Below are 57,671 nucleotides of genomic sequence, written 5' to 3'. Positions count from 1 at the left end.
CTCCTCCCCGAGCGCCTCGATGTCGAACGCACCGCGCCCGGCCGCGTGGTTCACGCGCTCCTTCAGCTGGGACGGGCAGGTCTGCGCGTTGGGGCAGCGAATGTCCACGTCCCCCTCCTTGGCGGGGCGCAACGGGGTGCCGCAGGACGGGCACTCGGTGGGCATCACGAACTCGCGCTCGGAACCGTCCCGCAGGGCAACGACGGGTCCCACGATCTCCGGGATCACGTCCCCGGCCTTGCGCAGCACCACGGTGTCCCCGATCAGCACGCCCTTGGCCTTCACCACGTCCTGGTTGTGCAGCGTGGCCATCTCCACCGTGGAGCCGGCCACCCGCACGGGGTCCATCAACCCGAACGGCGTCACGCGCCCGGTGCGCCCCACGTTCACGAGGATGTCCAGGAGCTTGGTGTTGACCTCCTCCGGCGGGTACTTGTACGCCACGGCCCAGCGCGGCACGCGGGAGGTGTAGCCCAGCCGGAACTGCGTGCGACGGTCGTCCACCTTGACCACGATGCCGTCGATCTCGTGCAGCAGGCTGTGCCGCTTGTCCCCGAACTCGGCGATGAACTCGAGGACCTCGGACACGGAGGAGAGCACCCGGGAGTACGGGCTCACGGGCAGCCCCCAGCCCTTGAGGACGTCGTAGGCCTCGGACTGCGTGGTCAGCTCGAAGCCGCGGGCGTAGCCGATGCCGTGCACGAACATGGACAGCGGCCGCCGCGCGGTGACCTCCGGGTCCTTCTGGCGCAGTGAACCGGCCGCGGCGTTGCGAGGGTTCGCGAACGGGGCCCGTCCCTCCTCCACCATCGTCTCGTTGAGCGCGCGGAAGTCCTTGGAGGAGATGAACACCTCGCCACGCACCTCCACCTCTTCCGGGAAGTCCTCACCGGTGAGCCGCTGCGGGATCGTCTTGATGGTCGCGACATTGTGCGTGATGTCCTCGCCCGTGGTGCCGTCGCCGCGCGTGGCGGCGCGCACGAGCACGCCGTCGCGGTAGAGGAGGTTGACCGCGAGACCGTCGATCTTGACCTCGCTGAGCCAGGCGACCTCCGGTGCCCCGGGCAGCTGCTCGACCTGCTGCTGCGCCCGCTCCAGCCACGCCACGAGCTCATCCGTGGAGAAGACGTCCTCGAGCGAGTACATCTTCTCCAGGTGAGTGACCGGGCTGAACGCCGCACCGACCTCTCCGCCGACCTCCTGCGTGGGCGAGTCGTTGGCCTTCAGCTCCGGGTGCAGCGCCTCGAACTCCTCGAGCTCGCGGTACAGGGCGTCGTACTCCGCGTCCGAGATCACCGGCTGGTCGTGCACGTAGTAGGCGGCTCGCGCCGCCCGCACCCGGTCCGAGAGCTCGGCGTACTGCTCCCGCAGCGCCTCGCTGGGCTCCTCCGGGTTGAGGTCCTGCCCGTTCGCGTCCGTGGCCCGCTGCGCGGTCTTGGCTGTGTCTGTGCTCACCGGACCATTGTGACCCACGACGCCGACACGCTGAGTCCGCGCCCCCGGCACGGTCCCACAGTGGGCCCCGTGCCGCACCGGGGACGACGCCGCGCCGTCGAGCCCGCGCCCAGAGGCCCGCGCCTGCGGGCCCACGCCGCCCGAGCCGAACGACGACGAGCGCCGCCCCCGGACCTCGTGCAGCGGTCCGGGGGCGGCGCTCGTCGCAACCGTGCGCTGGGTTGCGCTACAGGGCGCTCACCCGCAGCTGCGCGTGGGGGCGGTTGCGCTTGGGGTCCCACACGTCCACGGTGGAGCCGCGCCAGGAGTGGCCGCGATCGTCGTCGTCCACCGCCACGGCCACCGTGGCCGGGAGCCGCACGGGGGTGGCGAAGTCCACCGACCACGCGAACGGGACTTCGGCGGGCACGCCCGTCATCGCGAGGGCGCGCGACGCCGTGTACATCCCGTGCGCGATCGCGGACTTCATGCCCAGCGCCCTCGCGGACGGGTCCGAGAGGTGGATGGGGTTGTAGTCGCCGCTGACCGCCGCGTACTCACGTCCCGTGCCGGCGCCGAGGCGCCACTCACCCGTGGGGTGCGGAGGCGTGAACTCCTCGCGCTTCTCGGTCTCCCCCGAGTCGCCGGTGCTCGGTGACTGCCCGGCGATCGCGGTGTGGACCCCCTTGGCGAGGTACGTGGAGCGGCCGGCCCACACGACGTCGCCGTCCTCACTGCCCAGCGTGACCACCGCGTCCACCATGGTTCCGGAACGGTGCGCTCGCAGGTTCTCCACCCACGCCGTGGCGGTGACGGGCTCGCCGACCGCCACGTCCGTGACGTGGTGCACCGTGTTGCTCAGGTGCACCATGCCGAGCACGGGCAGCGGGAAGTCCGGGCGGGTGAGCACGGACATGGCCACGGGGAACGCGAGGGCGTGCAGCGCCCCCGAGAACACGGCGCTGAGCTCCGAACCGGGCGCCACGGGGTGCGGAGTTGCGTGCACCACACGGCAGAACTTCTCGTGCCACTCGGGCTCCGCGCTGAGTCCGCGCACCTCGCGGGCCACGCGCGGCAGCTCCAGGGACGCGTCCACGCGCTCCGGAGCCTCCCCGCGCAGCGACGCGGGCAGCACCTTCTTCACGGGCGAGTTGCGCAGGGCGGGCAGCACCTTGCGGGTGGCCGACGACGCCGCACCGGTCAGCGCCGACGCCGCCGCGTGCGCGCCCGCCGTGGCGTAGAGCCCCGGTAGCTTGACGGGTCCGCGCAGCAGCTCGACCTCGTAGTCGCCGGGCAGTCCCGGCAGCTCCTCGCTCATGCGATCACGCCCCCACCAGGCTCTGGCCGCACACGCGCAGCGTCTGGCCGTTGATGCCGCCGGCGGCGTCCGAGAGCAGGAACGTGATGGCCTGTGCAACGTCCACGGGCAGTCCGCCCTGCTGCAGCGAGTTCAGGCGGCGCGAGATCTGGCGGCGGGCCGCCGGGATCTTGGCGGTCATGTCCGACTCGATGAACCCGGGGGCCACCGCGTTGATGGTGCCGCCCTTCGCCGCGATCAGCGGGGCCGTGGCCGCGACGAGACCGATCACGCCCGCCTTGGAAGCCGCGTAGTTGGTCTGGCCGCGGTTGCCCGCAACACCGCTCGTGGACGCGAGGCACACGATCCGCGGGGCAGGCCCAAGGTCCTTCGAAGCGAGCAGCGTCTCGTTGATCCGCAGCTGGGACTCGATGTTCACCGCGAGCACGGAGTCCCACTTGGCGGCGTCCATGTTCGCGAGCATCTTGTCCCGCGTGATGCCGGCGTTGTGGACCACGAGGTCCAGACGGCCGTAGCGCGCGGTCACGAGGTCCAGGATCTTCTGCCCGGCCTGCGGATCGGTCACGTCCAGCTGCAGGGCGGGAACACGCAGCTCGTTGGCGAGCTTGCTGAGCGCGTCGCCGGCCATGGGGACGTCCACCGGGATCACCGTGGCGCCAGAGGCGGCCAGGGTGCGGGTGACCTGCTCGCCGATACCGCGGGCGGCACCGGTGACCACCGCGATCTTGCCGGCGACCGGGTGGTCCCAGTCCACGCCGGCGTCCCCGCGGTCGTCGCTCACGGTCAGGAACTGGCCGTCCACGTACGCGCTGCGCCCGGAGAGGAAGAAGCGGATGGCCCCGGTCACGCTGGCCGCGTCCGGGGAGACCCCGTCAGCGATCAGCACGCCGTTGGCGGTCACGCCGCCGCGCATCTCCTGGGCCACGGAGCGCAGGATGCCGACGACGCCCTGGCGGGCCGCGGAGACGGCGGGGCTCAGGGCCTCCGCGTTCGCCGCAGTGCCCGACGCCGCGCCGGTCCCGATCCCGAGCGCCGGGCGGGACAGCGTGATCACGCGGCCGCCACGGCGCAGCTTGCGCAGCGCAGAGGCGAGCTCCAGCGCCGGTCCGCCCAGTTCGGAGGGGTTCTGCGCCTCGGTGTAGTCGATGACCACGGCTCCCACGCGGTCCACGTCCTGCGCGGTGCGCCGGACGTCGAGGTCCCACGCGAGCAGGTCCTTCGCGGCGGCGTCGGCGGCCCGGCCCTTGCCGAGCACCAGCACGGAGCCCTCGGGGAAGTCCGCACCGGCCTTGAATCGGCGCAGGGTCACCGGGCGCGGCAGCCCGAGCTTGCCCGCGACCTGCTTCCCCAGCCCCGAGTTGACCATGTCCAGGTATGTGTCAGTCACTGTTCGTCTCTCCCAGATCTCGTGTTGTCTCGCGGTTGCCGTGCGGTGCTCAGGCCGAGCGCAGCAGCATGGCCACGCCCTGGCCGCCGGCGGCGCACACCGAGATCAGCGCGGTCTGCGGCTTGCCCTCGGCCTTGGCGCGCGCGGCGAGCTCCTTGGCCGTGGAGGCCACAATGCGACCACCGGTGGCGGCGAACGGGTGGCCGGTGGCGAGCGAGGAGCCGTTGACGTTGAGCTTGCTGCGGTCGATCGAGCCCAGCGGCTTGTCCAGGCCCAGGCGCTCCTTGCAGAACTCGGGGGACTCCCACGCCTTCATGATGGACAGCACGGTGGAGGCGAACGCCTCGTGGATCTCCACGAGATCCAGGTCCTGCAGCGTGAGGCCCTGGCGGGCGAGCAGGCGCGGGACGGCGTAGGCCGGGGCCATCAGCAGGCCCTCGTTGCCGGTCACGAAGTCCACCGCGGCGGCCTCGCTGTCCACGACCTCGGCGAGCGGGGTCAGGCCGTGGTCCGAGGCCCACTCGTCCGTGGTGATGAGCACGGCGGAGGCGCCGTCCGTGAGGGGGGTGGAGTTGCCGGCCGTCATGGTGGCCTCCCCCGCGAGCTTCTTGCCGAACACGGGGTTGAGGGTGCCGAGCTTCTCCACGGTGGAGCCCGCACGCATGTTGTTGTCCTTGGACAGGCCCTTGAACGGGGTGATGAGGTCGTCGAAGAACCCTCGGTCGTACGCGGCGGAGAGGTTGTTGTGGGACGCGGCGGCCAGCTCGTCCTGCGCGAGGCGGGTGATCTCCCACTTCAGCGTGGTGATCGCCTGGTGCTCGCCCATGCTCAGACCCGTGCGGGGCTCGCCCGAGGTGGGGACCGAGGGAGCCAGGTCACCGGGGCGCAGGCCCTTGAACGCCTTGATCTTCTCGGCGGTGGTCTTGGCGCGCTGCAGGCGCAGCAGCGCGTGGCGCAGCCGCTCGCTCACGGCGATGGGCGCGTCCGAGGAGGAGTCCACGCCGCCGGCGATGCCGGCCTCGATCTGGCCCAGGCGGATCTTGTTGGAGATCGAGCTGACGGTCTCCATGCCCGTGGCGCACGCCATCTGAACGTCGTAGGCCGGGGTGGCCGGGTCCAGCGCGGAGCCCAGCACGGACTCGCGGGTCAGGTTGAAGTCGCGCGAGTGCTTGATGACAGCACCGGCGGCCACGGCGCCCAGGCGCTCACCGGCGATCCCGGTGCGGGCCACGAGACCGTCGAGCGCGGCGGTGAGCATGTCCTGGTTGGACGCGTTCGCGTACGCGCCGCCGGCCCGGGAGAAGGGGATGCGGTTGCCGGCGACCACCACGGGGCGGGGTCCGACGCCGTTCGAGGCGTGCTTGCCCGCGGCGGGCGTGGACGTGGCGTTCGGCTTCTGGGTGTTCTCGGACATGGGGGTCCCTCCTGAGGGTGTGTGCGATGTGGATCACTTGAAACCCAGAGTAGCTGATACTCTCGGTATCGTGAAACAGGTCACGAACCCCGTCGACGGCAGGAACAGCCGCTGGCAGCGACACCGCGCCAGGCGGCGCACCGAGCTGATCACGGCCGCGCGCGACGCCGTGGCCGCGCACGGCGCCGCCATCTCCATGGAGGAGATCGCCACCGCGTGCGGCACCTCGAAGTCCGTGTTCTACCGGTACTTCAAGGACAAGGCCGGCGTGCAGGCGGCCGTGGGCGAGTACTTCGTGACCCGCATGCGTCGCCGCATGGTGGCCGCCGCGAGCGAGGCGGACACGTTCGCCGCCATGATCCACGCACTGGTCTCGGAGTACCTGCGCTCCGTGGCGGGCTCCGCCGAGGTCTACCGCTTCGTCGTGACCGCCCCGGACGAGCAGGACTCCACCATCGAGCGCTTCGTCGACTCCGTGCGGGACCTGCTCGTGGAGCAGCATCTGCGCCTGCACGGCGACGAGGTGATGAGTGCTGCGGTGCTGCGGTGCTGGGCCTCCTCGACCGTGGGCATGGTCCGCGGTGCCGGGGAGGCGTGGCTCGCGCAGGGTGACAGCCCGGGGCTTCCGGACCGCCACGACATGAGCAGCATCATCACCGCGTGGGCCGTGGAAGGCCTGCGCCCCGTGGGCAGCGGTGCCCCGTCGGCAGTCCCCGACGACGCCGTCGCCTCCCATACTTCCCACCCCTAGGACCCGCACCCAGGACGGACCGTCCGTCCACGAGAGACTCAGGAGTCACCATGTCCACCACTTCGGTCAGCGGAACCATTCCGGACACCGATCGCATCGAGGACCTGCCCGAGGAGGGCGCCACCGCGCCGTCGGGCATCGACACCGCCGAGCTCGGCGCCATCCTGCTCGGGCGCTGGCCCGAGGCCCGCCTGGCGGCCCGCAAGCGCGCCGAGGACCCCCGTTTCCAGTCCAAGTACGACCAGACGGTCGCGGACCAGCGCGCCACCACCCTGGAGCAGCTCAAGCTGCTCACCGAGGCCGGCCCGCAGTACCTGGGCATGCCCGAGAGCGTGGGCGGCGCCATGAGCCCCGGCGCGAACCTCTCCGCGTTCGAGGAGCTCGTGCTCGCGGACCCCTCCCTGCAGATCAAGTCCGGCGTGCAGTGGGGCCTGTTCGGCTCCGCCGTGCTGAACCTGGGCACCGAGGAGCACCACCAGAAGTGGCTGCCGGCCATCCTGGACCTCAGCATGCCCGGCGCCTTCGCCATGACGGAGATCGGCCACGGCTCGGACGTCGCCTCGATCGGCACTACCGCCACGTACATCCCCGAGACGGACGAGTTCGAGATCCACACCCCGTTCAAGGCGGCCTGGAAGGACTACCTCGGCAACGCCGCGCTGCACGGGCGCGCCGCCACGGTGTTCGCGCAGCTGATCGTGAACGGCACCAACCACGGCGTGCACTGCCTCTACGTGCCGCTGCGCGACGAGAACGGCGAGTTCCTGCCCGGTGTGGGCGGCGAGGACGACGGCCGCAAGGGCGGGCTCAACGGCATCGACAACGGCCGCCTGCACTTCGACCACGTGCGCGTGCCCCGCACCAACCTGCTCAACAAGTACGGGGACGTGGACGAGAACGGCGTCTACTCCTCCCCCATCCCCTCCCCGGGCCGCCGCTTCTTCACGATGATCGGCACCCTGGTGCAGGGCCGTGTGTCCCTGGACGGCGCGGCGACGATCGCCAACCAGGCCGCGCTGAGCATCGCCGTGCGCTACGCGGAGCAGCGCCGCCAGTTCACCACGGACTCGGACATCCGCGAGCAGACCCTGCTGGACTACCAGCGCCACCAGCGCCGGCTGATCCCCCGCATCGCGGAGACGTACGCGATGACGTTCGCGCACCAGCAGCTGCTGGACAAGTTCCACGAGGTCTTCTCCGGGCAGGACGAGTCGGACGGCAACCGTCAGGAGCTCGAGACCCTCGCCGCGGCGTTCAAGCCCATGTCCACCTGGAGCGCCCTGGACACCCTGCAGGAGTGCCGCGAGGCGTGCGGCGGTGCCGGCTTCATGGCCAAGAACCGCTTCGTGGAGCTGCGCGCGGACCTGGACGTGTACGTGACCTTCGAGGGTGACAACACGATCCTGCTGCAGCTCGTGGCCAAGCGCCTGCTCAACGACTACTCGGCCGAGTTCAAGAACGCGGACGTGGGCGTCATGGCCCGCTACGTGGCGGACCGCGCGACCGAGGCCGGGTTCAACCGCTCGGGCCTGCGCAAGCTCACCCAGGCGTTCTCGGACACCGGGGACTCCCGCAAGTCCGTCAACGCCCTGCGCGACCCCGCCGCCCAGCGCGCGCTGCTCACGGACCGCGTGCAGACGATGGTCGGTGACGTTGCGGACGAGCTGCGCGCCGTGGGTCGCAAGTCCCGCACCGAGCAGGCCGAGGCGTTCAACCGCAACCAGAACCGACTGCTCGAGGCGGCCCGCTCCCACGCGCAGCTGCTGCAGTGGGAGGCGTTCACCGCCGGGCTGGAGAAGATCGAGGACCCGGACACCAAGCGCGTGCTCACGTGGCTGCGGGACCTCTTCGGTCTGCACCTGATCGAGCAGGACCTGGCCTGGTACCTCTCCTACGGCCGTCTGTCCATGCGCCGCGGCCGGGCACTGGAGTCCTACATCAACCGCCTGATCGCGCGGCTGCGGCCGTACTCGCTGGAGCTCGTGGACGCCTTCGGGCTCTCCCCCGAGCTGCTGCGCGCGGAGATCGGCGGCACGGTGGAGGCCGAGCGCCAGCAGGAGGCGGAGGACTACTACCGCCGGCTGCGCGCCAGCGGTGACGCCCCCGTCAAGGAGCCCAAGCCCGCCAAGGACCCGGGAGCCCAGACGCGCGGCCACCACGCCTGACCGGTCCGTCCGGGCCCGCGCCCTGACGGCGCGCGGGCACGGACGCCGTGGTGGAGGGCCCGTCCGGCGCGAGCAGCGCGGACGGGCCCCGCACGTGGAGCGGCCCCGCGGCGTCGTCGGAGGACGACGTCGCGGGGCCGCTCTCGCATGTCTCTGCCGGTCAGATGGCCCGGCCCCACCGTGACGAGACCGGGCAGCGCAACCGGTCTGTCCTCGTGGGAGCCTGCCGCCGCGCCTGGCTCAGCGGACGCGCGGGATGGTGCTCGTGTGGGCCGCCGGGTCCTCGGCGTCGAGGACGTCCGCGACCACCAGCGTCACGTTGTCCCGGCCGCCGGTGCGCAGGGCCGCCTGGACGAGCACGTCCGCGGCCTCCTTGGGGTGGCGCACCGAGTGCAGGACGCGCGCGATGTGCGCCGGGGAGAGCTCACCGGTGAGACCGTCCGAGCACATCAGCAGCCGCTGGCCCGGCACCGCGGGCACCACGATGACGTCCGGCTCCCAGATCTGTCCCGTGCCCAGTGCCCGCGTGATCACGTTGCGGCGCGGGTGCACGAGCGCCTGGGCGGGAGTCAGCTGCCCGATCGAGACCAGGTACTGCACCTCCGAGTGGTCCACGGTCAGCTGGGTGACCCCCACCGGGCCGGAGGTCGCCGTGACGTCTTCACCCACGAGCGGACCCGTGAGCTGGTAGGTGCGGGAGTCCCCCACGTTGAAGACGATCCACAGCCACGTGCCCTCGATCTCCACGAGCCACGCCCCGGTGACGGTGGTCCCGGCCCGGGTGCCGCACTGCGCCTGGATGGCCTGGTCCGCCTCCCACAGCACCGAGCGCACGCGGTGCACGGCGTCCAGCGCCCCGTTGGGGACGTCCGGGTCCAGCTTGAGCTGGCGGTCGATGGTCGCGCGGAAGCGGGCGACGTCGGACCCCGGCTCGGGCTCCACGATCCGGTAGTCGTGGAAGTCGTCCAGGGAGAACAGCTCCGAGGCCCCGAGGGTGGCGACGCACAGGGCGCTGGCCACCTCGCCGGCCTCGTGGCCGCCCATGCCGTCCGCGACGGCGCACATCGTGTCGGTCACGATCAGGGCGTCCTCGTTCGTCTCGCGGCGCAGGCCGCGGTCCGTGACTCCGCCCGACCGGATCGTGAGTGCTTCGCTCATTCGACCTCTTCCTCGAGGAGGGGCCCGCGGCCCTGACTGATCGACACCGGGCGGACGTCCCCGAAGCCGCGCACGTTGCGAGTGGGTTGGGAGGTGAGGACGAAGCGCTCGTCCCCGTCCAGGACCTTGGCGGTGGAGGCGTCCACCATCACGCCGCCCGGTTCCGTGAGTGCCACCAGCCGGGAGGCCAGGTTCACCGTGGGTCCGTAGAGGTCCCCGAGCCGCGGCAGCACGCGCCCCCACACGAACGCCACGCGCGCCTGCGGCAGCAGGGGGTCGTCCCGGATGAGCCGGGCCAGCGCCAGGGAGATCTGCGCGCCGCCGTCCGGGGTCTCCGCGAGGAACATGACCTCGTCCCCGATGGTCTTGATCACGCGCCCGCCGCCGATCGAGATGACCTCCGCGCACCGCTTCTCGAAGCGCTGGACGAGGTTCGCGAGCGTGCGCTCGTTCATCTGCCGGGACAGGGAGGTGTAGGAGACGAGGTCCGCGAAGCCGACGCCGCGGGCCAGGGGCAGCGCGCCGCCGCCGGGATCGGCGTCGTTGAGGCTCACGGTGGAACCGTCCGCGCGCTCGCCCCGCATCGCGAGGCGCTGCACGGCCGCCGAGAGCTGTCGACGCCACGCGTAGCCCAGCAGCTGCTCGAGAGGCTCCAGCAGCTCGGGCAGCAGGCGCAGCAGCTCGCGGCGGGCGGCGGCGTCCGTCATGTCCCGGTGGGCCACCATGTCCTCCACGAGGGCCTCGATCTGCCACACGACCATGCGGTCCGTCAGCTGGGCCACGGAGCGGGCCAGGGACAGCGCCGCCTCCTCACTGAGCTTCTCCTCCTGGACGAGATTGGAGACCACGTCCAGGGCGCGGACGTCCTCGCCCGTGAAGTAGACGTCGTCGTCGCTGAGGTTGGGGAAGCCCAGGGCGCGCCAGATCTTCCGGGCCGACGCGGTGGACAGGCCGGCCTCGCGCGCGGCCTCACGACGGCGCAGGTTGCGCTGGGAGCCCAGCAGCAGGGAGTCGAGGTGGCGCACCGCCGCCTGGGACTCCTCCGAGCCGTACAGGTTGGACTGCACGGGGTTGTTCAGGTTCAGGTTCAGCTGCTCTGTCTGGGGACCCGTCGTGAACCGTTGCGGGTCGTCAGAGGGGGCATCGGCCACGCGGTCCTCCTTGCTGGGTGTTGTACCTACCGGCGGGTACCGGCACGACGGTGTTGTCTGCACCACTCTAGGCCCACGAGTTGGACGCGCCCGCCGCGGACTCGCGCACGAGCTGCGCGAAGCGTGCCGGCTGGGGGCAGCCCGAGAGCTTGAGACCTCCCAGGTGGCCGAAGTCCGCGAGCACCGTGCCCCGGTCCAGACCCTCCCGGGCCTCGCCCGGCGTCGTGGCCCCGCGGGTCACCCGGACAGAGCGCAGGGCCTCCAGGGGCAGGGCGACCTCCCCGTTGCGCACGGGCGGGCCCACGAGCGCGAGTCGCCGGGTGGTCAGCACGAAGCGCGTGCGCAGCCACCGCCAGACCGGCGCCACCACGAAGCGCCACGCGGCCAGCAGCGCGGCGAGCGCGAGCACCCATCCCACGAAGGTGTGCACGGTGGTCCAGGGGGTGTCCGTGGGCCGCCAGGTCAGGTCCAGGACGCGGCTCAGGGCGGAGTAGCACAGCACGATCAGCCAGGCGGCGAGCGCGGGGCCCACGAGTTTCAGGGGGTGCGCGCGGGTGGCCACCACCGTCTCCTCCCCGGGCGCTAGGGCCAGCGTGCCGGAGCGGCTCACGCGCGGGCCCCCTGCCCGGCCGCGGGACGCACGTGGACGACGTCGCCGGCGGAGAACTCCCGCAGGGCACCGTCCTGTCCCCGCACCACCAGCTGACCGGCGGCGCCGAGGCCCACGGCGGTGCCCACGGCGGGCTGGTCCGTGCCCGGCAGCTGCACCGCGACGCGGCGGCCGATGGTGTCCAGCCGCTCCTCGATCTCCGTCCGCACGCTCCCGTGGGGGCCGAGCTCCCGGGCGGGGTCCTCGGCCACGCGCGCCAGCAGGTCCGCGAGGTGCTCCAGCACGGCGGTGAGCACGGCGGGGCGGGTGGGGACGGCGACGTCGTCAGTGGAGGAACCGGCGACGGTCTCCAGGCGCAGGGACGTGGCGGTGGGCACCGGCAGCTCGGTCTGCGCGACATTTATGCCCGCGCCCACAACCACCGTGGGGGCGCTGCTTGCTCCTGCACCGCCGGTTGCCGCGGCTGGGACCATGGTGGCCAGGATGCCGCAGAGCTTGCGGTCGTGGACCAGGACGTCGTTGGGCCACTTGATGGTGGCAGGTGCGCCGGTGAGGTCCCGCACCGCACCGGTGACGGCGTGCGCCATGAGCAGGGTGAGCCACGGGACGAGTTCAGGACTCCAGGCGCGTCCGGCGTGGTCCACCGGCACGCACGCCACGGAGAAGGTCACCGCGGTGCCGGGCGGTGTCACCCACTGGCGGTTCAGCCTGCCCCTCCCGCCGGCCTGGAACCCGGCCACCACCGCACGGGGCACGGACCCTGCGGGCGCGGCGTCTCCGGGTGCTGGCGCGCAGGGCGCGGAATCTCGGGGCGCTGCCCGTCGGGGCGAGGACTCTGCGAGGGTGGCCCCGTGGGACGCTCCCCCACCAGTCTGATCCCGGGCCGCCGCCGCGATCCGCTCCGCGAGCCACGCGTTCGTGGAGGCCACCGTGTCCAGCACCTCGACCTCGCCCCACCCGGCACCCCGCAGAGCGCGCGCCGCGTCCTCGGCACGGTAGTCCGCGGCGGGCTGTTCGGTGGTGGCGTCCATGGGTCCTCTATTTCTGCTCTTCTGCTGCGGTCCTGGGCACGGGGGCATGCCCGCACCCGTGACATTTTAGGTGGGGTCCCCGACCTCCACAGCGGCCACCACCTGCGAGTTCGCCCGGCACCGCGGGCGAACCGAACCGGTCCCGGCCCGAGCCCCGGTTCGGCTCCCGGTTCGCGTCCCCGCTCCGCGCACGAGGGACCCACCTATGCTAGGGCGCACCACGAGAGTCCACGAGAGGAACCCCATGAGCATCTTTGCCCTCACCTACATCTACGGCGGCCCACAGGAGGTCCTCGCCGAGCACCGCCCCGCGCACCGCGCCTACCTCCGTGAGCTGAACGAGCAGGGACGCAATCTCGCCTCGGGGCCGTTGGGGGACGACGCGGCCCTGATCATCTTCTCGGCGGATTCCCAGCGGGAGGTCGAGGAGATCCTGGCGAAGGACCCCCTGGTGGTGCACGGCGCCGTCACCGAGCACGAGATCCAGCCGTGGAACGTGACCATCGGCTCCGTGGGCGGGGCGCCGCAGGGCTCCTGAGACGCGCAGGGGTGGAGTGGTGCGCGGAGGCCGGCGCTGCGGCGTCGTCGTCCGGAGGAATCCACCGGAGGCCCGGACGGGAACAGCGTGCCCACGGGCAAGAAAAGCCGCACAGATTGTGGGACCTCTACAAACATGCCCGGGAGTGCTGCAACTACACTGGAACCCGATCCTGGGCACCCGCGCGGCTGCCCGCCCCGTCATCCGTCTCGACAACGCGAGGTCCCATGAGCCACGACCTGTCCACCACCGCAGGCAAGATCGCCGATTTCCGGCAGCGCCGCGAGGAGGCCGCCGTGCCTGCAGGACAGAGCGCGGTGGAGAAGCAGCACTCGCGCGGGAAGAACACCGCGCGCGAGCGCATCGAGATGTTGCTGGACCCCGAGTCCTTCGTGGAGTTCGACGCGCTGGCCGTGCACCACAGCACGATGTTCGGCATGGAGAAGAAGAAGCTGCTCGGGGACGGTGTGGTCAGCGGCTACGGCACCGTGGACGGGCGCCTCGTGGCGGTCTACTCGCAGGACTTCGGCGTGTTCGGCGGCTCCCTCTCCCAGGTCAACGGAGAGAAGATCGTCAAGGTCCAGAAGTTCGCGCTGCGCAACGGCTGCCCCGTGATCGGGATCAACGACGGCGGCGGCGCGCGCATCCAGGAGGGTGTGGCCTCCCTGGCGATGTTCGCGGACATCTTCCGCATGAACGTGCGATCCTCCGGCGTGGTCCCGCAGATCTCGCTCATCATGGGCCCGTGCGCCGGCGGTGCCGCCTACTCCCCCGCCCTGACCGATTTCGTGGTGATGGTGGACAAGACCTCCCACATGTTCATCACCGGCCCGGACGTCATCAAGACCGTCACGGGCGAGACCGTGGACATGGAGACCCTGGGCGGCGCCCGCTCGCACAACGAGCGCACGGGCACGGCGGCGTACCTGGCCTCAGACGAGCAGGACGCCTTCGACTTCGTGCACGAGCTGCTCGAGTTCCTGCCCGGCAACAACCTGCAGGACAGCCCCGTGCTGGAGCACGACCAGGTGGAGGAGACCACGGACGAGGACCTCGCCCTGGACGAGCTCATCCCGGACTCCGCGAACCAGCCCTACGACATGCGCACCGTGATCGAGACGGTCGTGGACGACGGCCACTTCATGCAGGTCCAGGAGCTCTACGCGCCCAACGTGATGGTCGGCTACGCCCGGGTGGAAGGCCACACCGTGGGGATCGTGGCGAACCAGCCCATGCAGTTCGCCGGGACCCTGGACATCGCTGCGTCCGAGAAGGCCGCCCGCTTCGTGCGCCACTGCGACGCGTTCAACATCCCCATTCTCACGTTCGTGGACGTCCCCGGGTTCTTGCCCGGCACGGACCAGGAGTTCAACGGCATCATCCGTCGCGGCGCCAAGCTGCTCTACGCGTACGCCGAGGCCACGGTGCCGCTGGTCACCGTGATCACCCGCAAGGCCTACGGCGGGGCGTACATCGTGATGGGCTCCAAGAAGCTCGGTGCGGACATCAACCTGGCGTGGCCCACCGCGCAGATCGGCGTGATGGGCTCGCAGGGCGCGGTGGAGATCCTCTACCGCCGCGATCTGAAGGCCGCGAAGGAGAACGGCGAGGACGACGCCGCCCTGCGCGCCGAGCTGGCCCAGAAGTTCGAGGAGGACCTCCTCAACCCCTACCAGGCCGCTGAGCTCGGCTACGTGGACGCGGTCATCTGCCCCTCGGAGACCCGCGAGCAGATCATCAAGGCGCTGCGCGGTCTCGCGGACAAGCGCGCGTCCCAGCCGGCCAAGAAGCACGGGAACATCCCGCTGTGAGCGTCTCCAGCGCACCGGCGCTCCCGGGCATCGATCCCCGCACCGCCGCTGTGGCCTCGCTGCCCGAGGCCACAGGTCAGCAGGACCCCCTGTTCACGGTCACCCGCGGCAACCCCACGCCAGAGGAGCTCGCAGTGCTCGTGGCACTGTTCAGCGCCCAGCCGGCCGCGGAGGAGAAGAGCGGCGGGGCCACGCCCCGCAAAACCCCCAAGGCGCAGTCCCGCCGGCTGCGGCTGGGTCTGCGGCTGCGCCCCGGCCGGGGTGCGTGGCGGAGGGCACAGCCGGAGCGGTGACCGTGGAAGCCGTTCACGCGTGGGCAGGAACAACCACGGCGACCGGGTTCTGGCCCGCAGGAAGCTGGTACGCACTCGACTTGTCCACAGAGATGGTGGAGGAGTCGTTGCCGTTGTTGTCTCCACAACGGGCAACCTCCATCGCGCTCAGCACGCTGTCCAGGATCTCGGGGAACTGGGACTGGATGCCCGGATGCCGAGCGAGACCACCAGCATCTGGTAGTTGACCGTTCCTGACCCCTGTTCGAGGCTGCGCTCGTAGCCGCCACAGACGCCCGCGAGGCGGCGTCGGCGGGCGCCGCCACCGCCAGGGCTATCGTTGGCACCGCCCACACCGCGTCCTTGGCGAGGGTCCGGCGCCCGAACCCCCGACGGATCGGACGCGTCGAGGGGCACCTTCTCGGGGACTCCGTTTCTGCTGCGCGCCACGCTGCATGACATGTCATGGAACACACAGCGTTGGTGGCGGTGCCGGACCCGCCCGGGACACCTGCCTGGGACAATGGGCGCGTGACCGCCCTCCCCCTCTCCCTCCTCGTCTCCCTCGCCGCAGTCCTGCTCGTGAGCGGGACAGCCAAACTCGTGTCCCCCGGTGCGAGCCTGCAGCTCGTGGCGGGACTTCCCCTCCCCCGGTTCCTGCGTGGCCGATGGCTCCGTGAAGTGCTGCCGTGGGTGGAGATCTTCGTGGCCCTCGCACTGGTGCTCACCGCTGGCGCTCTACTGTGGCTCGCGAGCGCCGCGGCTCTGACACTGTTTGTCCTGTTCACTGCGGCGGTGGTGCCCGAGTCCCGCCGGCCCGATCCCGCCCCGTGCGGCTGCTTCGGCGCGCTGTCCCGGGCGCCGGTCTCCGCACGCACGGTCGTGCGCAACACGGCCTTCACGATGGTCGCCGCACTCGCCCTGCTCGCCGTGACGGTGACCGAGCCCCGCGGCCCGGTGGTCCCGCTGCCGTGGGGGACCCGACTCGCCCTGCTCGTCCCGGTCCTGCTGCTCCTGCTCTGCCTCTGGGCCGAGCGCGACGGCCGCGACCGCTCCGCGCCCGACGTCTCACAGCTGCCTCCGCTGCCGCCTCGACGCGGGTACGACGACGCCGAAACAACCTCCCTGCGTACGGCGCCGCTCACGGCGACGGGCCACGGTGCGGGGCCGGAGGAGGCCGCGGCGGCGGGCAACGGCGTCGTCGGCACGGACAGCACGGACAGCACGGACAGCACGGACAGCACGGACAACGAAGCAGATCTCGAAGCGGACTACGAGCGCGCCCCAATCCCCCACACAGTGCTGCGAAACCGCGAAAGTGGCTCCGTGACCCTGCGCGCACTGGCGGCCATCGAGGCGCGTGCCCTGTTCTTCGTGAACCCCACGCGCGGCGAATGCGTGCCCGTGATCGAGCGACTGGCAACCCTCGGCGACCATCTGGGCCCTGTGGCCCTGCACACGGTGGTCTCCCGCGAGGAGAGCCTTGACCTGCTCCCCGCCCCACTGCGGGCGGCGGGGCTCGTGGACGCGGATTCCTCCGCCGCCGTCGTCTTCGAGCAGACCGCAACCATATGGGCCGTGGTGCTCGGCGCGGACGGCCTGCTCGCGGGCGGGCCCGTGGTGGGTGGAGGCGTTGTCCTGGAGCTGCTGCAGGAGCTGCAGGACCGGTTCACCGCTTGAGTCAGCGGACGCGGACTACCGGGTGAGCGCCTCCCCGGCCTGCGGGTGGTGGACGCCGCGGCCCAGCCGGTCCAGGGGCGTGCGGTAGGTCTCCCGCGCCCACAGCGCGCCCACGATCGCGATGGTCGAAGAGCCCGCCACGATCCATGCCACAGGGACCCAGTTGGCGGGATCCCCGCCCGCCAGAGCCGTGCCAGGGGAGGGCGTGAAGCCCGCACACAGAATGCCGATCTGCACCGATCGCCATGCCCGAATACCGCACGCGCACGCTAAAAAGCTCTGGAAATTAGCCGGGGTACACGGAGTTGGACAGCACGTAGTTGCCCGCCGTGATCAGCGTGCTTGCCAGGAACACCACGGGGATGTTGCCTGGAGAAAGCACGGTGAAGGACCCGAAGATCAGCACGGCGGAGCCGGTGACACCCGCAAGGAACACGGGTTTGCGATCGAACCTGTCGGAAAACCTGGCGAACAGCGGCTGCGTGGCGATCGCGCACACGTTGCCCACGCTGCTGACCCACGGCATGGCCGCGGTGGGGATCCCCACGACCTGCGTGGCGCATGCCAGGCCGAACGCCTGCATGAAAGTGTTGGTGACTGTCTGGAAGGACATCAGGGCGACCTGCGCGAACGGCGCGAAGTGGGTCCGGAAAATCACGAGGCCGTCGGAGATGCCGCTCCTCGCGAAGCTCGGGAAGAACGCACGGTGCCCCACCGGGGACTCCTCCATGGCCAACGACGACGCTCCGGCTGTCTCACCCCCGGCGGAGAGACCCGGAATCACGCGCAGCCGCACGAACAGCGCGGGCGCCCAGTGGCCAGGCTGTGGAAGTCCGGGAGCATGCCGATCAGGAAGATGGCCGCGCCCATCAGCACGAGCGTGATGACCAGATGTTCTTGCGCCCGATCTTCTCGCCCAGGTGTCCGAAGACGAATGCGCCCGGGGGACGGAAAAGGTCGCCCACGCCGAAGATCGCGAAGGACTGGGATCAGCGCGATCGTGGCATCGCAGGCCAGGAAGAAGATTTGGCTGAAGACCACGGAGGCAGCCGTCGCGTAGCCGAAGAAGTCGTGGTACTCGAGCACCCCGCCCAGGAACGCGGCGACGTCGGGCGGACCCACAACCACCAGGGGCAGGGGCGGAACCGGCCACCAGGCCGGCACCGTGGTCAAGGCCCTCGACGCCCTCGCCCTGCTCGGAGAGCACCCGGACGGCGTTACTGCGGCCCAGATGGCGCGCAAGACGTCCCACCCCTTCAGCACGTGCTACCGGCTGCTGAACACGCTCGTGGGCACGGGGTACGCCCGCTACGACGCGCAGGACAAGCGCTACCACCTGGGACTGCGCGTGTTCCAGCTGGCCCACGCCGTGGCCTCCAACCAGGGCTTCGAGGGCTCCGCCGCCCCCGTGCTGCAGCGTCTCACCGAACGCACCCGGGAAAGCTCCGTACTCCATGTGCTGGACGGGGACAGGGCCCTGAGCGTGCTCAAGGAGGATGGACCCCAGTTCCGGACCACCACGGATCCGGGCGACCGCGCGGCACTGCACACCACGGCGTCGGGAAAGATCCTGCTCGCGTTCTCCGAGCCCGCCGCTCGCCAGCAACTGCTGCGGGACATCGAGCTCGAGCCGCGCACCGCGCACTCGCTCACGGACCGGGAGGAGCTCGCCCGACAGGTCGCCACCGCCCGCGAGCGCGGCTGGACGTCCCAGAGCGAGGAGAACGACCTCGGGATGGTGGCGATCGCGGCCCCCGTCCTGACCCCGTCCGGGCGGCTGCTGGGCGCGGTGACACTTGCGGCTCCCCTGTTCCGCAGCACGGTGGCCCAGCTCGAGGAGCACGTTCCCGCGCTGCTCGACGCCACGCGTGAACTCGGACTGGTCCTGCCCGAACGGTGACCCCGCCACTGGCCGGCGGGGCCGGCCAGCGCGACGGTGCTTGTCCGTGTCGGAGGTATGACTAGGGTTACATTCTGTGACTCACTCCGACACCGCACCCCAGTCCCACGAACCCCTCGCACCCCTGGGTTCCACGCAGCGCACGGCCACGGCCGCCGACCGGCTCGCCGAGGCCTACTTCCACGAGACCCTCGCCCTGGATCCCAGCAGCGCCACCTTCCTGGGCTTCCCGGGGCACGAGACCGAGTACCCTGACTTCGGTCCCGCCGGCCGTGCGGCCCGTGCCGAGCTCGTCCGCTCCACCCTCGCACGCCTGGAAGACGTGACCCCCGAGGACGACGTGGACCGGGTGACCCTGCACGCCATGCGCAACGAGCTCGAGCTGGAACGGGACCGCCACGCGGCCAACCTGGATGTCGCCGTGGTCAATAACATCGAGTCCCCCGTACAGGGCATCCGCCAGATCCTGGACGCAATGCCACGCGAGACCGAGCAGGACTGGCGCCACCTCGCGGGGCGCATGGCCAACATCCCCGCCGCGCTGGAGCAGTACCGCGAGGGCCTGCGCGAGGCCGTCTCACTGAACCGGCCACCGGCCGCGCCGCAGATCGTGGAGGCCGCCACGCAGGCGGAGCAGTACGCCTCCGACGAGGGCTCCTTCGCCACGCTCGCCTACGATCCCTCCGCACCTGAGCACGTGCGGGAGGACCTCGCCCGTGCCGCCGACGCCGCCCGCGCGGCCTACCGGGAGATCGCCCGGTCCCTGCGCGAAGAGTTCGCCCCTGGCGCCCGGGAGAGCAGCGCGTGTGGACTCGAGGACTACCGACTGCACCTCGCCTCCTTCCTCGGCGCCCGCCGGGACCCCCGTGAGGTCTACGACTGGGCCGTGCAGAAGTTGCTGGAGCTGGACGCCGAGCAGCGCGCCGTCGCGGACCAGATCTTGTCCGGGGCCACCGTGCAGCAGGCCATGGCCGCGCTGAACGAGGACCCCGCGCGCCAGCTGCACTCCCCCGAGGAGCTTCAGGCGTGGATGCAGCAGCTCTCGGACACCGCCCTGGCGGAAATGTCCGGAACGCACTTCGAGATCACCGAACCCATGCGCACGCTGGAGTGCCGCATTGCCCCCACACACGACGGCATCATCTACTACACCCCGCCGAGTGCCGACTTCTCCCGCCCCGGACGCATGTGGTGGTCCGTGCCGGAGGGCGTGTCCCAGCACAACACGTGGGAGGAGACCACCACCGTCTACCACGAGGGCATTCCGGGCCACCATCTGCAGTGCGCCACCGCCCTGGCCAACGCGGGCGAGCTCAACGAGTGGCGCCGCATGGGCATCTGGGTCTCCGGCCACGGCGAGGGCTGGGCCCTGTACGCGGAGCGGCTCATGGACGAGCTCGGCTTCCTGAACGACCCCGGAGACCGCATGGGCATGCTCGACTCGCAGCGGCTGCGCACCGTGCGGGTGATCTTCGACGTGGGCTTCCACTGCGGCTTCGAGATCCCAGCAGAGCTCGGAGACCTGCTCGGCGGGGCGCGCGCGGGCGAGACCTGGACCCCCGAGGACGGCTGGAAGTTCCTCCGTCACAACGTCGCCATGGCCGAGGGCACGCTGCGCTTCGAGTGGCTGCGCTACATGGGCTGGCCCGGGCAGGCGCCGTCCTACAGGATCGGGCTGCAGATGTGGCTGGACGCCCGGGAGCAGGCCATGGCACGCGAGGGCGAGGACTTCGACCTCAAGCGCTTCCACAGCCGCGCCCTGCGGCTGGGCTCCGTGGGTTTGGACACACTCACCTACGCCCTCGCCCTGTGAGGCCCCGTGTTCCCGGGGATTCCCCCGGGAACACGGGGTTTATTCCCGGGTCTCTGCGTAATATTTCGTCACGGGCCGCGTGCAGTTTATGATTCCTCGCCCTATTGTTTTCGGTATGAATTCCGCAGAAAGTACCCGCCGTCTCCCGCGCTGGATGACGTCCTTCGGGTGGCAGATCCTCATCGCCCTCGTGCTGGGTGTCCTCCTCGGGTCCGTGGCGGCAGCCATGGGCGGGGACGCCGAGGAGAGCCCCAACTGGCTCATGACCACCCTGGACACCATCGGCTCCAGCTACGTCACGATCCTCAAGGCCGCCGTGGTGCCGCTGGTCGTGACCGCCGTCATCTCCTCGATCGCCAACCTGCGCGACGTCTCCAACGCGGCCCGCCTCGCGTGGAAGACCCTCATGTGGTTCGCCATCACGTCCCTGATCGCCGTGGTGATCGGCATTGTGCTCGGCGTCGTCGCCCAGCCCGGCGTGGGCACGGGCCAGGCGCAGCCCGGGGCGTACTCCGGCACCGAGGGCTCCTGGCTCGCGTTCCTCAAGGGCCTGATCCCCGTGAACGTCCTGGGCCTGGAGACCACCTCCAAGGTCCTGGACCCGGAGACCGTGAAGACCTCCGTGAACTTCAACATCCTGCAGATCCTGGTGGTCTCCCTGGTGGTCGGCATCGCCGCGCTGAAGACCGGCAAGGCCGCCGCCCCGTTCCTCACCTTCATGCAGTCCGGCCTCGCGATCATGCAGAAGGTCGTGTGGTGGATCATCCGCCTCGCTCCCCTCGGCACGCTCGGCCTGATCGGCACCGCCGTGTTCGAGTACGGCTGGACCTCCATGGGCTCGCTCGTGAAGTTCGTGCTGACCATCTACGTGGGCCTGCTGCTCGTGGCGTTCGTCGTCTACCCGGTGCTCGTGAAGCTCAACGGCCTGTCCGTGAAGCAGTTCTTCACCGGCGTGTGGCCGGCCATGCAGATGGGCTTCGTCTCCCGCTCCTCGCTGGGCACCATGCCCGTGACCCAGCACGTCAGCGAGCGCAACCTGGGCGTGCCCACGCACTACGCGTCCTTCGCCATCCCGCTGGGCGCCACCACCAAGATGGACGGCTGCGCGGCGATCTACCCCGCGGTCGCGGCCATCTTCGTGGCGCAGTTCTACGGAGTTGACCTCACGCCCATGCACTTCGTGCTGATCGCCCTGGTCTCCGTGCTCGGCTCCGCCGCCACGGCCGGGACCACCGGCGCCACCGTGATGCTGACCCTGACGCTGTCCACCCTGGGCCTGCCCCTGGACGGTGTGGGCCTGCTGCTCGCCGTGGACCCGATCATCGACATGGGCCGCACTGCCCTCAACGTGACCGGCCAGGCGCTCGTGGCGGCCATCGTCTCCAAGCGCGAGGGCATCCTGGACATGGACCTCTACAACGCCCCGCGCCACGGCGACTTCGGCAACGACGACGCCGCGTCCTCGGATCCCGAGCTCGCCACCGCCTCCTCGTCGGGAGCCTCGGCCCACGCCCCCGCGGGTACGTCCGACGGCCAGCGCACCGAGTAGGTTCCCCAACCCGCGACTGTCGGTACGGCGACGGCGCGGAAGGGCGGTCCGGATTCTCCCGGGCCGCCCTTCCGCGTCCCACAAAGGGGGGCGTGTACGCGGGCACCGATGATCGTTAGGATGTGGTGCACATCACTTCCGCAGACAGGACGGTCGGTTTCATGAGCGTGTACACACAGCCCGGCAAGGACGGCTCGGTCGTCACCTTCAAGCCCCGCTACGAGCACTTCATCGGAGGCCAGTGGGTGGCGCCGGTCAAGGGTCAGTACTTCGAGGACGTCACCCCGGTCACGGGCCAGGCGTTCACAGAGGTCGGGCGCGGAACCGCGGAGGACATCGAGGCCGCGCTGGACGCGGCCTGGGCCGCCGCACCGTCGTGGAACGCCTCCACGCCCACGCAGCGCGCGATCATGCTCAACAAGATCGCGGACCGCATGGAGGAGAACCTCGAGCTGATCGCCGTCGCCGAGACCTGGGACAACGGCAAGCCGGTCCGCGAGACCCTCAACGCGGACATCCCCCTGGCCATCGACCACTTCCGGTACTTCGCCGGTGCGATCCGCGCGCAGGAGGGCCATCTCTCGCAGCTGGACGAGGACACCGTGGCGTACCACTTCCATGAGCCCCTCGGTGTCGTCGGCCAGATCATCCCCTGGAACTTCCCCATCCTCATGGCCGTGTGGAAGCTCGCCCCGGCGCTGGCCGCCGGCAACTGCGTGGTGCTCAAGCCCGCCGAGCAGACTCCCGCCTCGATCCTCGTGCTGATGGAGCTGATCCAGGACCTCGTCCCGGACGGCGTGGTCAACATCGTCAACGGCTTCGGCGTCGAGTGCGGCAAGCCGCTCGCGTCCAACAAGCGCATCCACAAGATCGCGTTCACCGGTGAGACCACCACGGGCCGACTCATCATGCAGTACGCGTCCGAGAACATCATCCCGGTCACCCTGGAACTCGGCGGCAAGTCGCCCAACATCTTCTTCGAGGACGTCGCCCAGCAGAAGGATGGCTTCTACGACAAGGCGCTGGAAGGCTTCGCGTTCTTCGCTCTGAACTCCGGCGAGGTCTGCACGTGCCCGTCCCGCGCCCTGATTCAGGAGTCCATCTACGACCAGTTCCTCGCGGACGGCATCGACCGCGTGTCCAAGATCGTGGCGGGCAACCCCCTGGACACCGACACCATGATCGGCGCGCAGGCCTCCACCGACCAGCTGGAGAAGATCCTGTCCTACCTCGACATCGGCAAGAAGGAGGGGGCGAAGGTGCTCATCGGCGGCGAGCGCGCGGAGCTCGAGGGCGACCTCGCCGGCGGCTACTACGTGCAGCCCACCGTGTTCGAGGGCACCAACAACATGCGCATCTTCCAGGAGGAGATCTTCGGGCCGGTGCTCTCGGTGGCGAAGTTCGGCTCGTACGACGACGCCATCTCGATCGCCAACGACACCCTCTACGGTCTGGGCGCCGGTGTGTGGGCTCGTAGCGGCAACACCGCCTACCGCGCAGGCAGGGCCATCCAGTCCGGCCGCGTGTGGGTGAACCAGTACCACAGCTACCCGGCGCACTCGGCATTCGGCGGGTACAAGTCATCCGGCATCGGCCGCGAGAACCACCTGATGATGCTGGACCACTACCAGCAGACGAAGAACATGCTCGTGAGCTACACCGAGTCGCCGCAGGGCTTCTTCTAAACCCCACTGAGACAGCGGTTAGACCCGGGGCGGTGTCCACACAGTGCCCGCCCCGGGTCGTCGTCCCGGCGTCCCTGGACGGTCCGGGTCAGGGCGAGAAGGTCAGCAACGCCAGCATGAGGCCCGAGGCGACGAGGAGATTGCCGACCAGCGCCACGTAGCGGCGAGCCCGTCCGCCGCAGGCGGAACAATTGCCAGCCATCTCTTCCCCCGGCCGCACCTCCACGACCATGCTGGGGGCACACGCGATGCGCCCCATGGGGCGTCCCCGACCACGAACAGAGGCCGCACATGAGCATCGGAGCACAGACCACCGCGTCGGTTCCCGCCGGACCCGAAAACGGGCCCCATGGCGAGCAGGAGTCCGCGGTCGAGTTCCCGCCCGGGATCGACGTGGCCCTCACCGCCACCGCCACCGTGGCCGGGGAGACGGAGTCGCGGGTGGGGTTCACCCCGGCCGCCGTGGAGCTGATCCGACAGCTGTGGGAGAGCCACGGGGCGCTCATGTTCCACCAGTCCGGTGGGTGTTGCGACGGGTCCGCTCCCATGTGCTTCCCGGCGGGCGAGTTCCGCACCGGGGATTCGGACGTCCTGCTCGGCGTTGCCGATCTCACGGCACAGGACGGATCCGCGCTGGGCCCGGTGGAGTTCTGGATCTCCGCCGAGCAGTTCGAGGCGTGGCGCCGCACCCGTCTGGTGATTGACGCGGTCCCGGGCCGGGGCTCCGGATTTTCCCTGGAGACCCCCACGGGCAAGCGCTTCCTCACGCGCAGCGAACTGTGCTCCGTCTAGGACACACATGGCGGTGACCTGGGACCATCCGGCGTTCGGAGATCCCTTTCTCGGCACGCGTGGAGCTGGCACACGCCGAGGTTCAGTTCCTTGCGCGTAACACGCACGCGGACGCCCTGCGGGTCAAGGGCTACGCCACGGACCCCCGGCTGCTCCACCCATGCGGGCACAGCACAGACGTTGACGTTCTCGTGGGTCCCCGGCTCGTGGCGCGGCTGACGGTCCTCCGTACGGGCCAGAGGAACCACGATGCGCTGCACGGCCCCTGGAACCTCGGCCCCCGACGTGAGCAACTGTGTGAGCAGCAGGCGAGAGGCCACGGCCAGCAGGTCCAGAAGGGATGTCGCCCCCGGCCACGAGAAGCATCACAACGATGCGGGTTTTCATGGGCCGGGGTGCCTGGGTCGATGCGGGGCGGAGATCCCGGAGGGCTCCCCCACATCCTGCGCCCTGCACTCTCAGCCATGCCCCACCTGCTCTTCGTCTGCCACGGCACCGTGGCCCGCTCCCCCGCCGTGCCGGACGAGGGCGTCCGAGACCCCCACCTGCGCGGCATCCACGCCGCACGGGCCACGGTGCAGCGCCTGGAGCGCGGCGTCGCCACCATCCTCCCGCTGCTGGCACCGTGAGTAGCCCGAAGACCGCCCCCGTGAAGCCGGGGAAGAAGATGCGCCACGGCGCGGCCCGACGAGGCGGCCGCCTGGTTCGGTGGTCTCACGGCTCAGTACGCCGCGTCACGGGTGAGCACGGCCCTGACGGTCTTCAGCACGATGATGGCGTCCCCCACAAGGGACCAGTTCTCCACGTAGGCCAGGTCTGGGCACACGCTCTCGTCCGCGGAGAAGGAGGAGCGTTCACTCACCTGCCACGGCCCGGTGATCCCCGGCTTCACAGTCAGCCGGGGCTGGTGGTTCTCCGGCAGCTGCGCCACCCCGCTCGCGAGCTGGGGGCGCGGACCCACCACGGCCATGTCCCCGCGCAGCACGTTGAGCAGCTGGGGCAGCTCGTCCACGGACCAGCTGCGCAGCACACGGCCCACGGGCGTCACGCGCGGGTCGTTGTGCAGCGTGAGGAGAGACCCGTGGCCCTGGTTGTCCGCACGCAGCCCCGTGACCTCGACCTCCGCGCCCACGCGCATGGAGCGGAACTTGTACATCGTGAACGCCGCGCCGTCGATCCCCACGCGCTGCTGCCGGTAGAGCACGGGCCCGCCGTCCTGCAGCTTGACCGCGAGCGCCGCGAGCACGAGCAGAGGGGAGCAGAGCAGCCCCCCGAGCACCGCGACCACCAGGTCGAAGCCGCGTTTGAGCACGTACTTGGCACCCGTGAGCCGAGGGGCGTCCACGGTTGTCAGCGGCAGGTCCGCCACGGGGCGCCAGTGGATGCGGGGACCCACCACGTCGGTCAGGCGGCTGGTCAGCACGAGGCGCACGTCCGAGCCCTCGAGCTGCAAGGAGAGGGAGCGCAGGAACTGGCGGTCGGTGTCGGCGTCGTCGGCCACGATCACGGTGCGCAACCCGGTCTCGTCGAGCACCTCCTGGGTGCCTTCCCACGAGCCCAGGTTGCGCAGCACCGTGCCGTCCATCAGCTGGATCTGATCGGGAGCGTCCGGCTCCGCGCAGAGCACGGCGGCCACCCGGTAGCCCGCCGCGGGGATCCGGGCGATGTGCCCGGCCGTCCACGTGACTGTCGGTGTGGAGCCGATCAGCAGCGCGTGCTCCATCATGGTTCCGGCGGCCCTCCGGCGCACGAGCACCTGCCGCAGCAGCCAGCGCCCCAGGATGAGCAGCCCGAACCCCAGCGGCAGCGCGAGCGCCAGGAAGCCGCGGGCCACATCCAGCTGGAAGACCACGGCGGCCAGGGACAGCCCGCCCAACAGCACGAATGTGGCATTCGCCACCACCCGGTACTCGACGTCGCCGAAGCCCAGGTGGTGGCGCGAGTACGCTCTGCGCACGGCGAGCGCCGCGATCCACGCGAGCCCAATGAACGCGGAGATCGCGGGGCAGCTCAGCCACGGCGCACCCACCACCGTGGCGGTGTCCGCGCGCCCGAAGCGCAGCCCGGTGGCCACGCCCATCGCCGCGCCCACCGCGAACAGGTCGCACAGCAGCGCCGCGGCCCGGTAGGGCACCCACCACGGGGTGCCGAGCGGACCGTGTACGGGTGCCGGTTCTGCGATGTCGCGCACCAGCCCGGGACGGTGGGCGGGGGCGACGTCGCCCGCGGGCGGCCCTGCCCCGGCAGGCTCCTGGCGCGCCGTTCCCGGGACCAGCGTGTGCGCGGCACCGGGTGCCAGCTGAGAAGACGCCCCGGATGCCGCCCGGGCAAGCGCCTCGGGAGCCGAACGCGCCTCCGTCTCGGGCGACACTGATGCCTGGGGAGACGCCTGATGCGTTCCACCGCGTACGTGCACCAGCGATCACCTCCTGCCCCGGAATTTCTCGCGTCATCGTAGCAAGATGCATGCGTCTGCGTGGATTCGTCCCCAAGTCAGAGGCGCATGCGGGACTCGTCGCGGACCGACTCGCGCGGGCAGATCCCACCCCCGACCGGCCGCGATCCGGCTGAGCGGCTCCGTGGAAAGGCGACCGATGCATCCATGTGCGACGCGTCACAGGCCGTGCGACTGAGCGTCATGGGCACGGGCATGGACGTGACGCTGGCCGGGGCCCTCGGACCCTTCCGGGCCGAGCGCAGGCACGGGAAAGACCACCGTCGCCGCGACCCTCGGGCGCGCTCTGGAGTACGTGGCCAACGACACGGTGTGCGTGGACCCGAGTGACCTGCGCGCCCCTGTCCGAAGCCGCTGTCGGTCGTCACGCGCAAGGGCGGCTCCCAACGGCAGGTCGCCCCCGGGGACCTCGGCCTGCGGCCGGTCACCAGGCAGGTGCGGCTGGGCTCGTTCGTCCTGTTGGAGCGGCAGACGACGGATGCCGCAGATCCTGCCCCCCGCCGGACTCAGCGAAACCCTGCCCCTGGTGGTCGCGCTGTCGAGCCTCGCGCCCAGCATCTCCGCGCTGCCCTCGGTGCCCGCACCGCTGAGCACCCTCGTGCGGACGGTCGCCGGGTGCGCGGGGTGCGGGCCGCACGCTACCGGTAGGTCGACGACGTTGCCGCCCTCCTCACGGGCCCCGCCACCGCACCGCTGCCGCCCCGCCCGCTCCCCGGCCCCTCGGTCGAGGACGCGCCCTCCCGGACTGAGAATCAGGAGTCCTCCGTGCTTGCAGTCCACAGACACGGAACCCTGATCCGCACCCTGCCGGACCAGCTGCCCCCGCTCCGTCCACGAACTGGCCGCTGCACTGAGGGAGGAGCACGGCGAGGACCCCCGGGCGGAGGAGTTCACACGTCGCAGCATCCGCAGCCTGGTGCAGCTGGGTGTCCTGCACTCGGACGAAGACCGCGCGGCGCAATCAGGGACGGACCGAACCGATGCGAGCGGGCAACGGATAGCGCTGACCGGAGTGGATGGAACATGCGCGGGCGCAACCGATCCTGCCGCCGTACAGTTGCAGCGTGGAACCTTCCCTGATCCTCGCCTCCCAGTCCCCGGCCCGCGCGGGCCTGTTGCGCAGGGCCGCCATCCCGTTCGACGCAGTCGTCTCCCACGTGGACGAGGACGCCCTGGTTCGCGCCGAGGGGCCGTTCACGCCGGCGGAGACCGCGCTGCGCCTGGCCCGCGCCAAGGCGGAGGCCGTCGCCCAGCTGCCGCAGGCGCAGGGCCGCCTGGTGCTCGGCTGCGACTCCGTGTTCGAGCTGGACGGGGAGTCGTACGGGAAGCCGTACGAACCGGACGTCGCGCTCAAGCGCATCACCGCCATGAGCGGGCGGGCGGGCACGCTGCACACCGGCCACTGGCTGGTGGACGCCCACGACGACGCGGCCCACCCGGCCGGACACGGGGCCCTGAGCTCGGCGAACGTTCACTTCGCGCAGATGTCCCCCGAGGAGATCCGGGACTACGTGGGCACCGGAGAACCACTGCAGGTGGCCGGCTCCTTCACGCTGGACGGGCGCGGATCCGTGTTCGTGGAACGCGTGGAGGGGGACCCGAACGCGGTGGTCGGACTGAGCCTGTCCACGCTGCGGGCACTGCTGCGCGACGCGGGCGTGTGCGTCACCACGTGGTGGGACGCCCAGCCGGAGGGCGCACAGCACAGCGCGCAATGATTTGTAGAACTTCTACAGTTCACGCGGTTCTCGGCGCCGACACTTAGGCGTTCCCCCCGGCGGGGCACTAATCTTTCGGAGAGATGTCGACAAGGAGTTATCACGTGACCACCACCTCGCGGCAGCACGAAGAGGCCGCCACCGCACCCCGTCCGCTCACCAAGGTCCTGGTGGCCAACCGTGGGGAGATCGCGGTCCGTGTCATCCGCGCCGCGCGTGACGAGGGCATCGCCTCGGTGGCCGTGTACGCGGACCCGGACCGGGACGCCCTGCATGTGCGCATGGCGGACGAGGCCTACGCCCTCGGTGGCACCACCGCCGCGGACTCCTACCTGCAGATCGACAAGATCCTCGACGCCGCCGCCCGCTCCGGCGCGGACGCCGTCCATCCCGGCTACGGGTTCCTCTCCGAGAACGCGGACTTCGCGGCGGCCGTGCTCAACGCCGGTCTCACGTGGATCGGCCCTCCCCCGGCGGCCATCCGCCAGCTGGGGGACAAGGTGGCCGCCCGCCACATCGCGGAGAAGGTCAACGCCCCGCAGGTGCCCGGCACCGCGGACCCCGTGACGAGCGCCCAGGAGGTCCTGGACTTCGCGGACGAGCACGGCCTGCCCATCGCCATCAAGGCGGCCTTCGGCGGCGGCGGACGCGGCATCAAGGTCGTGCGCGAACGCGAGGCCATCCCGGAGCTGTACGAGTCCGCCGTGCGCGAAGCGACCGCGGCGTTCGGCCGCGGTGAGTGCTTCGTCGAACGTTTCCTGGACGCACCCCGCCACGTGGAGACCCAGTGCCTCGCGGACCAGTTCGGCAACGTCGTCGTCGTCTCAACCCGCGACTGCTCGCTGCAGCGCCGCAATCAGAAGCTCGTGGAAGAGGCTCCGGCACCGTTCCTCACGGACGAGCAGAACCAGCGTCTCTACGAGTCCTCCAAGGCCATCCTGCGCGAGGCCGGGTACCAGGGCGCGGGCACGTGCGAGTTCCTCGTGGGCCAGGACGGCACCATCTCCTTCCTGGAGGTCAACACGCGCCTGCAGGTGGAGCACCCCGTCTCGGAGGAGGTCTCCGGACTGGACTTGGTGCGCGAGCAGTTCCGCATCGCCCGCGGCGAGGCGCTCGGCTACGAGGACCCCGAGATCCGCGGCCACAGCTTCGAGTTCCGCATCAACGGCGAGGACGCCGGGCGCAACTTCATGCCCTCCCCCGGCACGCTCACCACGTTCACCATGCCCTCCGGGCCCGGGGTGCGCGTGGACTCTGGTGTGGAGGCCGGAGAGACGGTGGGCGGCAGCTTCGACTCCATGCTCGCCAAGCTCATCGTCACGGGCGCGAACCGCACCCAGGCCCTGGAGCGCTCCCGCCGTGCCCTGCAGGAGCTGAGCATCGAGGGCATGCCCACGGTGGTCCCGTTCCACCGCACCGTCGTCTCCGATCCGGCCTTCGCCACCCCTGAAGACACCCCGTTCACCGTGCACACCCGCTGGATCGAGACCGAGTTCGACAACCAGATCGAACCCTTCAGCGCCGCCCCCGAGCCCTCGGAGGAGGAGCCGGAGCGGCAGAGCATCGTGGTGGAGGTGGGCGGCAAGCGCCTGGAGGTGACCGTCCCGCAGCAGCTCGCGGGCCCCCGCTCGGCCGCCCCCACCGCGCAGAGCAAGCAGCGCAAGCAGCGGGCCACGCGTGGTTCGGCCGCGGCCCGCGGTGCATCCGGGGACTCACTGACCTCACCCATGCAGGGCACCATCGTGAAGATCGCCGTGTCCAACGGGGATGAGGTCTCCGAGGGCGATCTGATCGTGGTGCTCGAGGCCATGAAGATGGAGCAGCCCCTCACGGCGCACAAGTCCGGGGTCGTCAAGGACCTGGACGTCTCGCAGGGGGACACCGTCTCCGCCGGGACCGTGCTCGCCTCCATCACGGGCTGAGCGGACAGGGGCAGCGCGACGACGCCGCCGCGGTCAAGACGGCGTCTCAGAATGTGAACTCCCCAGTTCACGATGTGGTATCCGGCGCTCTATTTTAAAGACATTCAGACCACCTGTCCTGTGAGGTTCACCATGTCTTCGCCCGTGTCCACCGTGGACCCCGGTTCTGCAGCGCAACGCCCCGCCGTTCCGCGCAGCCGCGTGATCCTGGCCTCCCTCGTGGGGACCACGATCGAGTTCTACGACTTCTACGTCTACGCCACCGCCGCCGTGGCCGTCTTCCCCGCCCTGTTCTTCACGGGCGAGAACGACACCGCCAAGCTACTGGCCTCCATGGCCACGTTCGCCGCCGCGTTCTTCGGCCGCCCCATCGGTTCTGTGATCTTCGGGCACTACGGTGATCGCATCGGACGCAAGGCCACCCTGATCGGCGCGCTGCTGACCATGGGTGTGGCCACGTTCCTGATCGGCATGCTGCCCACCTTCTACCAGATCGGCATCTGGGCGCCTCTGATCCTCACGGTCCTGCGCTTCTGCCAGGGTCTGGGCCTGGGTGGCGAGTGGTCCGGCGCATCCCTGCTGGCCACCGAGTACGCGGAGGAGGGCAAGCGCGCGCGGGCCGCCATGTGGCCGCAGCTCGGGGCCCCGTTCGGGTTCATCCTGGCCAACGGCTTCTTCCTGCTGCTGACCGTGGCCATGCAGTTCGGCACCGCCGGTCACGAGCTCGGCGCGAACCACCCGTTCCTGGTGTGGGGCTGGCGCATCCCGTTCCTGGCCTCCGTGGTCATGGTCCTTCTGGGTCTGTGGGTGCGCGTCAAGCTCGAGGAGACCCCCGTGTTCCAGCGGGCGGAGCAGCAGGGTGAGAAGGTGAAGGCCCCGGTCATCGACGTCTTCAAGACCTCGTGGGTGCAGATCGTCCAGGGCACGTTCATCATGCTGGCCACCTACGTGCTCTTCTACCTGATGACCGCGTGGATCCTCTCCTACGGCATCGGCAAGCCCGCCGCCGGGGGGCTGGGCGTGCAGTACCGCACGTTCCTGATCCTGCAGCTGCTCGCGGTGCTTCTCTTCGCGGCCATGGTCCCGGTCTCCGGCTGGCTCGCGGACCGCTTCGGACGCCGTTCCTCCCAGCTGGTGATCACCTCCGCCATCCTGCTCTTCGGCCTGAGCTTCGGGCTGATCATGGACCCGGCGCACGTGGGCACGGGCACGGACGCGTCCCTGCCGCGCATCCTGTTCTTCCTCACACTCGGCATGACGCTGATGGGCCTGACCTTCGGCTCGATGTCCGCGATCCTGCCGGAGCTGTTCCCCACCAACGTGCGCTACACCGGTTCTGGCATCGCGTACAACGTGGCCTCCATCCTGGGCGCGGCCATCACCCCGTACATCGCGGTGATGCTCAACTCCTCGTACGGGGTGGGCTCGGTGGGCCTGTACCTGTCCTTCGCGGCGGCCATCACGCTCGTGGCCCTGTGGTTCTCCCCGGAGACCCGCCACGTGGACATGTACGCCGTGGGCACCCCCACGCCGTAGGGCCGCTTTCCCTCGCTACGACGACGCCGCGGTGACCTTCAGGAGAAGGTCACCGCGGCGTCGTCGTAGCCGAGCACGCGGTACTCGCCCCGGCCGAGGCGTCACGGGAAGCCCGGGCGGTCAGCCCCGTCGGGGAAGGACCGGGGCCGCTGCGTCAGCGGTGCACGTGCAGGCGGCGGGCGGCCTCGGCGATCGTGCCGGACAGGGACGGGTAGACCGCGAAGGTGTCCGAGAGGTCGTCAACGCCCAGGCGGTGCGTGACGGCGAGGGCGATCGGGAAGATCAGCTCGGAGGCGCGCGGGCCCACCACCACGCCACCCATCACGGTGCCGCTGCCGCGGCGGGCAAAGATCTTCACGAAGCCGTCATCCACCGCCATCATCTTGGCGCGGGGATTGGTGGCCAGGTTCATGGACATCCCCACGAACATGGCGGGATCGTCCTCAACATCCTGCTGGGTGATGCCCACCGAGGCGATCTCGGGCGAGGTGAAGATGTTGGAGGCCACCTCGTCCGTGCGCAGCGGGTGCACCGTGTCGCCCAGGATGTGCGCGATCGCAATGCGTCCCTGCATGGCGGCCACGGACGCAAGCGGCATCACACCGGTGCAGTCACCGGCCGCGTAGATGCCGGGGGCCGTGGTGCGGGAGACGGTGTCCACCCGGATGTGGCCGCTGTCCGTGAGCGCCACGCCCGCCCCCTCGAGGCCCAGGTCCGCGGTGTTCGGGATCGACCCCACAGCCAGGAGGCAGTGCGAGCCACGGATCTTGCGGCCGTCTGAGAGGGTGACCCGGACGCCATCGCCGGTATTCTCCACCGCGTCCGCACGGGAACGGGATAGCACGCGCAGCCCGCGGCGCTCGAAGACGTTCTCCAGCACCTGGGCGGCATCCTTGTCCGAACCGGGGAGCACCTGCTCGCGTGAAGAGATCAGCGTGACGTCCGATCCCAGGCCGTTGTAGGCCGAGGCGAACTCGGCGCCGGTGACACCTGAGCCCACGACGATGAGCTTCTCCGGGATCTCGGTGAGCTGGTAGATCTGCTTCCAGTTGAAGATCCGCTCGCCGTCCGGCTTGGCGGTCTCCAGCTCGCGGGGGTGCGCGCCGACGGAGACCAGTACAACGTCGGCCCTCAGTTCGTAGGGCTCGTCGTCACTGGGCTCCACCACCACGGTGTGGCGGTCCACGATGCGCCCGCGGCCCTGCACCACGCGCACACCCACCCGCTCCAGGCCGCGCTTGATGTCACGAGACTGCGTGGCAGCCAGACGCAGCAGGCGCACGTTGACCTTGTCCAGGTCCACGCGGAGGTTGTTGAGCTCCTCCGTGGCATCGAGGTCGTCCCCCACGTGCACGCCCAGGTCCCTGGCGGACGCAAAGCGGTTCATGGTGTCCGCGGAGGCGATGAGCGTCTTGGACGGCACCACGTCCGTGAGCACGGCGGCACCACCCATGCCCTGCTCCTCCACCACCGTGACGTCCGCCCCCAGCGACGCCGCCACGAGCGCCGCCTCGTAGCCGCCCGGGCCACCGCCGATGATCACGAGCTTCTGGTCCGCGAATTCCCTCTGCACAGTCATGTCTGCCATGGGCCCCAGCCTACCGGGGGCTCCCACACGCTGACGCCGCGCGATGGCTGTCCTACAGTGGGCCCATGACGACCACCACAGAGACCACGGACCCCTTCGACCTGGCCCGGCAGGCGGCCGAGGCGTTGCGCGAGCGCACCGGTGTGCAGAACCACCGGATCGCGCTCACGCTGGGCTCCGGGTGGGGCGGCGCCGCGGACCTGCTCGGCGAGACCGTGGCCGAGGTCCCCGCCCACGAGATCCCCGGCTTCTCCAAGCCCGCGCTGGAGGGCCACGGCGGCACGCTGCGCTCCATCCGGCTTCCCGACGGCGAGCACGCGCTGGTGATCGGCGCGCGGACCCACTTCTACGAGGGCAAGGGCGTGCGCGCCGTCGCCCACGGGGTGCGGACGGCCGCGGCGGCGGGCGCGCAGGTGATGATCCTGACCAACGGCTGCGGCGGGCTGAACCCCGCGTGGGGCCCCGGAACCCCCGTGCTGATCAGCGACCACCTCAACCTCACCGCCCGCTCCCCGCTGGAGGGGGCCACGTTCGTGGACCTCACGGACCTCTACTCGCAGCGGCTGCGGGAGATCGCCCACCGCGTGGACCCGGAGCTGGACGAGGGCGTCTACGCCCAGTTCCCCGGCCCGCACTACGAGACCCCGGCCGAGGTGCAGATGGCCAAGGTGCTCGGCGCGGACCTCGTGGGCATGTCCACTGCGCTCGAGGCCATTGCCGCCCGCCAGGCCGGTCTCGAGGTGCTCGGGATGTCCCTCGTCACCAACCTCGCTGCCGGGATCAGCCCCGAACCCCTCTCCCACGAGGAAGTTCTGGAGGCGGGGCGCGCGGCGGGCCCGCGGATCTCGCGACTGCTGGCGGACATCGTCGCGCAGCTCTGAGGCCGGTACCCCTCCGCCGGGTCCCCGGCGACGTCGGGCGACGTCGGCCGCTCCCGGCCCTACGGCGTGGTCGCCCGGCGTCGTCGCCCGACGTCGGCCGCGCGGGTCACAGACGGAATGTCACCAAGTGCGGGTCCCAGGCACTAGACTGACCGCAAGACAGCAATGCGCCCGCCGTGGCGGTCTGAAAGGGTGAAGTCATGGTCAGAAGATCGGAAGCCGACGTTCCCACGAGTGCTGCGCACTCCTCCGGGCACACCGCGGGGCGCACCGCTGAGGACGGCAGCCACGCCGTGGACGCGGACGCCCGCACCGCCCACACTCACCGGGGCGCCAGCACCCGCAGCCGTCACGAGTACTCCGGGCAGGGGGACGTGGTGAAGAACGCGGTCCTCTTCGTGGGCGGCTTCATCACCGTGGTCCTGAGCCTGTACCTCTTCAGCACCTACCCGGACAGCTGGGTGCTGTTCCTGGTGGGCATCCTGGTCTACGGCCTGGCCCTGATGGTCCCCACCCTGTTCCTCAACGGCAGCACCGCCAAGCACTCCACGGGCGGCACCGACCTCACCCTGGACCTGCCCCGCGACGCCTCCGAGATGGCGCAGCGCACCGGTCCCGTGGGCCAGCGCCAGGACCGCGTCACCAGCTGAGCGTCCCGCGCACCGCGCACTCTCGAGAGCCCCGCTCCGTCCACGGACGAGCGGGGCTCTCGCGTTGGTGGCCCCACTTCCCGTCGCGGCCCCGCCGCCTCTCAGCGCTCCGCTCCGCGCGCCCCGCGGTCACGCTGCGTCCCGCCCCCCTCTCTCAGCTCACCGTCGCCCATCCCCCTCTGGCCGTTGTCCGGGGCGCTCGCGCGCGGCTGAATCTGAGGTGTAGACCTGCCACGAATACGACAGGGAATGTGGGCAGGTCTACACCTCAGCCTCCAGGCCGGCAACGGCTGCGGACCTGGCGCGCCGCCCAGCCCCGGGTGCTGGGGACAACGGGCGGTTTCCCGCGGCGGAACCTCAGTCACCGAACGCCGCTGCGCCCTGACGGGCCACTGCGCGACTGTCCTGCGGGGTGAAGCCCCCGTTCAGGACCGCGGAGATGTCGAGCACGCTGTTCACGGGGCGCGGCGCACCGGGCGCCCGCCCCGCCGTGTACTCCGCCGTGCTCACGGGCGTCACCCTGTCCGGGTCGTGGCCGAGGTCCTCAAACACCCAGCGGGCCACGTCCGCCCACGTGCACGGTTCACCAGACCCCGTCAGGTGGTACGTGCCGTACGGGGCGCGGGTGTCCAACAGGTGCAGGATGCCCGCGGCGAGATCGGCGGCGCCGGTGAGCCGCCCGTGCTGGTCGTCGACAACGGTGGGGTCCACCCCCTGCTCGGCCAGGCGCGCCATGGTCGCCACGAAGTTCTTCCCCTCACCGATGACCCAGCTGGTGCGCACCACGTAGTGCCGGGAGCACGTGCGCACGGCCATCTCCCCCGCCGCCTTCGACTGCCCGTACACGGACACCGGTGCCACCGGTGAGTCGGGCTCGTACGAGGAGCCGAGCGGGAGGGCGCCGTCGAGGACGTAGTCCGTGGACAGGTGCACGAGCGTCACCCCGGCCCGGGAGCACGCTGCGGCCAGTGCGGCGACTCCCGAGGCATTGACCGCCCACGCTTCCTCGCGTCCCTCGTCCGTCTCGGCGGCGTCGACAGCGGTGAAGGCGGCGGCGTTGACCACGGCACGGTAGCGACGCAGCCCGCCCCCGGAGCGCACCTCGTCGGGCCAGGAGGCGGGGTCCGCGAGGTCCAGCTCGTCACGGGTCCAGGCGGTGAAGGGCACGCCGGTCTCCGTCAGCAGCGCGGTCAGGGCGAGCCCCACCTGGCCGCGGGCACCCAGGACGAGCACGGGCGCCGGAGGCAGCGGGGCGACGTCGTCGAGGGGCGGGTGCGCGCGATCCTTGGCCGAGAGCTCCGCGTCCGCGAGCGGAACCGGCCACTCGATGCCCAGGTGCGGGTCCCCCAGGTTCACGAACGAGTACTCGTCCCCCGCGTCCGCGCGCCAGTGGTCGGTGACCAGGTACGCGTAGGCCGTGGCGTCCTCCAGCGTCTGGAACGCGTTGCCCACGCCGCGGGGCACGAACACCGCCGTCGCCGGGGTGATCTCCCGCGTGACGACCGTGCCGAAGCCCGGCCCCTCGCGCAGGTCCACCCACGCGCCGAAGATCCGACCGGTGGCCACCGAGACGTACTTGTCCCACGGCTCCGCGTGGATGCCGCGCGTGGTGCCGCGCGTCCCGTTGAAGGAGATGTTCTGCTGCACGAAGGACGCGTCCGGCAGGCCCGCGGCCACGGCCTTGGCGCGCTGCCAGTTCTCCTTGAACCACCCGCGGTTGTCCCCGTGGACGGGCAGGTCCACGAACAGCAGGCCGTCGATCCCGCTCTCGTGGACCGTGATCTCCTGTGCCGTCACTGTCCTGTCCTCCCGTAGCTCGCTTCCGTGGCGGCCTTGACCGGCTCCCACCAGTCCCGGTGCTCGGTGTACCAGGCAATGGTGTCCGCCAGGCCCACGGTGAAATCGGTGTAGCGGGGTTCCCAGCCCAGTTCCTCCCGGGTGCGGGAGCCGTCGATCGCGTAGCGGCGGTCGTGACCAGGTCGATCCGTGACGTGGTCGAACGCGTCCTCGGGCTGCCCCAACAGGCGCAGGATCGCCCGCAGCACCGTGAGGTTGTCCGCCTCGCCGTCCGCGCCGATCAGGTAGGTGCGCCCCGGCCGCCCCGACTCGAGGATGCGCAGCACCGCCGCCGAGTGGTCCGCCACGTGGATCCAGTCCCGCACGTTCGCACCCGCCCCGTAGAGCTTCGGGCGTCGCCCGGTGAGCACGTTGGTGATCTGCCGCGGGATGAACTTCTCCACGTGCTGGTACGGCCCGTAGTTGTTCGAGCAGTTGGACAGCGTGACCTCCAGCCCGAAGGACCGCGCCCACGCTCGCACCAGGTGGTCCGACGCCGCCTTGGTGGCCGAGTACGGGCTCGACGGCCGGTAGGGGGTCTCGGCGGTGAAACGCTGGGGGTCCTCCAGGGCCAGGTCCCCGAAGACCTCCTCCGTGGAGACGTGGTGGAACCGCGTGCCGTGGCGCCGGGCCGCCTCCAGCAGCGTGTACGTACCCACCACGTTGGTCCGCAGGAAGGGCTCGGGGTCGCGCAGGGAGTTGTCGTTGTGGGACTCGGCGGCGAAGTGCACCACCGCGTCCGCGGCCGGAACGAGGTCGCCGACGACGCCCGCGTCCGCCACGTCCCCCACCACCAGGTCGCAGCGGGCCGGGTCAGCGGTGGTCAGGTTCTCGCGGTTGCCCGCGTAGGTGAGCTTGTCCAGCACCGTGACGGTGTGATCCGTGTGCTCCAGGACGTGGTGCACGAAGTTGGCGCCGATGAACCCGGCGCCGCCGGTCACGAGCAGATGTCCCATGACTGTTCATCATAGAGGGGCCGATAGGGGGACGACCGCGGCGCTCTGCCGGCCTGCCCTGCTCGCGCGCGCGGGCGTGGGCGGGCCCGAGGGCCGCGCCACTTCCGTGCGGTGGGACCTCGCACGCCCACCGAGCGCACCGTGTCGCGTCAGCGGCGCCCACCCGCCCGCGCGGCGTCGTGGTCGCCGGGCCCCGCGGCCGGCAGACAGAACCTGCTCGGCCGCGCGGCGTCGTCGTCCCCCGACATCGCTAGGAAGCGGGTCCGGCCTCGGAACCGGACCCCGCCGTCTCGAGCACCGGGAAGACCGCGTCCAGCACCTCCCGCGACCAGGCGAGGATGTCCCCGTCCACGAGGTCCTTGCCGCCGATCCGAGCCGTCTTGGGCTTGGGGATCAGCACCATGCGCGCGTCGGTGCCCGGCACGGGGCGGACCTGGGAGCCCGGGTAGAGGCGCTGCAGGCGCATCTCGCGGGACTCGGTGAGGTCCGCGGGCGAGAAGCGGATCATGTTCCCCTGCGTGGCCACGTCCGTGAGGCCCGCGGCACGGGCGCGGATCCGCAGCCGGGCGACCTCCAGGAGGTTGGCGACCGGGGTGGGCACGGGACCGTAGCGGTCCTCGAGCTCCTCCGCGGCCTCCACGACGGCCTGCTCCGTGGCGGCGTTGGCCAGGGTGCGGTAGGCCTCCAGGCGCAGCCGCTCCCCCGGCACGTAGTCGTGCGGCAGGTGCGCGTTGACGGGCAGCTCGATCTTCATCTCCGCGGGCCCGGTCTCTTGGTCCCCGCGGTACTCGGCCACGGCTTCGCCCACGAGACGCAGGTACATGTCGAAGCCCACGCCGGCGATGTGCCCGGACTGCTCGCCGCCCAGCAGGTTGCCGGCGCCGCGGATCTCGAGGTCCTTCATGGCCAGCTGCATGCCGGAGCCGAGCTCGTTGTGGGCGGCCACGGCCTTGAGCCGCTCCAGCGCGGTCTCGCTCAGCGGCTTCTCCGCCGGGTACAGGAAGTAGGCGTAGGCCCGCTCACGGCCGCGGCCCACGCGACCGCGCAGCTGGTGCAGCTGCGAGAGCCCGTAGCGGTCCGCGTGGTCCACGATCAGCGTGTTCGCGTTGGCAATGTCCAGGCCGGTCTCCACGATGGTGGTGCAGATCAGCACGTCGAACTTCTTCTCCCAGAAGTCCACGATGATCTGCTCCAGGCGGGACTCGCTCATCTGGCCGTGGGCCACGGCGATCCGCGCCTCCGGCACGAGCTCCGCGAGTTCCTTGGCCCGCGCCTCGATGGTCGACACCCGGTTGTGGATGAAGAAGACCTGCCCCTCGCGCATGAGTTCGCGGCGCACGGCGGCGGAGACCTGCTTGTTGGTGTAGGGCCCCACGTACGTGAGCACCGGGTGGCGCTCCTCCGGCGGGGTGGCCAGCGTGGAGGTCTCCCGGATGCCCGTCATGGACATCTCCAGCGTGCGCGGGATGGGCGTGGCGGACATCGCCAGCACGTCCACGTCCGTGCGCATGGCCTTGAGCTTCTCCTTGTGCTCCACGCCGAAGCGCTGCTCCTCGTCGATGATCACGAGCCCCAGGTTCTTGAACTGCATCTCCTTGCTCAGCAGCCGGTGCGTGCCGATCACCACGTCCACCGCGCCGCTGCGCAGACCCTCCATGGTGGCCTTGGACTCCTTCGCGCTCTGGAAGCGCGAGAGGGTGGCCAGGCGCACGGGGAAGCCCGAGAAGCGCTCGGCAAAGGTCTCGGTGTGCTGCTGGGCGAGCAGCGTGGTGGGCACGAGCACCGCCACCTGCTTGCCGTCCTGCACGGCCTTGAACGCCGCGCGCACCGCCACCTCGGTCTTGCCGTAGCCCACGTCCCCGGAGATCAGCCGGTCCATGGGAATGGGCCGTTCCATGTCCGCCTTGACCTCGTCGATCGTGGTCAGCTGGTCCGGGGTCTCGATGTACGGGAACGCCTGCTCCAGCTCGCGCTGCCAGGGGGTGTCCGGGCCGAACGCGTGCCCCTTGGAGGCCATCCGCGCCGAGTACAGCCGGATCAGCTCGTTCGCGATCTCCTTGACGGCCTTCTTGGCGCTGCGCTTGGTCTTGCTCCAGTCCGCGCCGCCCATCTTGGACAGCGACGGCGCCTCACCGCCCACGTAGCTGCTCACCTGGTCGAGCTGGTCCGTGGGCACGAACAGCCGGTCCCGCGGGCCGTTGCGCTTGGACGGCGCGTAGTCCAGCACCAGGTACTCGCGCACGGGCTTGGGCTGGCCCGGGGCGGTCATCGCACCGGCGATCGGGCGCTGGATGAGCTCCACGAACTGGCCGATGCCGTGCTGCTCGTGCACCACGTAGTCGCCCTTCTGCAGGGCCAGGGGGTCCACCTGGTTGCGCTTGCGCCGCTGCGGGAGCTTGCGCTCGGCGCGGGTGTCGTAGGTGCTCGCCCGGCCGAGCACGTCCGCCTCGGTCAGCAGGGCGGTGCGGGTGGCCTCGAGCACGAAGCCGCAGCCCGCGCGCGCCGTCGTCAGCTCCACGAGCCCCGGCTGCGGGGTCTCGGTGAGGGTCTCGTAGCGCGCCGCGGGGATCTCCTCGCCGTGCAGCAGCTCGCTCAGCCGCTGCAGGGGCCCGGGCCCGTCCGTCACGAGCACCACGCGCCACTCCTCGCGCACCCGCTCCGCGAGAAAGCTCAGCATCGCCTCGACGTCGCCCGAGAACCGCGTGGGCTCGCGGCCACCCACGGTGAGGGTGTCGGCGTCCGTGTCCGCGAGGTGGACCTCCTCCTCGGGGGTGTCCGCGTCGACCTGGGAGGCGGTCACGGCGTTGACGTTGAGCCCCGTGACGGACCACCAGCCCACCGAGCGGTCCAGGGCGAGCTCGCGCACCTCGGCAATCGTGTGGAAGGAGCCGGAGGACAGGGAGCGGGTGGCGCCGTCGTCCGTGTCCAGCGCGGTGTTCAGGTCCAGGGGCGCGTCGTTGCCGCCGGACGCGGACTCCCACGCGGCCATGAGGAACTCCTCGTTGGTGGCCACGAGGTCGTGCGCGCGGGCCCGGACCTTCTCCGGTTCCAGCACCACGGTCATGGAGCCCTCCGGCAGCAGGGACAGCACCTGGACCATGTCGTCCGCGAGCAGCGGCGCGAGGGACTCCATGCCCTCCACGTACTGCCCCCCGGCAATGCGCTCCAGCATCTCGCGGCCACCGGGCAGCTGCTCCTTGAGCTTGGCGGCGCGCGACTGGACGGACGGCGTCACGAGCAGCTCGCGGCAGGGCGGGGCCACGACGACGCTCGGGTGGGCCGCGTCCGTGAGCGTGCGCTGGTCCGCGACGGCGAACCAGCGCATCTCGTCCAGCTCGTCCCCGAAGAACTCCAGGCGCACGGGGTGGTCCTCGGTGGGCGGGAAGACGTCCACGATCCCGCCGCGCACCGCGAACTCTCCGCGCTTGGTGACCATGTCCACGCGCGCGTACGCGGCGGCGGCGAGGTCCTTCACGAGCCCCTGGAAGTCGTAGTCCCGCCCCGTGCGCAGCGTCACGGGCTCCATCTCGCCGAGCCCGGCGACCACCGGCTGCAGCACCGAGCGCACCGGGGCCACGACCACGCGCAGGGGCTCCGCGGTGGCGTCCGGGTGGGCGAGTCGGCGCAGCACGCCCAGGCGCTGGCCCACCGTGTCCGAGCGCGGGGAGAGCCGCTCGTGCGGCAGCGTCTCCCAGGACGGGAAGTTCGCAATGCTCCCGGCCGGCAGGTAGGACTCGAGCGCGGCCTGCACCTGCTCCGCCTCGCGCCCGGTGGCGGTCACGGCGAGCAGCACCGGCGCAGCCGCGCCGTCAGACGACGAACCGTTCGACGCCGCCCCGCCGGAGACAGCTCCGCGCGCCTGCTCCAGGCCGCTCGCGATCTGCGCGAGCACGGGGGCGCGCAACCCGTCCGTGGCGCTGATGATCGTCTCCGCCGAGCGCTCCGCGAGGGTGCGTGACGCCTGCGTACGGATGTTGGCGAAACCGCGGTCCTCGGACAGTGCGGTGAGCAGACCGGTCAGGGACATGTGGGGCGGGCTCCTGGGTGAGTCGACGGGATGGGAGGACGGGATGGGCAGGGACTGTGGGCGGCGCCGCCGCCAGACCCGTGCCGAGAAAAAGTAACGAGGGGTCGAGGACAGGGCGGTGCGCCGGGCCGTGGTGCAACCGCCGGGGCCGACCCTCTGATCGCGTTTCAGCCTACTCGCGACCCCCGACACGCACAGCGGCGCGGCCACCCGTCGTCGGCTCGTACCCTGAGGACATGACGACGTCCCAGCCCCACGCCCTGACCGGACTCACCGTGGCCGTGACCGCGCACCGCCGCGCCCAGGAACAGGGCGGCGCGTTCGAGCGGCACGGCGCGCGCGTCCAGTACGCCCCGGCGCTGAAGATCACGCCCACGGACGAGGACGACGACGTCGTGGCCGCCGTCCGCGAGACCGTCGCCTCCGCGCCGGGCACCGTGCTGGTGACCACGGGCTACGGGGTCAAGCGCTGGCTCGCCGTCGCCGAGGAGCACGGCCTGCGTGAGGAGCTGCTCGCGGCCCTGCGCGCGAGCACGGTGTACGCGCGCGGCGCCAAGGCGAAGGGTCAGCTGCAGGCGCTCGAGATCCCGTGCGCGTACACGGGCTCCTCCGGGCGCACCGCTGAGCTCGTGGACCGCGTGCTCGAGGCGGGGGCCCCCGGCACCGTCACCGTCCAGCTGCACGGCACCGCGGACGAGGAGCAGCTCGAGCGGCAGCGATCCGCCGGACTGGACGTGCGCGTGGTCGCCCCCTACCGCTGGGAGTCCGCGGACGAGGGCTCACGGCTGTCCCTGCTCGTGCGCGAGATCGCGGCCGGGGACGTGGACTACGTGACGTTCACGGCCGCCCCCGCAGTGGACGCGGTGCTCGACGCCGCCAGCGCGGCGGCCTGCCGCGACGACGTCGTGGCCTCGCTGCGGGAGGGCCGCTGCACCGCCGTGGCGATCGGCCCGGTCTGCGTGCAGCCGCTCGAGGAGGCCGGCATCACGAACGCCGTGGTCCCCGAACGCTTCCGCCTCGGGGCGATGGTCAAGGCCGTGTGCGATCACGCGACGGCGGCCGCCTCCCGGTAGTGCTCGACCACGAGCTCGACGAGCTCCGGCGGCACCTCACCCCCGGCCACGAGCAGGGGCTCGGCGGTCACGTCCGCCCCCGCGGCGAGCGCCCGGCCGTGGAAGAACCCGGGGGCCAACAGGTACGGCACGACGAGCACCCGACCCGCGGCGGCGTCGTTCCCGGAGCGCGACGTCGCGGATCCGGTGGATTCGTGTGCGGGAGGTGCGGAACACGGGGGCAGGACGGCGGCGTCGTCACCCGCGGCGGTCGCCCGGGCCTCTGACTCGGTCGGCGCCTCCGGGCTCCCGGGTTCGCGACGCCGCTCCGCCGCGTCGTTCCCGGCCCGGTCCTCCGGCGGGGTGCCCAGCTCGTGCCGGGCCTGCGCCACGGCCTCCGGCAGGGTGGGGTGCGCCGCGGAGAGGTAGGCCGGGGTGACCGGCAGGCCCAGCTCCTCAGCGAGCAGGTTTGCGGTGCGTTCGCAGTCCTCGCCCGCGCGGGGGTCCGAGGATCCGGCGGCGACCATCACGATCCTGTCCGACGGGCCCGCGGCGGGCCCGCCGCTGTCGCGAACCGCCTCCGCGAGCCTGCGGGCCATGATCCGGGCGAGGCCGCTGTCCGGGCCGAGCGCGGCCGCCACCCGGTGCCGGGGAGTGCCCTTCACCGCGCGGGCCATGTCCACGAACACGTGGTAGCCGGCGGAGAGCAGCAGCGGGACCACCACGGCGTCGTGCCCGGCCAACTCCGCGGTGCGGGCCGCGAGGTCCGGCTCCTGGACGTCCACCCAGGTGTCCACCACCGTGACGTCGGGCAGTGCCGTGCGCACCGCGGCGACGAGCGCGGCGACGGCGCTCTGGCCCGCGGGGTCACGGGTGCCGTGCGCGCACGCGAGGAGGACGGGGGTGGGACCGTTGGATGTGCTCACACGGTCCATTGTGCCGCCGACCGGCCTGGGTCAGCGCCGCATGGCGTCCGTGTACCCCACGCTGCGGTCCACGGCGCGCTGGCGCCGCACGAGCCACGCCACGGGGCGCCATGCGCGGTCGGGGCGGCGGTCCACGGGCACAAAGGCCCGCCCCGGTCAGAGCCCCAGAGCCACGTCCACCTCGTTCCGCAGGCGCTCCCGCGTGGCCCTCGCAAGGGCGTACGGATCGCCGCTCGGCAGAGTGCGCAGGGGTGCCGTGGTGCGGCGTCGTCGTCGCGAGAGACCGCGCGGGAGACGATCCGCGAAAGGCGCCCCGCCCACGGCCCGGGTGCCGGCGACGGCGCGCTGGACGAGCGCCGCGGCGCCGTCCTCCGTGGCGGCCACGAGTACCAGACCCCGCACTACCGAACCGGACATGCAACGCGCCGCGTCGACGCTCGCGGGAGCCCCCGCACCGGTGGCCACCACGAGCACGTCCCGGTCGAAGCGTCGTACGAGCCACTCGAGCTGCTGTCTCACCGCAAGCACCTGACGCTCCCCGCGCGGGTCCGGGACCGGCTTGGCCCACAACGGGACGCGCTCTCCCGCCCGGTCGCCGTCCGCTCGCAGGCTCACGATGCCGCGTGCCGCCAGTCGTCGGGCGAGCCTCGGCCAGAGACCAGCCCCGTCACGCGCAAGATCCCCGCCGGAGGTGAACAACACCACCGGGTGCTGCGGCTCCCCGCCGGCCTCGGGCTCGACCGTCCCGGTTGGCGTGGAGATCGCGCGGACCGGCCCGGTGAGAACGCCGGTGGGACGTCGACCGTCCGAACCCGTGCCGTCCAGGACCATCTCGACGCACCGTCGCCCGTTCTCCCCTGTGAACTCATGATGCACCGCACCGCGACCAGTGCCCCCAAGGGGCGCCAGAACCGGCCGGGGAAGTGCCCAGAGCAGCTCCTCGAGGACGTCGTAGCGCACGGGGCCGCCGGGACGCCGCCCGGATCGGCCGCGATGGATCTGCACGCGCCCTCCGTCGGTCTCCGGCGCGGAGAGGCTCCGCAGCGCCGTGGCCTGCTCCTCCGTGAGCCACAGCCCGGGGAGGTCGACGCCGCCGACCTCGCCGCGCTGCTTCTCGGCCTCAGCCAGTGCCGGGAACCCGTCGCGGTGCAGCCATCGCCCCCGGTCCACGAACGCTGCGCCGCTACGAGGCTCCCATGCGATCACGCGCTCGAAACGATCCGTCCTCCGGGCGAGCGCGCTGAGCAGGGAAGCACCAAGCCCGTGGCCGATCCCGTACACCGGCCGGTGCGCCAGGCCGCACAGGGACATCGCGCGCTCCGTCGCTGTGAGGACGTCGTGCTCCCACACGGCGACGACGTCGTCGTCCGGCCGCAGCCCGTGGGACTCCCCCACTCCGCGGCACTCCACGCAGTACCCGGCGCCCACCAGCAGCATGGCCAGCTGGCGCATCTCGTCGTAGGCGGATACGAAATCGATTCCCGCGCCGGGCACGAGCACCACGAGGGCCCTCGCGCGACCGTTCTCCGGGGTGTGGATGACCACTGGGACGATCACCTCCCCCGCTTCTGCCCACGTGGCGGCGCCTGAGAGCCCGGCGGGCTGGTTCTCGCAGTCGGGGTCGGTGTCGGTGGTGGGGTAAGGAACGGTGTCAACGTCTGCCTCGGCACCCAGGTGGTCCTGTAGTGCCTCGCCCCGGTGAGCGGACGCCCCCGCGGCCGTGGTGCGCACTGTGAAGCGCGGTTCCCCCACCCCGGAGTCACCGGCCGTCGGGTGGCCGGACGCACGGGTGTGTTCAGTCGTGTGCATGGTGTTCTCCCCCTGGCTGCCGATCAAGGGGTCCCATCCCCCGCGATCTTCCTGTAGACCGGGTGCCACCCGCTCAGCGTTCTCCCCAACGCTGCGGATCGGGTGCGTTCTCGGCCCTTCCCGCGCTTCCGTCCCCCGACGGTCACGCCGGACGGCGCCGCTCCCGCGGCCCGTCCACCGGCAAGTCTAGACACGCCCGGAGGCACGGACCCGCCTCGAACGCGGATTTCCTGCCCCTTCTTCGGGCCACACGCGCTCCCTCGGCGTTCCCCGTCCGGGGTCCCCTCTCTCCAGCGGTTCATGGGCCGGGCGGTGCGCGGGGTCGTGCGCGCCGGGGTTCTCCCTCCCACGGGTACCCCACGGTGGGAACCGGGCGATGCGTCGTCACCCCCTCCGGTCGACACATCGTCGCCAACCGGTGACTAGGATTGGGGCACCGCACCGCGGCGACCCCGGTCCGCGCGGCGCCCAGGCCCCTGCACCCACACAGAAGGAGCACCATGTCCGTCAACGCATCCACCACCATCAAGGCCCCCGTGGACACCGTCCTGAAGACGTTCGTGGACGAGGCCTTCGTCCGCCACGTCAGCGACCGTGCCGGCACCGAGCTCGAGTCCTTCGAGGTCAACGGGGACACCTCCACCGCGTTCACGGCCACCACGGTGCGCAGCATGGGCGCGGACAAGCTGCCGGACGTCGTGCAGAAGTTCGTGAAGGGCGGCGTGAAGCTGACCCAGGTGGACACCTACGACGCCCCCGCGGCGGACGGCTCGCGCACCGTGCGCACCGAGATCAAGGCCGGCGGGCTGCCCGTGGGCGCCACCGCCCAGCAGAGCATCAAGCCGCTCGGCGAGAACGAGACCTCGGTGGACGTCACCGGCGAGGTCCAGGCCAACATCCCGCTGGTCGGCAAGAAGATCGCCGCCGCGGCAGAGCCCTACATCGGCAAGGCGCTCACCCTGCAGGCCCGCGAGGCCGAGGCGTGGATCTCCAAGGGCTGAGACCCACCACTGACAGGACGGTCGGGCTGCGCACACGGCGCGGCCCGACCCCTTTCCATTCGACACGACGATCGCGGTTCACGACCGAACCACGCGACGGGAGCTTTTTGTTGTGAGTACGGACACGCAGACGTCCTCCGAATCCGGCGGATCCGTCATGGATTTCCTCCGCAAGGACACCACAGGCGGCCTCTTCCTGCTGATCGCCATGGTGCTCGCCCTGGTGCTGGCCAACTCCCCCTGGAGTGACTTCTACTTCGGGCTGCGCGACGCCGAGGTGGGCCCCGGCGAGGTGGCCGGGCTGCAGCACACCGTGGGGCACTGGGCCGCGGACGGGCTGCTCGCGGTGTTCTTCTTCCTGACCGGCCTGGAGCTCAAGGCCGAGTTCGTGGACGGCGAGCTGCACAACATCCGCAAGGCGATCCTGCCCGTGGTGGCGGCCGCCGGCGGTGTGCTGGTGCCCGCGCTGATCTTCCTGGGGGTCAACCTCGCCTCCGGCGGTGAGCCCACGGCACTGCACGGCTGGGCGATCCCCACCGCCACGGACATCGCGTTCGCCGTCTCCGCGCTGGCCGTGGTGGGCTCGTCCCTCCCCGTGGCCATGCGCACGTTTTTGCTCACGCTGGCGGTCGTGGACGACCTCATTGCCATCGCGATCATCGCGTTCGTGTACACGGAGAGCGTCAAGTTCCCGTTCCTGATCGGCGCGGCCGTGCTGCTCGCCCTGTTCTGGTTCCTCACCCACAAGTACATGACCTGGTTCATGGACAAGCACTGGGCGGCGTGGGTCATCCTTCTGCCCATCGGGCTGGTGACCTGGTGGCTCGTCTACGAGTCCGGCATCCACGCCACGATCGCGGGCGTGCTGCTGGGCTTCATGGTCCCCGTGCTCAAGGAGAAGCCGCGCATCATCCGCGAGGAGGACCCCCGGCTGGGCCTGGCCCCCACCCTGGAGCACCGCTTCCGTCCGCTGTCCAACGGCGTGATCATCCCGGTCTTCGCGTTCTTCTCGGCCGGCGTGGCCGTGGGCGGTCTCAGCGGCATCAAGGACGCCGCCATGGACCCTGTGGCCCTGGGCATCGTGGCCGGTCTGGTGCTCGGCAAGCCCCTGGGCATCTTCGGGGCCGCGTGGCTGATGGACCGCTTCACGTCCGCGGAGAAGGACAAGGACTACACCTGGCTCGACATGCTCGGCATGACGTTCGTGGCCGGCATCGGCTTCACCGTGTCTCTGCTGGTCGCTGAGCTCAGCTTCGGCGAGGGCAGCCCCCACAGCGACCACGCCAAGGTGGGCATCCTGTGCGGCTCCCTCCTGGCGGCCGCGATCGGTGCGGCGTTCATGGCACCGCGCAACGCCAAGTACAAGGCGATGCGCGCGGCGGGCAACGACCCCGACACCCTGGACTGACCGCAGGGCGGGGCGTGCCCGCCCACCCCTGCAGAAACTGAGCAGGTGCACATCTGGAGACCCCAGAGTGCACCTGCTCAGTTTTTGCAGGCGGGCAATGGCGAGACGTCGCCCGCTCAGGCCGGGTTGCGCGCGTGGAAGTGCTGCTGCGCCTCGGTGAGGCCCTGTTCGGTGAGCATCTCGACGGCGTCCGCGGCGTCGGAGACCAGAAGGGGCAGCTCCTTCGCCTGGGCGCCGGAGAAGCGCTTGAGCACGTAGTCCGCGGTGTCCATCCGTCCCGGGGGCCGCCCCACCCCCACCCGCACCCGCACGTAGTCCCGGCCGCCCATGGCCTTGGTGATGTCCCGCAGGCCGTTGTGTCCGCCCTCGCCCCCGCCGCGCTTGAGCTTGACGGCGCCGAACGGGAGGTCGACGTCGTCGTGCACCACCACGAGGTCCTCCAGGCCCAGGGAGTAGTACTTCGCCAGCGCGCTCACCGGCCCGCCGGAGACGTTCATGTAGCTCAGCGGCTGCGCGAGCACGAGCCGCGGCGACCCGGGGCGCATCCGCGTCTCGGCCACGGCGGCCCGGGCCTTGTGCGCGGACAGCTTCTCCCCCGCCCGCCCCGCGAGCTCGGCCACGACCATCGCTCCGATGTTGTGGCGTGTTCCGGCGTACGCGTCGCCGGGGTTGCCCAGTCCCACCACCAGGGTGCGGTCCGTCATCTCGTCCTCCCTCTCCTCGAACGCTGTGCGGCAGGGCCGGGCACCGCCAGAGTGGTGCGGGGCCCCGCAACGCCGAACGGCGGCAGACACACCAGGGTGCCTGCCGCCGCACGGGCCGTGCCGCACCCTGGCGGGCGCGACGAACGGGTGGTTCCTACTCGTTGTCCTCGGACTGCTCGGCGGCCTCCTCGGAGCCCTCGCCCTCGGACTCCTCGGACTCCTCGTCGGTCTCCGGCTCCTCGCCGAGGTCCTGCTCGACCGGCTCGGAGACGTTGACGACCAGCAGCTCCGGATCGGAAACCAGCGTGACGCCGGAGGGCAGGGTGACGTCCGCGGCGTAGATGTGCTCGCCGGGCTCGCGGCCCTCGATGTCGATCTCGAAGTGCTCGGGCACCTTCAGGGCGTCCGCCTCGATCAGGAGCACGTTCTCCTCGAGGTTGTGGACGGCGGTCGGGGCGACCTCGCCCGCGACGGACAGGGGAACCTCGACCTCGACGCGCTCGCCGCGGCGCACGGTCAGCAGGTCGATGTGCAGGATCTCGGGGCGCACCGCGTGGCGCTGCACCTCCTTGATCATGGCCAGGTGGCCCTCGCCGTCCACGTTAATCTCGAGCACGGCGTTGGGGTTGCGGGACGCGAGCATCATCTCGTGACCCGGCAGGATCACGTGCAGCGGCTCGGCGCCGTGGCCGTAGATCACGGCGGGGATCTGGTCGTTGGCGCGCACGCGGCGGGCGTAGCCCTTGCCGAACTCGGTGCGCAGCGTCGCGGGGATGGTGATGACGTCCACCATGGTGGGTCTCCTTCGATCGTGGGTCCGGATGGTCACCTCGGACCGTTCGGGGCTCCGGTGCTCTCGCACCGCGTGTCCGAACGACTTCCGATCGACGTGGTGCGGCACCCCACTCGCGCTCCCCGGGACGTGTTCACCGGGGTGGCGGATCAGGATCCACAGGCCGTCGTCGATAACGGGGCAGGGTCCTACCCCCTCGCCTTGGCAACCTGCCCACACTACCACGACGACGACGCGCGCCCGCCGCCCACGGGCCCCTCCCCCGCTGCCGCGGGGACCGCCGTCGTCGCCCTCCGCAGGGCCTGCACACGTGCGCCGCCCTCGCGCCGTGGAGACGGCGGGGCGCGGGCTCCAGCCGGGGTGCAGGCACCCGCCGCGGCCGTGTCCCCCACTCGGAGGCACGTGACCCCCAACCGGGCCACGAACCCCGCGATCCCGCCCTGTCAGATGTCCACAATTGCGTACCGAATCATGCATTTCGGCAGTATCCGCCCACGTGGGAGAGTATATTCGGTGCTTAGCGGGCGTAAATCTCGGGGGAGATGAACACCGTGGTGCGGGGCCGCCTCTGACTCGGTCAACGCATCTGAGCGAGCGCGTGGGGTGTCTCGCCGTCGAACGGTTCTGGGGGAAGGTTCGTCGACCGTGTTCCAAAAAGCACAGCACAAGCACAGGCACGTCTCGTGGCAGCACAGCTACCAGCAGAAGCTGCGGCTCTACGACACCGTAGCGCTGCTCCTGGCGGTGAGTCTCGCCCAGGCGCTGCGGTTCGGCTGGCTCCAGGGCCTGCTGCACGTGGACACGCTGCTGCCCGTGCCGTACTGGTTCGTGGGCCTCGTGCTCGCGGTGGTGTGGTGGGGCTGGCTCGAGCTGCGGGGCACGCGCGAGGTCCGGCTGATCGGCAACGGCGCCGAGGAGGCCAAGCAGGTGGTCACCGCCTCGCTCACGCTCTTCGCGGCCATTGCAATCGCCTCCTACGCGCTGGACGTGCCCACGGCCCGCGGCTACATCCTGATCGCCCTGCCGGTCGGCACCGTCGTGCTGCTGGCGGGTCGGATGACGGCTCGGCGCCAGCTGATCCTGCGCCGCGCCAAGGGCCAGAACATGTCCCGCACCATGGTCGTGGGCCGCTTCCCCGGTGCCGTGGAGCTCGTGGGCGAGCTGCAGGAGCGTCCGGACGCCGGTTTCAACCCCGTGGCCGTCTACATGCCCACGTCCCACCACCGCCTCCCCGCTTCGCTCTCCTCGGTGCGGCTGCCGCACAACGCCCTCGCGGCGCAGGACCGCCCCAGTGTCTCGGGCATCGTGCAGGCGTGCCGTGAGCACGACGTCGAGACCCTGGTGATGGCCGCCGCCGTCCCCCTGAGCACCACGGAGATCCGGCACCTGGGGTGGGCGCTCGCGGACGAGCGGATCCGCCTGGTCATGAACACCGGCCTCACGGACATTGCCGGGCCGCGCATCCACACGCAGCAGCTTGCTGGTCTGCCGCTGATCCACGTGGCCACGCCCCGGTTCACCCGCGCCAAGAAGACCGTCAAGCGCCTGATCGACATCGTGGGCTCACTGACCGCACTGGTGCTGCTCTCGCCGGTCATGATCGGGCTGGCCGTTCTGGTCAGGGCGCACGACGGCGGGCCCGCCCTCTTCGCCCAAGAGCGCGTGGGCATCGACGGCACCCGGTTCCGCATGCTCAAGTTCCGGTCCATGTACGTGGACGCAGAGGAGCGCAAGGCTGCCCTGCTGGCCACCAACGAGTCCGAGGGCGGGGTGCTCTTCAAGATGAAGGACGACCCCCGCGTGACGAAGCCGGGAACGTGGATGCGCCGCTACAGCCTGGACGAGCTGCCCCAGTTCATCAACGTCCTCAACGGCACCATGTCGCTGGTGGGCCCACGCCCGCCCCTGGCCAGCGAGGTGGACAAGTACGAGCAGCACGTCTACCGCCGGCTGCGGGTCCGCCCCGGAATCACCGGCCTGTGGCAGGTCTCGGGCCGTTCGGACCTGGACTGGAACCAGAGCGTGCGCCTGGACCTGTACTACGTGGAGAACTGGTCCCCGGTCCAGGACCTGGTCATCATGCTGCGCACCGTCCGCGCGGTCTTCGCCTCGGACGGCGCCTACTGAGCGTCACCCGCACCCCGCCCGTCGAGGACGCCGCTCTCCCACCACGGGGAGGGCGGCGTCCTCCGTCGTGGGCCCGCCCGAGCCGCCGCAACGGCGCCCGGAGCACCGCGACGGCATCCAGGGCGCCCGAGGCCATCGGCAGTGCCATGAGGGCCTGCTTGGGCCGCGGGGCCTCGGAAATCGAAACTTTTCCGTCCCGAAATGACTCCGTTATCAATCAGGGGACGCAAGATACATCGATTTTCATGGTGAACATTTACACTTTCTAGTGCGTCCCCCCAGGTCACTCCTCTTCCCCCATCGAGTGGCTTTCCCCCCACGCAGTAAAGGCATCACGCATGATCTCCCCCAGACGATCCGTCCTGCCCGCCGCCGTCACGGCCGCCGTGCTGACACTGTCCACCCTCATGCCCGCCGCAGCGGCGGACGACCCGCACGAGAACCTCAACCCCGCCAAGGGCGACGTGGTCTCCGTGGAGACCAAGGAGCTCGCGACGGTGGTCGAGGACCCCAAGCTCCCGGCCACTCCCCCCAAGACCGGTGACAAGAACCCCGGCGCCACCATGGGCCAGAAACTGAAGTCCATGGCGGACACCACCAAGCTCTCCGGCGCCTCCGAGAAGGAGGTGGAGAAGGTGGCGGCCACGGTGCTCGGCTCCGACGCCGCCTCCCCCAGCGCCACGCCGTCGGGCAAGGCGTCCGACAAGGCCACCGGAAAGGCCTCGGCGGAGCCCACCACGGGCGCAACGTCGTCCTCCGCCCAGGCGGCCGGGACCACGGCCGTGGGCCCGGCGGGCGCGATGTCGCTGGTGATCCGGGCCAGCACCTGGCGCCCCGCGGGCATCGCGGGCATGGACGTCTCCGGCTGGCAGCCCGCCATCAACTGGAGCGCCGAGTACAACGCGGGCGCGCGCTTCGCGTACGTGAAGACCACGGAGGGCATCAACTACCGCTCCGAGGCGTTCAACGACCAGTACACCGGTTCCTACGAGGTGGGCATGAACCGCGGCGGCTACCACTTCGCGCTGCCGTCCCAGTCCTCCGGAGCGGCGCAGGCGGACTTCTTCGTGAACAACGGCGGAGGCTGGTCCGCGGACGGGCGCACCCTGCCCGGGCTGCTGGACATCGAGTACAACCCGTACTCGTCCCTGGGCAACACGTGCTACAACATGTCCGCCGCGCAGATGAACACGTGGATCAAGTCCTTCTCGGACCGCTACAAGCAGCGCACCGGGCGCCTGCCCGCCATCTACACCACCACGGACTGGTGGCAGACCTGCACGGGCAACACGGCCCAGTTCAACAACCACCCGCTGCACCTCGCGTCCTACGGCGTGGCCAGCCCCGGCTGGATGCCCAACGGCTGGTCCACCCACGACATCTGGCAGTTCACGGACAACGGGCCGTTCTCCGGCGACTCCAACGTCTACGGCGGCTCGTGGGCGCAGTTCGCGTCCCTGGCGTCCTCCAGCTCCTACAAGCCGCTGGGCGGCCGCGCCTCCGGCTACAGCGTGAGCGGCGGCATCGGGGCCGTGTACAAGAAGACCGGCGGTGCCGCCACGTGGGGCCAGCCCGTCTCCAACGAGCGCAACGCGGGGTACGGAGGAAAGTACCAGCAGTTCTCCCGCAACGGCGTGATCAGCACCGCCTACTGGCACTCCGGCGCCGGGGCCCACATGCTGCGCAACAAGTCCAGCATCGGCGCCAAGTTCCTGGGTGCGGGCAGCGAGTACGGCTACGGCTTCCCCTCGACCGAGGAACGCTCCCTCGCCGGCGGTGCGTACCAGGTGTTCCGCGCTCCGAACGGCCGGACCACCAAGGTCATATGGACGACCCGCAACGGCCCGCACGCCATCAAGGAACAGGGCGCGATCGGCAAGCGCTGGGCCCAGGGCGGCATGGAGCGCGGCATGGGCTTCCCCACCACTGACGAGTACCGCCGCGGGGACGAGATCCGCCAGACCTTCTCCAAGGGCTACATGATCGGCTACAACACCAAGACCGGGCACGTGCGGGTCCTCAAGATCTGAGGCCCGGCTCCGGGCTCCCCGGATCCCCCTGCACACCCGTCCGACGGCGGCCCGGAGCACCGGGCCGCCGTTGCCGTGTCCGCCGGACCCGGTCCGGCCCCGCACCGGAGGCTGGCCGACCCCACCCCCGCAACCTGGCCCAGCACGCGAGAGAGCCGCCCTCGTCCTGTGACGTGGGCGGCTCTCCAGGTTCCGGCCCGTGGCCGGGAACGGCTGGGCGTCAGGAGTGGCCGTTGAACAGGCTCGTGACCGAGCCGTCCTCGAAGACCTCCTGGATGGCCCGGGCGATCAGCGGCGCGATCGAGAGCACCCTCAGGTTCTCGAACTGTCGCTCGGGCGGCACGGGCAGGGTGTCGGTGACGACCACCTCGTCCGCACCGCACGAGGACAGCCGATCCACGGCCGGCCCGGAGAACACGGCGTGGGTCGCGGCGATGATCACGTTCTTGGCGCCCTGGTCCTTGAGCACCTGCACGGCGCCGGCAATGGTTCCGCCGGTGTCGATCATGTCGTCGATCAGCACGCAGGTGCGCCCGGCGATATTGCCCACGACCTCCTTCGAGACCGCCTGGTTGGGCACGGTGATGTCACGGGTCTTGTGCACGAACGCCAGCGGTGCACCGCCCAGGCGCTCGGCCCACTGCTCGGCCACGCGCACGCGGCCGGTGTCCGGGGAGACCACGGTGACGTTGTCCACGTCCACCACGGAGCGCACGTAGTCGCTGAGCAGCGGGATGGCCATGAGGTGGTCCACCGGGCCGTCGAAGAAGCCCTGGATCTGCGCGGTGTGCAGGTCCACGGACATCAGGCGGTCCGCCCCGGCGGTCTTGTAGAGGTCCGCGATCAGGCGGGCGGAGATGGGCTCGCGGCCACGGTGCTTCTTGTCCTGGCGGGCGTAGGGGTAGAAGGGGCTGACCACGGTGATGGACTTGGCGGAGGCCCGCTTGAGGGAGTCCAGCATGATGAGCTGCTCCATCAGCCACTGGTTGATGGGAGCGGGGTGGGACTGGATGAGGAACGCGTCCGCGCCGCGCACCGACTCGCCGAAGCGCACGTAGGTCTCGCCGTTGGCGAAGTCGTACGCGTCCGTGGGAACCAGTTCCGTGCCCAGCTCGCTCGCGATGTTCTGCGCGAGCTCGGGGTGCGCCCGACCCGAGAGCAGAACCATGCGGTTCGAACCCGTGTTGGTGATGCCGGTCATGTGGACTCGCTTTCCTAGGATTCCTGCTGGATCACTTGCTCGCGCAGCGCGCGCCCGGGCTCAGGCGTGCTCGTTGCGGTCGGACTGGGTGGCGGCCTCCGCCGCGCGGGCGGCCGCCGTGCCGGGACGGTGCTCCTGCACCCAGCCCTCCACGATGACCTGCCTGCCCTCGGTCAGCACCAGGGCGCCCGCGGGGACGTCCTTGCGCACCGTGGTCCCGGCGCCGGAGTAGGCGCCGTCCCCCACGGTCACGGGTGCCACGTACATGTTGTCCGAGCCCATGCGGACGTCGTTGCCCACGGTGGTGTGGTGCTTGGCCACGCCGTCGTAGTTGACGAAGACGGAGGCGGCGCCGATGTTCGAGTTCTCCCCGATGGTGGCGTCCCCCACGTAGGACAGGTGCGGGACCTTGGAGCCGCGGCCGATCTCGGCCTTCTTGGTCTCCACGAACGTGCCGATCTTCGCGTCCTCGCCCAGGACCGTGCCCGGGCGCAGGTAGGCGAAGGGCCCCACGCTGGAGCCCGCGGCGAGGCGCGCCTCGCTGCCGTGGGTGCGCACCACGGTGGCGCCGCGGCCCACGGTCACGTCCGTGAGGGTGGTGTCCGGGCCCACGACGGCGTCCTCCCCCACCACGGTGCGCCCGTGCAGCTGGGTGCCGGGCAGCACGGTGCTGTCCGCCTCGAGCTCCACGGTGTCGTCGATCCACGTGGTGGCGGGGTCCACGATGCTCACCCCGTTGCGCATGTGCCGCTCGAGCGTGCGCTGGTTCAGGTAGTGGCCCAGCGCCGCGAGCTGGACGCGGTCGTTGGCGCCCTCGAGCTCCATGTAGTCGGCCATCTTCAGCGCATCCACGCGGTGGCCGGCCTCGCGCGCCAGGCGGGGGACGTCCGTGAGGTACTTCTCCGCCTGGGCGTTGTCCGTGTCCACGCGGGACAGGGCGTCGCGCAGCACGGCGGCGTCGAACGCGAAGATCCCGGAGTTGACCTCGCTCACGGCGCGCTCGGCGTCCGTGGCGTCCTTGAACTCCTTGATCTCGGTGAACTGCCCGTCCGCGTCCCGCAGGATCCGGCCGTACTTGCCGGGTTCCGGGTGGTCCGCGCTCAGCACGGTCACGGCGTTGCCGTGGGCCACGTGGTGGGCGGTGAACTCGCGCAGCGTCTGCGCGGTGAGCAGGGGGACGTCCCCGTACGTCACCAGCACGGTGCCGCTCACGGGGGCCTCGGCGTCCAGGATCCCGAGCCCGGCGTCCACGGCGGAGCCGGTGCCGGGAACGTCCGACTGGTCCGCGATCAGTACGTCCGCGTCCAGCTCGCCGATGTGCTCCGCCACGAGGTCCCGCTGGTGGCGCACCACGGCGACGACGCGCTGCGGGTCGAGCTCCCGGGCCACCTTCAGCGCGTGGCCCACCATGGAGCGACCGCCGATGGGGTGCAGGATCTTGGGGACCTTGGACTTCATGCGGGTGCCCTTGCCCGCGGCCAGGACGATGATTGCGGCGGGGGTCTCCCCACCTTCCACGGTGTCAACGGTGCTCACGGAGCAGACTCCTCTGGTTGCTCGTGAGGCGGTGGGGGCCATCTGCGCCTCGATGTGTCGTGCGTTCCGCCACTAGGACTCGAACCTAGACTCACGGCTCCAAAGGCCGGTGTGCTGCCAATTACACCATGGCGGAGCATTGCGCCCCGCGGGGTGCAACACACGTGTGTGCCCGCGGGCACACGAGAGGTCACTTTATCATCCGGTCATCCGCCGTCAGCACGGTGATCACGCTCCCCAGGGCCCGGCACTCGCGGTATCCGGGCAGGGCGCGCAGCAGCTCGGCGTCGTCCTCTGCGCGCAGTCCGCGCACCAGGACCGGGGCGCGGGAGGCGGCCCGGCGCACCACGGCCCAGGCGTCGTCGTCGGACTGTCCGGCGGCCCGCGAGCGCGAGACGTCCCACGCCAGGGAGGTGGTGCCCGGGGCGCTGACGTCCAGGGTGCCCTGCTCGTGCTCGCGGTCCAGCAGGGCCAGCAGCATCCCCACCTCGTCCACCTCGGTGCTGTTCTGCACCATGAGCCGCACGCCGCGGTCCGAGGCGGCCTCGGCGAGCGCGGCGAGCATGGAGTAGAGGCGCTGGCGCTGGCGGCCGCGGTGGGCCACCCCGCCCAGCGCGAGGACGAGCATGCCCGCGCCGACGCCGCGGCACAGGTCCAGGGCGTCGTCCACGGCGGCGATAACGCCCTCGTCCGGGATGTCGTCGTCCACGGCCACGGGGGCGCGCAGCAGCAGCGGCTCGGCCCCGGCCGCCCGCAGCCGCTCCCCGGCCTGGCGGCGCACCACGGAGCCCATGTGCGGTCCCACCGGGCGGTCGCCGCCGATCGTGATCTCCACCGGTCCCGGGTGCCCCGCCACCGCGGCGAGCGCCGCCGCGAGGTCCTGCGCCTCGTCCAGCACTGTTCCCGCGGGTCCGGCGCCCGCACCTGTCTTCTGCATGGCACCCAGTGTCCCACGACACGCACGGGGCGCGGCGCCGGGGACCACGCGGCGCCGCGGGCCAGCGGAGCCGCCGACGACGACCCGCGGCCACCTCCCCGCCGCCGGCGCGGCCCGAG

47 protein-coding genes and 1 tRNA gene (1 of these 48 running past the window's edge) are annotated in these 57,671 nt (G+C 71.0%); 22 read left to right on the top strand and 26 right to left on the bottom strand.

What is annotated here, in order from left to right:
• The 4 genes from ligA to D8M39_RS07305 form a co-directional block, all read right to left on the bottom strand.
• Positions 1-1,455: the 5' portion of an NAD-dependent DNA ligase LigA gene (gene ligA, locus D8M39_RS07320; RefSeq protein ID WP_126874740.1), read on the bottom strand. The gene continues 834 nt to the left of window position 1, outside the view; the window shows 1,455 of its 2,289 coding nt (coding positions 1-1,455); its start codon is at positions 1,453-1,455; the stop codon falls past the left edge of the window.
• 226 nt (positions 1,456-1,681) lie between these two features.
• Positions 1,682-2,752 carry a MaoC/PaaZ C-terminal domain-containing protein gene (locus tag D8M39_RS07315; RefSeq protein WP_126874739.1) on the bottom strand — a complete coding sequence of 357 codons (1,071 nt, stop codon included), beginning with the start codon at positions 2,750-2,752 and terminating at the stop codon, positions 1,682-1,684.
• Positions 2,753-2,756: 4 nt separating this feature from the next.
• Positions 2,757-4,139: a 3-oxoacyl-ACP reductase gene (locus D8M39_RS07310; protein WP_055084526.1), complete on the bottom strand. Its 1,383-nt coding sequence runs from the start codon at positions 4,137-4,139 to the stop codon at positions 2,757-2,759.
• Between the two features lie 49 nt (positions 4,140-4,188).
• Entirely contained in the window at positions 4,189-5,553 is a 1,365-nt protein-coding gene (locus D8M39_RS07305; protein ID WP_055084528.1) for an acetyl-CoA C-acetyltransferase, read from the bottom strand.
• A gap of 70 nt (positions 5,554-5,623) precedes the next feature.
• Between D8M39_RS07305 and D8M39_RS07300 the strand changes: the two genes are divergently transcribed.
• Both D8M39_RS07300 and D8M39_RS07295 read left to right on the top strand, forming a co-directional pair.
• Complete coding sequence (locus D8M39_RS07300; protein WP_232300291.1) at positions 5,624-6,304, top strand: TetR/AcrR family transcriptional regulator; 681 nt, start codon at positions 5,624-5,626, stop codon at positions 6,302-6,304.
• 50 nt (positions 6,305-6,354) lie between these two features.
• Positions 6,355-8,469 carry an acyl-CoA dehydrogenase gene (locus D8M39_RS07295; protein ID WP_055084532.1) on the top strand — a complete coding sequence of 705 codons (2,115 nt, stop codon included), beginning with the start codon at positions 6,355-6,357 and terminating at the stop codon, positions 8,467-8,469.
• 240 nt (positions 8,470-8,709) lie between these two features.
• On the opposite strand, the gene D8M39_RS07290 is transcribed toward D8M39_RS07295, so the two are convergent.
• The 4 genes from D8M39_RS07290 to D8M39_RS07275 all read right to left on the bottom strand — a co-directional run bounded on the left by D8M39_RS07290 (position 8,710) and on the right by D8M39_RS07275 (position 12,419).
• Positions 8,710-9,627 (bottom strand): PP2C family serine/threonine-protein phosphatase, encoded by a 918-nt coding sequence (locus D8M39_RS07290; RefSeq protein WP_055084534.1) that lies wholly within the window; start codon positions 9,625-9,627, stop codon positions 8,710-8,712.
• Positions 9,624-10,778, bottom strand: a complete 1,155-nt coding sequence (locus tag D8M39_RS07285; RefSeq protein WP_094393615.1) for an adenylate/guanylate cyclase domain-containing protein — start codon at positions 10,776-10,778, stop codon at positions 9,624-9,626. Before D8M39_RS07285 ends, D8M39_RS07290 begins: the two co-directional genes overlap by 4 nt.
• A 67-nt stretch (positions 10,779-10,845) precedes the next feature.
• Positions 10,846-11,388: a hypothetical protein gene (locus tag D8M39_RS07280; protein WP_055084538.1), complete on the bottom strand. Its 543-nt coding sequence runs from the start codon at positions 11,386-11,388 to the stop codon at positions 10,846-10,848.
• Positions 11,385-12,419, bottom strand: coding sequence for a biotin--[acetyl-CoA-carboxylase] ligase (locus tag D8M39_RS07275; RefSeq protein WP_126874738.1), 1,035 nt, complete (start codon positions 12,417-12,419; stop codon positions 11,385-11,387). The genes D8M39_RS07280 and D8M39_RS07275 overlap by 4 nt, the downstream gene beginning before the upstream one ends.
• A gap of 244 nt (positions 12,420-12,663) precedes the next feature.
• On the opposite strand from D8M39_RS07275, the gene D8M39_RS07270 reads away from it, so the two are divergent.
• The 3 genes from D8M39_RS07270 to D8M39_RS07260 all read left to right on the top strand — a co-directional run bounded on the left by D8M39_RS07270 (position 12,664) and on the right by D8M39_RS07260 (position 15,061).
• Positions 12,664-12,957 carry a YciI family protein gene (locus D8M39_RS07270; protein ID WP_094393613.1) on the top strand — a complete coding sequence of 98 codons (294 nt, stop codon included), beginning with the start codon at positions 12,664-12,666 and terminating at the stop codon, positions 12,955-12,957.
• Between the two features lie 227 nt (positions 12,958-13,184).
• Positions 13,185-14,768: an acyl-CoA carboxylase subunit beta gene (locus D8M39_RS07265; protein ID WP_094393612.1), complete on the top strand. Its 1,584-nt coding sequence runs from the start codon at positions 13,185-13,187 to the stop codon at positions 14,766-14,768.
• Complete coding sequence (locus tag D8M39_RS07260; RefSeq protein ID WP_094393611.1) at positions 14,765-15,061, top strand: acyl-CoA carboxylase subunit epsilon; 297 nt, start codon at positions 14,765-14,767, stop codon at positions 15,059-15,061. Before D8M39_RS07265 ends, D8M39_RS07260 begins: the two co-directional genes overlap by 4 nt.
• Positions 15,062-15,074: 13 nt before the next feature.
• On the opposite strand, the gene D8M39_RS12565 is transcribed toward D8M39_RS07260, so the two are convergent.
• Positions 15,075-15,215 (bottom strand): hypothetical protein, encoded by a 141-nt coding sequence (locus tag D8M39_RS12565; protein ID WP_153245901.1) that lies wholly within the window; start codon positions 15,213-15,215, stop codon positions 15,075-15,077.
• A 356-nt stretch (positions 15,216-15,571) separates the two neighbouring features.
• Here D8M39_RS12565 and D8M39_RS07255 point away from each other — a divergent pair, with 356 nt between their 5' ends.
• Positions 15,572-16,720, top strand: coding sequence for a MauE/DoxX family redox-associated membrane protein (locus tag D8M39_RS07255; protein ID WP_126874737.1), 1,149 nt, complete (start codon positions 15,572-15,574; stop codon positions 16,718-16,720).
• 15 nt (positions 16,721-16,735) lie between these two features.
• On the opposite strand, the gene D8M39_RS12765 is transcribed toward D8M39_RS07255, so the two are convergent.
• The 3 genes from D8M39_RS12765 to D8M39_RS12755 form a co-directional block, all read right to left on the bottom strand.
• The gene (locus tag D8M39_RS12765) at positions 16,736-16,957 is read right to left on the bottom strand and encodes a hypothetical protein (RefSeq protein ID WP_055084548.1); all 222 of its coding nucleotides are present in this window, start codon (positions 16,955-16,957) and stop codon (positions 16,736-16,738) included.
• A gap of 49 nt (positions 16,958-17,006) precedes the next feature.
• Positions 17,007-17,435 carry an MFS transporter gene (locus tag D8M39_RS12760; protein WP_194075023.1) on the bottom strand — a complete coding sequence of 143 codons (429 nt, stop codon included), beginning with the start codon at positions 17,433-17,435 and terminating at the stop codon, positions 17,007-17,009.
• Positions 17,436-17,500: 65 nt separating this feature from the next.
• A complete protein-coding gene (locus D8M39_RS12755) occupies positions 17,501-17,893 on the bottom strand; it encodes a hypothetical protein (RefSeq protein WP_194074924.1) in 393 nt (130 codons plus the stop codon).
• Between D8M39_RS12755 and D8M39_RS07245 the strand changes: the two genes are divergently transcribed.
• The 4 genes from D8M39_RS07245 (at position 17,886) to D8M39_RS07230 (ending at position 23,667) form a co-directional block, all read left to right on the top strand.
• Positions 17,886-18,620, top strand: coding sequence for an IclR family transcriptional regulator (locus D8M39_RS07245; RefSeq protein WP_238694001.1), 735 nt, complete (start codon positions 17,886-17,888; stop codon positions 18,618-18,620). The genes D8M39_RS12755 and D8M39_RS07245 overlap by 8 nt on opposite strands.
• A 76-nt stretch (positions 18,621-18,696) precedes the next feature.
• Positions 18,697-20,433 carry a DUF885 domain-containing protein gene (locus D8M39_RS07240; RefSeq protein ID WP_094393609.1) on the top strand — a complete coding sequence of 579 codons (1,737 nt, stop codon included), beginning with the start codon at positions 18,697-18,699 and terminating at the stop codon, positions 20,431-20,433.
• 115 nt (positions 20,434-20,548) lie between these two features.
• Positions 20,549-21,982: a dicarboxylate/amino acid:cation symporter gene (locus D8M39_RS07235; RefSeq protein WP_126874736.1), complete on the top strand. Its 1,434-nt coding sequence runs from the start codon at positions 20,549-20,551 to the stop codon at positions 21,980-21,982.
• Positions 21,983-22,143: 161 nt separating this feature from the next.
• Positions 22,144-23,667 carry an aldehyde dehydrogenase family protein gene (locus D8M39_RS07230; protein ID WP_126874735.1) on the top strand — a complete coding sequence of 508 codons (1,524 nt, stop codon included), beginning with the start codon at positions 22,144-22,146 and terminating at the stop codon, positions 23,665-23,667.
• 88 nt (positions 23,668-23,755) lie between these two features.
• Here D8M39_RS07230 and D8M39_RS12560 read toward each other — a convergent pair whose 3' ends face one another.
• Positions 23,756-23,926 carry a hypothetical protein gene (locus tag D8M39_RS12560; protein WP_153245902.1) on the bottom strand — a complete coding sequence of 57 codons (171 nt, stop codon included), beginning with the start codon at positions 23,924-23,926 and terminating at the stop codon, positions 23,756-23,758.
• A gap of 32 nt (positions 23,927-23,958) precedes the next feature.
• On the opposite strand from D8M39_RS12560, the gene D8M39_RS07225 reads away from it, so the two are divergent.
• Entirely contained in the window at positions 23,959-24,459 is a 501-nt protein-coding gene (locus D8M39_RS07225) for a DUF779 domain-containing protein (protein ID WP_083482452.1), read from the top strand.
• A 464-nt stretch (positions 24,460-24,923) separates the two neighbouring features.
• Positions 24,924-25,088 carry a hypothetical protein gene (locus tag D8M39_RS12555; RefSeq protein WP_153245903.1) on the top strand — a complete coding sequence of 55 codons (165 nt, stop codon included), beginning with the start codon at positions 24,924-24,926 and terminating at the stop codon, positions 25,086-25,088.
• Between the two features lie 92 nt (positions 25,089-25,180).
• Here D8M39_RS12555 and D8M39_RS07220 read toward each other — a convergent pair whose 3' ends face one another.
• Positions 25,181-26,650, bottom strand: a complete 1,470-nt coding sequence (locus tag D8M39_RS07220; protein ID WP_126874734.1) for a sugar transferase — start codon at positions 26,648-26,650, stop codon at positions 25,181-25,183.
• Positions 26,651-27,978: 1,328 nt separating this feature from the next.
• Here D8M39_RS07220 and D8M39_RS07215 point away from each other — a divergent pair.
• The 3 genes from D8M39_RS07215 to D8M39_RS07205 all read left to right on the top strand — a co-directional run bounded on the left by D8M39_RS07215 (position 27,979) and on the right by D8M39_RS07205 (position 32,090).
• On the top strand, positions 27,979-28,632 hold the full coding sequence (locus tag D8M39_RS07215; protein ID WP_083482453.1) for a nucleoside triphosphate pyrophosphatase: 654 nt from the start codon (positions 27,979-27,981) through the stop codon (positions 28,630-28,632).
• An 83-nt stretch (positions 28,633-28,715) separates the two neighbouring features.
• Entirely contained in the window at positions 28,716-30,554 is a 1,839-nt protein-coding gene (locus D8M39_RS07210) for a biotin carboxylase N-terminal domain-containing protein (RefSeq protein WP_371413765.1), read from the top strand.
• A gap of 132 nt (positions 30,555-30,686) precedes the next feature.
• Positions 30,687-32,090 carry an MFS transporter gene (locus D8M39_RS07205; protein ID WP_055084563.1) on the top strand — a complete coding sequence of 468 codons (1,404 nt, stop codon included), beginning with the start codon at positions 30,687-30,689 and terminating at the stop codon, positions 32,088-32,090.
• Positions 32,091-32,244: 154 nt separating this feature from the next.
• Here D8M39_RS07205 and D8M39_RS07200 read toward each other — a convergent pair whose 3' ends face one another.
• Positions 32,245-33,669 (bottom strand): NAD(P)H-quinone dehydrogenase, encoded by a 1,425-nt coding sequence (locus D8M39_RS07200; protein ID WP_164497807.1) that lies wholly within the window; start codon positions 33,667-33,669, stop codon positions 32,245-32,247.
• Positions 33,670-33,743: 74 nt separating this feature from the next.
• Between D8M39_RS07200 and D8M39_RS07195 the strand changes: the two genes are divergently transcribed.
• Complete coding sequence (locus tag D8M39_RS07195; protein WP_094393603.1) at positions 33,744-34,559, top strand: purine-nucleoside phosphorylase; 816 nt, start codon at positions 33,744-33,746, stop codon at positions 34,557-34,559.
• A gap of 200 nt (positions 34,560-34,759) precedes the next feature.
• Positions 34,760-35,209 carry a hypothetical protein gene (locus D8M39_RS07190; protein WP_055084566.1) on the top strand — a complete coding sequence of 150 codons (450 nt, stop codon included), beginning with the start codon at positions 34,760-34,762 and terminating at the stop codon, positions 35,207-35,209.
• 357 nt (positions 35,210-35,566) lie between these two features.
• Here D8M39_RS07190 and D8M39_RS07185 read toward each other — a convergent pair whose 3' ends face one another.
• The 3 genes from D8M39_RS07185 to mfd form a co-directional block, all read right to left on the bottom strand.
• The gene (locus D8M39_RS07185) at positions 35,567-37,006 is read right to left on the bottom strand and encodes a sugar nucleotide-binding protein (protein ID WP_126874732.1); all 1,440 of its coding nucleotides are present in this window, start codon (positions 37,004-37,006) and stop codon (positions 35,567-35,569) included.
• Positions 37,003-38,001, bottom strand: a complete 999-nt coding sequence (gene rfbB / locus D8M39_RS07180) for a dTDP-glucose 4,6-dehydratase (RefSeq protein ID WP_126874731.1) — start codon at positions 37,999-38,001, stop codon at positions 37,003-37,005. The genes D8M39_RS07185 and rfbB overlap by 4 nt, the downstream gene beginning before the upstream one ends.
• A gap of 250 nt (positions 38,002-38,251) precedes the next feature.
• The gene (mfd, locus tag D8M39_RS07175; protein ID WP_126874730.1) at positions 38,252-42,028 is read right to left on the bottom strand and encodes a transcription-repair coupling factor; all 3,777 of its coding nucleotides are present in this window, start codon (positions 42,026-42,028) and stop codon (positions 38,252-38,254) included.
• Positions 42,029-42,264: 236 nt separating this feature from the next.
• On the opposite strand from mfd, the gene D8M39_RS07170 reads away from it, so the two are divergent.
• Positions 42,265-43,101 carry a uroporphyrinogen-III synthase gene (locus D8M39_RS07170; RefSeq protein WP_126874729.1) on the top strand — a complete coding sequence of 279 codons (837 nt, stop codon included), beginning with the start codon at positions 42,265-42,267 and terminating at the stop codon, positions 43,099-43,101.
• Here D8M39_RS07170 and D8M39_RS07165 read toward each other — a convergent pair.
• Both D8M39_RS07165 and D8M39_RS07160 read right to left on the bottom strand, forming a co-directional pair.
• Positions 43,074-44,015: a sirohydrochlorin chelatase gene (locus D8M39_RS07165; RefSeq protein WP_126874728.1), complete on the bottom strand. Its 942-nt coding sequence runs from the start codon at positions 44,013-44,015 to the stop codon at positions 43,074-43,076. The two genes, D8M39_RS07170 and D8M39_RS07165, sit on opposite strands and share 28 nt — an antisense overlap.
• A 147-nt stretch (positions 44,016-44,162) precedes the next feature.
• Positions 44,163-45,815 (bottom strand): alpha/beta hydrolase, encoded by a 1,653-nt coding sequence (locus D8M39_RS07160; RefSeq protein WP_126874727.1) that lies wholly within the window; start codon positions 45,813-45,815, stop codon positions 44,163-44,165.
• Positions 45,816-46,315: 500 nt separating this feature from the next.
• On the opposite strand from D8M39_RS07160, the gene D8M39_RS07155 reads away from it, so the two are divergent.
• Positions 46,316-46,816, top strand: coding sequence for a DUF2505 domain-containing protein (locus D8M39_RS07155; protein ID WP_094393597.1), 501 nt, complete (start codon positions 46,316-46,318; stop codon positions 46,814-46,816).
• 112 nt (positions 46,817-46,928) lie between these two features.
• Positions 46,929-48,224: a Na+/H+ antiporter NhaA gene (gene nhaA / locus D8M39_RS07150; RefSeq protein ID WP_126874726.1), complete on the top strand. Its 1,296-nt coding sequence runs from the start codon at positions 46,929-46,931 to the stop codon at positions 48,222-48,224.
• A 116-nt stretch (positions 48,225-48,340) separates the two neighbouring features.
• On the opposite strand, the gene pth is transcribed toward nhaA, so the two are convergent.
• Both pth and D8M39_RS07140 read right to left on the bottom strand, forming a co-directional pair.
• Complete coding sequence (gene pth, locus D8M39_RS07145; protein WP_126874725.1) at positions 48,341-48,928, bottom strand: aminoacyl-tRNA hydrolase; 588 nt, start codon at positions 48,926-48,928, stop codon at positions 48,341-48,343.
• Positions 48,929-49,082: 154 nt separating this feature from the next.
• Positions 49,083-49,721: a 50S ribosomal protein L25/general stress protein Ctc gene (locus D8M39_RS07140; protein ID WP_126874724.1), complete on the bottom strand. Its 639-nt coding sequence runs from the start codon at positions 49,719-49,721 to the stop codon at positions 49,083-49,085.
• Positions 49,722-50,366: 645 nt separating this feature from the next.
• On the opposite strand from D8M39_RS07140, the gene D8M39_RS07135 reads away from it, so the two are divergent.
• Both D8M39_RS07135 and D8M39_RS07130 read left to right on the top strand, forming a co-directional pair.
• Complete coding sequence (locus D8M39_RS07135) at positions 50,367-51,848, top strand: sugar transferase (protein ID WP_094393593.1); 1,482 nt, start codon at positions 50,367-50,369, stop codon at positions 51,846-51,848.
• Positions 51,849-52,186: 338 nt separating this feature from the next.
• Complete coding sequence (locus tag D8M39_RS07130) at positions 52,187-53,878, top strand: GH25 family lysozyme (protein ID WP_126874723.1); 1,692 nt, start codon at positions 52,187-52,189, stop codon at positions 53,876-53,878.
• A gap of 220 nt (positions 53,879-54,098) precedes the next feature.
• Here D8M39_RS07130 and D8M39_RS07125 read toward each other — a convergent pair whose 3' ends face one another.
• The 4 genes from D8M39_RS07125 to D8M39_RS07110 all read right to left on the bottom strand — a co-directional run bounded on the left by D8M39_RS07125 (position 54,099) and on the right by D8M39_RS07110 (position 57,552).
• Entirely contained in the window at positions 54,099-55,079 is a 981-nt protein-coding gene (locus tag D8M39_RS07125) for a ribose-phosphate diphosphokinase (RefSeq protein WP_055084329.1), read from the bottom strand.
• Positions 55,080-55,139: 60 nt separating this feature from the next.
• A complete protein-coding gene (gene glmU, locus D8M39_RS07120) occupies positions 55,140-56,615 on the bottom strand; it encodes a bifunctional UDP-N-acetylglucosamine diphosphorylase/glucosamine-1-phosphate N-acetyltransferase GlmU (RefSeq protein ID WP_238694000.1) in 1,476 nt (491 codons plus the stop codon).
• 64 nt (positions 56,616-56,679) lie between these two features.
• A tRNA-Gln gene (locus D8M39_RS07115) sits at positions 56,680-56,751 on the bottom strand.
• 54 nt (positions 56,752-56,805) lie between these two features.
• Positions 56,806-57,552, bottom strand: coding sequence for a hypothetical protein (locus D8M39_RS07110; protein WP_126874721.1), 747 nt, complete (start codon positions 57,550-57,552; stop codon positions 56,806-56,808).
• Positions 57,553-57,671 lie beyond the last annotated feature (119 nt).

Origin of the sequence: Kocuria sp. HSID17590 (genome assembly GCF_003989485.1) — a bacterium.
Classification (GTDB): domain Bacteria; phylum Actinomycetota; class Actinomycetes; order Actinomycetales; family Micrococcaceae; genus Kocuria; species Kocuria salsicia.
Note: the sequence above shows the minus strand (reverse complement) of the source record. Positions and strands in the feature narration are given on the sequence as shown.

Excerpts from the sequence above, each read along its gene's own strand:
- D8M39_RS07315 (WP_126874739.1), bottom strand. The coding sequence starts at position 2,752 with ATGAGCGAGGAGCTGCCGGGACTGCCCGGCGACTACGAGGTCGAGCTG.
- D8M39_RS07275 (WP_126874738.1), bottom strand. The coding sequence starts at position 12,419 with ATGGACGCCACCACCGAACAGCCCGCCGCGGACTACCGTGCCGAGGAC.
- D8M39_RS07205 (WP_055084563.1), top strand. The coding sequence starts at position 30,687 with ATGTCTTCGCCCGTGTCCACCGTGGACCCCGGTTCTGCAGCGCAACGC.
- D8M39_RS07140 (WP_126874724.1), bottom strand. The coding sequence starts at position 49,721 with ATGGTGGACGTCATCACCATCCCCGCGACGCTGCGCACCGAGTTCGGC.
- D8M39_RS07155 (WP_094393597.1), top strand. The coding sequence starts at position 46,316 with ATGTCCGTCAACGCATCCACCACCATCAAGGCCCCCGTGGACACCGTC.
- D8M39_RS07110 (WP_126874721.1), bottom strand. The coding sequence starts at position 57,552 with ATGCAGAAGACAGGTGCGGGCGCCGGACCCGCGGGAACAGTGCTGGAC.
- D8M39_RS07235 (WP_126874736.1), top strand. The coding sequence starts at position 20,549 with ATGAATTCCGCAGAAAGTACCCGCCGTCTCCCGCGCTGGATGACGTCC.
- D8M39_RS07225 (WP_083482452.1), top strand. The coding sequence starts at position 23,959 with ATGAGCATCGGAGCACAGACCACCGCGTCGGTTCCCGCCGGACCCGAA.
- D8M39_RS07165 (WP_126874728.1), bottom strand. The coding sequence starts at position 44,015 with ATGGACCGTGTGAGCACATCCAACGGTCCCACCCCCGTCCTCCTCGCG.
- D8M39_RS07270 (WP_094393613.1), top strand. The coding sequence starts at position 12,664 with ATGAGCATCTTTGCCCTCACCTACATCTACGGCGGCCCACAGGAGGTC.
- D8M39_RS07190 (WP_055084566.1), top strand. The coding sequence starts at position 34,760 with ATGGTCAGAAGATCGGAAGCCGACGTTCCCACGAGTGCTGCGCACTCC.
- mfd (WP_126874730.1), bottom strand. The coding sequence starts at position 42,028 with ATGTCCCTGACCGGTCTGCTCACCGCACTGTCCGAGGACCGCGGTTTC.
- D8M39_RS07290 (WP_055084534.1), bottom strand. The coding sequence starts at position 9,627 with ATGAGCGAAGCACTCACGATCCGGTCGGGCGGAGTCACGGACCGCGGC.
- D8M39_RS07210 (WP_371413765.1), top strand. The coding sequence starts at position 28,716 with ATGTCGACAAGGAGTTATCACGTGACCACCACCTCGCGGCAGCACGAA.
- D8M39_RS07200 (WP_164497807.1), bottom strand. The coding sequence starts at position 33,669 with ATGACTGTGCAGAGGGAATTCGCGGACCAGAAGCTCGTGATCATCGGC.
- D8M39_RS07305 (WP_055084528.1), bottom strand. The coding sequence starts at position 5,553 with ATGTCCGAGAACACCCAGAAGCCGAACGCCACGTCCACGCCCGCCGCG.
- D8M39_RS07160 (WP_126874727.1), bottom strand. The coding sequence starts at position 45,815 with ATGCACACGACTGAACACACCCGTGCGTCCGGCCACCCGACGGCCGGT.
- pth (WP_126874725.1), bottom strand. The coding sequence starts at position 48,928 with ATGACGGACCGCACCCTGGTGGTGGGACTGGGCAACCCCGGCGACGCG.
- D8M39_RS07195 (WP_094393603.1), top strand. The coding sequence starts at position 33,744 with ATGACGACCACCACAGAGACCACGGACCCCTTCGACCTGGCCCGGCAG.
- D8M39_RS07295 (WP_055084532.1), top strand. The coding sequence starts at position 6,355 with ATGTCCACCACTTCGGTCAGCGGAACCATTCCGGACACCGATCGCATC.
- D8M39_RS07170 (WP_126874729.1), top strand. The coding sequence starts at position 42,265 with ATGACGACGTCCCAGCCCCACGCCCTGACCGGACTCACCGTGGCCGTG.
- D8M39_RS07230 (WP_126874735.1), top strand. The coding sequence starts at position 22,144 with ATGAGCGTGTACACACAGCCCGGCAAGGACGGCTCGGTCGTCACCTTC.
- D8M39_RS07125 (WP_055084329.1), bottom strand. The coding sequence starts at position 55,079 with ATGACCGGCATCACCAACACGGGTTCGAACCGCATGGTTCTGCTCTCG.
- rfbB (WP_126874731.1), bottom strand. The coding sequence starts at position 38,001 with ATGGGACATCTGCTCGTGACCGGCGGCGCCGGGTTCATCGGCGCCAAC.
- D8M39_RS07265 (WP_094393612.1), top strand. The coding sequence starts at position 13,185 with ATGAGCCACGACCTGTCCACCACCGCAGGCAAGATCGCCGATTTCCGG.
- D8M39_RS12555 (WP_153245903.1), top strand. The coding sequence starts at position 24,924 with ATGCCCCACCTGCTCTTCGTCTGCCACGGCACCGTGGCCCGCTCCCCC.
- D8M39_RS12560 (WP_153245902.1), bottom strand. The coding sequence starts at position 23,926 with ATGGGGCGCATCGCGTGTGCCCCCAGCATGGTCGTGGAGGTGCGGCCG.
- D8M39_RS07130 (WP_126874723.1), top strand. The coding sequence starts at position 52,187 with ATGATCTCCCCCAGACGATCCGTCCTGCCCGCCGCCGTCACGGCCGCC.